Annotated in this window: 56 protein-coding genes (1 of these 56 only partly in view); 30 read left to right on the top strand and 26 right to left on the bottom strand. The window is 72.7% G+C overall.

All coding sequences use genetic code 11. The features are described from left to right. Nucleotides 1-104 precede the first annotated feature (104 nt). The 6 genes from ACNYS0_RS40080 to ACNYS0_RS40055 all read left to right on the top strand — a co-directional run bounded on the left by ACNYS0_RS40080 (nt 105) and on the right by ACNYS0_RS40055 (nt 8,065). Nucleotides 105-1,847 (top strand): PP2C family protein-serine/threonine phosphatase, encoded by a 1,743-nt coding sequence (locus ACNYS0_RS40080; RefSeq protein WP_422481380.1) that lies wholly within the window; start codon nt 105-107, stop codon nt 1,845-1,847. Between the two features lie 193 nt (nt 1,848-2,040). After that, entirely contained in the window at nt 2,041-3,648 is a 1,608-nt protein-coding gene (locus tag ACNYS0_RS40075; RefSeq protein WP_422481378.1) for an AMP-binding protein, read from the top strand. A 37-nt stretch (nt 3,649-3,685) separates the two neighbouring features. Continuing rightward, a complete protein-coding gene (locus ACNYS0_RS40070) occupies nt 3,686-4,879 on the top strand; it encodes an acyl-CoA dehydrogenase family protein (protein WP_422481376.1) in 1,194 nt (397 codons plus the stop codon). Continuing rightward, entirely contained in the window at nt 4,876-6,234 is a 1,359-nt protein-coding gene (locus ACNYS0_RS40065; protein WP_422481373.1) for a phosphotransferase family protein, read from the top strand. The genes ACNYS0_RS40070 and ACNYS0_RS40065 overlap by 4 nt, the downstream gene beginning before the upstream one ends. 46 nt (nt 6,235-6,280) lie before the next feature. Next, on the top strand, nt 6,281-7,111 hold the full coding sequence (locus tag ACNYS0_RS40060) for a crotonase/enoyl-CoA hydratase family protein (RefSeq protein WP_422481371.1): 831 nt from the start codon (nt 6,281-6,283) through the stop codon (nt 7,109-7,111). Between the two features lie 39 nt (nt 7,112-7,150). Further along, the gene (locus ACNYS0_RS40055; protein ID WP_422481369.1) at nt 7,151-8,065 is read left to right on the top strand and encodes an enoyl-CoA hydratase-related protein; all 915 of its coding nucleotides are present in this window, start codon (nt 7,151-7,153) and stop codon (nt 8,063-8,065) included. Between the two features lie 36 nt (nt 8,066-8,101). Here ACNYS0_RS40055 and ACNYS0_RS40050 read toward each other — a convergent pair whose 3' ends face one another. The 4 genes from ACNYS0_RS40050 to ACNYS0_RS40035 form a co-directional block, all read right to left on the bottom strand. After that, a complete protein-coding gene (locus tag ACNYS0_RS40050; protein ID WP_422481367.1) occupies nt 8,102-8,545 on the bottom strand; it encodes a hypothetical protein in 444 nt (147 codons plus the stop codon). 39 nt (nt 8,546-8,584) lie between these two features. After that, complete coding sequence (locus ACNYS0_RS40045; protein WP_422481365.1) at nt 8,585-9,607, bottom strand: phosphotransferase family protein; 1,023 nt, start codon at nt 9,605-9,607, stop codon at nt 8,585-8,587. Next, the gene (locus ACNYS0_RS40040) at nt 9,604-11,154 is read right to left on the bottom strand and encodes an acyl-CoA synthetase (protein WP_422481363.1); all 1,551 of its coding nucleotides are present in this window, start codon (nt 11,152-11,154) and stop codon (nt 9,604-9,606) included. The genes ACNYS0_RS40045 and ACNYS0_RS40040 overlap by 4 nt, the downstream gene beginning before the upstream one ends. 128 nt (nt 11,155-11,282) lie before the next feature. Continuing rightward, nucleotides 11,283-12,350 (bottom strand): AraC family transcriptional regulator, encoded by a 1,068-nt coding sequence (locus tag ACNYS0_RS40035; RefSeq protein WP_422481361.1) that lies wholly within the window; start codon nt 12,348-12,350, stop codon nt 11,283-11,285. A gap of 259 nt (nt 12,351-12,609) precedes the next feature. Here ACNYS0_RS40035 and ACNYS0_RS40030 point away from each other — a divergent pair, with 259 nt between their 5' ends. After that, nucleotides 12,610-13,740, top strand: a complete 1,131-nt coding sequence (locus ACNYS0_RS40030) for an NDMA-dependent alcohol dehydrogenase (RefSeq protein WP_422481359.1) — start codon at nt 12,610-12,612, stop codon at nt 13,738-13,740. A gap of 40 nt (nt 13,741-13,780) precedes the next feature. Here ACNYS0_RS40030 and ACNYS0_RS40025 read toward each other — a convergent pair whose 3' ends face one another. Then, nucleotides 13,781-14,464, bottom strand: a complete 684-nt coding sequence (locus ACNYS0_RS40025) for a GAF and ANTAR domain-containing protein (RefSeq protein WP_422481357.1) — start codon at nt 14,462-14,464, stop codon at nt 13,781-13,783. A gap of 110 nt (nt 14,465-14,574) precedes the next feature. Then, entirely contained in the window at nt 14,575-15,387 is an 813-nt protein-coding gene (locus ACNYS0_RS40020) for an acyl carrier protein (RefSeq protein ID WP_422481355.1), read from the bottom strand. A 348-nt stretch (nt 15,388-15,735) separates the two neighbouring features. On the opposite strand from ACNYS0_RS40020, the gene paaI reads away from it, so the two are divergent. Next, nucleotides 15,736-16,116, top strand: coding sequence for a hydroxyphenylacetyl-CoA thioesterase PaaI (paaI, locus tag ACNYS0_RS40015; RefSeq protein ID WP_422482898.1), 381 nt, complete (start codon nt 15,736-15,738; stop codon nt 16,114-16,116). On the opposite strand, the gene ACNYS0_RS40010 is transcribed toward paaI, so the two are convergent. The 10 genes from ACNYS0_RS40010 to ACNYS0_RS39965 all read right to left on the bottom strand — a co-directional run bounded on the left by ACNYS0_RS40010 (nt 16,097) and on the right by ACNYS0_RS39965 (nt 26,606). Beyond that, nucleotides 16,097-16,597 carry a nuclear transport factor 2 family protein gene (locus tag ACNYS0_RS40010; RefSeq protein ID WP_422481353.1) on the bottom strand — a complete coding sequence of 167 codons (501 nt, stop codon included), beginning with the start codon at nt 16,595-16,597 and terminating at the stop codon, nt 16,097-16,099. The two genes, paaI and ACNYS0_RS40010, sit on opposite strands and share 20 nt — an antisense overlap. A 70-nt stretch (nt 16,598-16,667) precedes the next feature. Then, entirely contained in the window at nt 16,668-17,828 is a 1,161-nt protein-coding gene (locus tag ACNYS0_RS40005) for a thiolase family protein (protein ID WP_422481351.1), read from the bottom strand. A 44-nt stretch (nt 17,829-17,872) separates the two neighbouring features. Then, nucleotides 17,873-18,631: a 3-hydroxyacyl-CoA dehydrogenase gene (locus ACNYS0_RS40000; protein ID WP_422481349.1), complete on the bottom strand. Its 759-nt coding sequence runs from the start codon at nt 18,629-18,631 to the stop codon at nt 17,873-17,875. Nucleotides 18,632-18,668: 37 nt separating this feature from the next. Beyond that, entirely contained in the window at nt 18,669-19,826 is a 1,158-nt protein-coding gene (locus tag ACNYS0_RS39995; RefSeq protein WP_422481347.1) for an acyl-CoA dehydrogenase family protein, read from the bottom strand. Between the two features lie 75 nt (nt 19,827-19,901). Continuing rightward, nucleotides 19,902-20,801, bottom strand: a complete 900-nt coding sequence (locus ACNYS0_RS39990) for an acyl-CoA thioesterase (RefSeq protein ID WP_422481345.1) — start codon at nt 20,799-20,801, stop codon at nt 19,902-19,904. Continuing rightward, nucleotides 20,798-22,501, bottom strand: a complete 1,704-nt coding sequence (locus ACNYS0_RS39985) for a class I adenylate-forming enzyme family protein (protein WP_422481343.1) — start codon at nt 22,499-22,501, stop codon at nt 20,798-20,800. The genes ACNYS0_RS39990 and ACNYS0_RS39985 overlap by 4 nt, the downstream gene beginning before the upstream one ends. Further along, nucleotides 22,498-23,643: a CaiB/BaiF CoA transferase family protein gene (locus ACNYS0_RS39980; protein WP_422481341.1), complete on the bottom strand. Its 1,146-nt coding sequence runs from the start codon at nt 23,641-23,643 to the stop codon at nt 22,498-22,500. Before ACNYS0_RS39980 ends, ACNYS0_RS39985 begins: the two co-directional genes overlap by 4 nt. After that, on the bottom strand, nt 23,640-24,407 hold the full coding sequence (locus tag ACNYS0_RS39975; RefSeq protein ID WP_422481339.1) for a crotonase/enoyl-CoA hydratase family protein: 768 nt from the start codon (nt 24,405-24,407) through the stop codon (nt 23,640-23,642). The genes ACNYS0_RS39980 and ACNYS0_RS39975 overlap by 4 nt, the downstream gene beginning before the upstream one ends. A 208-nt stretch (nt 24,408-24,615) precedes the next feature. Further along, entirely contained in the window at nt 24,616-25,491 is an 876-nt protein-coding gene (locus ACNYS0_RS39970; RefSeq protein ID WP_422481337.1) for a universal stress protein, read from the bottom strand. A 140-nt stretch (nt 25,492-25,631) separates the two neighbouring features. Beyond that, nucleotides 25,632-26,606: an aldo/keto reductase gene (locus tag ACNYS0_RS39965; protein ID WP_422481335.1), complete on the bottom strand. Its 975-nt coding sequence runs from the start codon at nt 26,604-26,606 to the stop codon at nt 25,632-25,634. Between the two features lie 83 nt (nt 26,607-26,689). On the opposite strand from ACNYS0_RS39965, the gene ACNYS0_RS39960 reads away from it, so the two are divergent. Together ACNYS0_RS39960 and ACNYS0_RS39955 are read left to right on the top strand one after the other, a co-directional pair. Continuing rightward, on the top strand, nt 26,690-27,307 hold the full coding sequence (locus ACNYS0_RS39960) for a TetR/AcrR family transcriptional regulator (protein ID WP_422481333.1): 618 nt from the start codon (nt 26,690-26,692) through the stop codon (nt 27,305-27,307). A gap of 114 nt (nt 27,308-27,421) precedes the next feature. After that, nucleotides 27,422-28,444, top strand: a complete 1,023-nt coding sequence (locus ACNYS0_RS39955; RefSeq protein ID WP_422481331.1) for a hypothetical protein — start codon at nt 27,422-27,424, stop codon at nt 28,442-28,444. 98 nt (nt 28,445-28,542) lie between these two features. Here ACNYS0_RS39955 and ACNYS0_RS39950 read toward each other — a convergent pair whose 3' ends face one another. Beyond that, the gene (locus tag ACNYS0_RS39950) at nt 28,543-29,529 is read right to left on the bottom strand and encodes an Acg family FMN-binding oxidoreductase (RefSeq protein ID WP_422481329.1); all 987 of its coding nucleotides are present in this window, start codon (nt 29,527-29,529) and stop codon (nt 28,543-28,545) included. Nucleotides 29,530-29,726: 197 nt separating this feature from the next. On the opposite strand from ACNYS0_RS39950, the gene ACNYS0_RS39945 reads away from it, so the two are divergent. The 3 genes from ACNYS0_RS39945 to ACNYS0_RS39935 all read left to right on the top strand — a co-directional run bounded on the left by ACNYS0_RS39945 (nt 29,727) and on the right by ACNYS0_RS39935 (nt 33,143). Further along, nucleotides 29,727-30,932: a pyridoxal phosphate-dependent aminotransferase gene (locus ACNYS0_RS39945; protein ID WP_422481327.1), complete on the top strand. Its 1,206-nt coding sequence runs from the start codon at nt 29,727-29,729 to the stop codon at nt 30,930-30,932. A 62-nt stretch (nt 30,933-30,994) separates the two neighbouring features. Next, nucleotides 30,995-31,516, top strand: a complete 522-nt coding sequence (locus tag ACNYS0_RS39940; RefSeq protein ID WP_422481325.1) for a hypothetical protein — start codon at nt 30,995-30,997, stop codon at nt 31,514-31,516. Nucleotides 31,517-31,721: 205 nt separating this feature from the next. Next, nucleotides 31,722-33,143, top strand: a complete 1,422-nt coding sequence (locus tag ACNYS0_RS39935; protein ID WP_422481323.1) for a glycoside hydrolase family 16 protein — start codon at nt 31,722-31,724, stop codon at nt 33,141-33,143. Between the two features lie 69 nt (nt 33,144-33,212). Here ACNYS0_RS39935 and ACNYS0_RS39930 read toward each other — a convergent pair whose 3' ends face one another. Together ACNYS0_RS39930 and ACNYS0_RS39925 are read right to left on the bottom strand one after the other, a co-directional pair. Further along, nucleotides 33,213-33,527 (bottom strand): EthD family reductase, encoded by a 315-nt coding sequence (locus ACNYS0_RS39930; RefSeq protein ID WP_422481321.1) that lies wholly within the window; start codon nt 33,525-33,527, stop codon nt 33,213-33,215. A gap of 115 nt (nt 33,528-33,642) precedes the next feature. After that, entirely contained in the window at nt 33,643-33,840 is a 198-nt protein-coding gene (locus ACNYS0_RS39925; protein WP_422429067.1) for an antitoxin, read from the bottom strand. 140 nt (nt 33,841-33,980) lie between these two features. Between ACNYS0_RS39925 and ACNYS0_RS39920 the strand changes: the two genes are divergently transcribed. From ACNYS0_RS39920 to ACNYS0_RS39905, 4 genes are all read left to right on the top strand, one after another. After that, nucleotides 33,981-34,685 (top strand): nucleotidyltransferase domain-containing protein, encoded by a 705-nt coding sequence (locus ACNYS0_RS39920; protein WP_422481319.1) that lies wholly within the window; start codon nt 33,981-33,983, stop codon nt 34,683-34,685. Between the two features lie 95 nt (nt 34,686-34,780). After that, nucleotides 34,781-35,197 (top strand): VOC family protein, encoded by a 417-nt coding sequence (locus ACNYS0_RS39915; protein WP_422481317.1) that lies wholly within the window; start codon nt 34,781-34,783, stop codon nt 35,195-35,197. A 37-nt stretch (nt 35,198-35,234) separates the two neighbouring features. Continuing rightward, a complete protein-coding gene (locus ACNYS0_RS39910) occupies nt 35,235-36,218 on the top strand; it encodes a pentapeptide repeat-containing protein (RefSeq protein ID WP_422481315.1) in 984 nt (327 codons plus the stop codon). 174 nt (nt 36,219-36,392) lie between these two features. Beyond that, a complete protein-coding gene (locus tag ACNYS0_RS39905) occupies nt 36,393-37,043 on the top strand; it encodes a Pr6Pr family membrane protein (protein WP_422481313.1) in 651 nt (216 codons plus the stop codon). A gap of 42 nt (nt 37,044-37,085) precedes the next feature. On the opposite strand, the gene ACNYS0_RS39900 is transcribed toward ACNYS0_RS39905, so the two are convergent. Next, entirely contained in the window at nt 37,086-37,556 is a 471-nt protein-coding gene (locus ACNYS0_RS39900; protein WP_422481311.1) for an ATP-binding protein, read from the bottom strand. Between the two features lie 194 nt (nt 37,557-37,750). Here ACNYS0_RS39900 and ACNYS0_RS39895 point away from each other — a divergent pair, with 194 nt between their 5' ends. The 3 genes from ACNYS0_RS39895 (at nt 37,751) to ACNYS0_RS39885 (ending at nt 39,405) form a co-directional block, all read left to right on the top strand. Continuing rightward, complete coding sequence (locus tag ACNYS0_RS39895; RefSeq protein ID WP_422481309.1) at nt 37,751-38,164, top strand: hypothetical protein; 414 nt, start codon at nt 37,751-37,753, stop codon at nt 38,162-38,164. Nucleotides 38,165-38,259: 95 nt separating this feature from the next. Further along, nucleotides 38,260-38,664, top strand: a complete 405-nt coding sequence (locus ACNYS0_RS39890) for an SseB family protein (protein WP_422481307.1) — start codon at nt 38,260-38,262, stop codon at nt 38,662-38,664. A 57-nt stretch (nt 38,665-38,721) separates the two neighbouring features. After that, nucleotides 38,722-39,405, top strand: coding sequence for a phosphoribosyltransferase (locus tag ACNYS0_RS39885; RefSeq protein WP_422481305.1), 684 nt, complete (start codon nt 38,722-38,724; stop codon nt 39,403-39,405). A 13-nt stretch (nt 39,406-39,418) separates the two neighbouring features. Here ACNYS0_RS39885 and ACNYS0_RS39880 read toward each other — a convergent pair whose 3' ends face one another. Further along, on the bottom strand, nt 39,419-40,780 hold the full coding sequence (locus ACNYS0_RS39880) for a hypothetical protein (protein ID WP_422481303.1): 1,362 nt from the start codon (nt 40,778-40,780) through the stop codon (nt 39,419-39,421). 113 nt (nt 40,781-40,893) lie between these two features. Between ACNYS0_RS39880 and ACNYS0_RS39875 the strand changes: the two genes are divergently transcribed. Together ACNYS0_RS39875 and ACNYS0_RS39870 are read left to right on the top strand one after the other, a co-directional pair. Next, nucleotides 40,894-42,117: a molybdopterin-dependent oxidoreductase gene (locus ACNYS0_RS39875; protein ID WP_422481301.1), complete on the top strand. Its 1,224-nt coding sequence runs from the start codon at nt 40,894-40,896 to the stop codon at nt 42,115-42,117. A gap of 5 nt (nt 42,118-42,122) precedes the next feature. Then, on the top strand, nt 42,123-42,593 hold the full coding sequence (locus ACNYS0_RS39870; protein ID WP_422481299.1) for a hypothetical protein: 471 nt from the start codon (nt 42,123-42,125) through the stop codon (nt 42,591-42,593). On the opposite strand, the gene ACNYS0_RS39865 is transcribed toward ACNYS0_RS39870, so the two are convergent. The 3 genes from ACNYS0_RS39865 to ACNYS0_RS39855 are packed head-to-tail and all read right to left on the bottom strand — an operon-like array spanning nt 42,491 to nt 44,590. Next, nucleotides 42,491-43,231: a class I SAM-dependent methyltransferase gene (locus ACNYS0_RS39865; RefSeq protein WP_422481297.1), complete on the bottom strand. Its 741-nt coding sequence runs from the start codon at nt 43,229-43,231 to the stop codon at nt 42,491-42,493. The genes ACNYS0_RS39870 and ACNYS0_RS39865 overlap by 103 nt on opposite strands. Next, nucleotides 43,228-43,854 carry a TIGR04282 family arsenosugar biosynthesis glycosyltransferase gene (locus tag ACNYS0_RS39860; protein ID WP_422481295.1) on the bottom strand — a complete coding sequence of 209 codons (627 nt, stop codon included), beginning with the start codon at nt 43,852-43,854 and terminating at the stop codon, nt 43,228-43,230. Before ACNYS0_RS39860 ends, ACNYS0_RS39865 begins: the two co-directional genes overlap by 4 nt. Before the next feature lie 43 nt (nt 43,855-43,897). Further along, nucleotides 43,898-44,590 (bottom strand): glycosyltransferase family 2 protein, encoded by a 693-nt coding sequence (locus ACNYS0_RS39855; protein WP_422481293.1) that lies wholly within the window; start codon nt 44,588-44,590, stop codon nt 43,898-43,900. A 123-nt stretch (nt 44,591-44,713) separates the two neighbouring features. On the opposite strand from ACNYS0_RS39855, the gene ACNYS0_RS39850 reads away from it, so the two are divergent. From ACNYS0_RS39850 to ACNYS0_RS39835, 4 genes are all read left to right on the top strand, one after another. After that, nucleotides 44,714-45,466: a response regulator transcription factor gene (locus ACNYS0_RS39850; protein ID WP_422481291.1), complete on the top strand. Its 753-nt coding sequence runs from the start codon at nt 44,714-44,716 to the stop codon at nt 45,464-45,466. 8 nt (nt 45,467-45,474) lie between these two features. Beyond that, nucleotides 45,475-46,590 carry a sensor histidine kinase gene (locus ACNYS0_RS39845; protein WP_422482897.1) on the top strand — a complete coding sequence of 372 codons (1,116 nt, stop codon included), beginning with the start codon at nt 45,475-45,477 and terminating at the stop codon, nt 46,588-46,590. A gap of 126 nt (nt 46,591-46,716) precedes the next feature. Next, nucleotides 46,717-48,180, top strand: coding sequence for a catalase (locus tag ACNYS0_RS39840; RefSeq protein WP_422481289.1), 1,464 nt, complete (start codon nt 46,717-46,719; stop codon nt 48,178-48,180). A 4-nt stretch (nt 48,181-48,184) separates the two neighbouring features. Next, on the top strand, nt 48,185-48,583 hold the full coding sequence (locus tag ACNYS0_RS39835) for an ankyrin repeat domain-containing protein (RefSeq protein ID WP_422481287.1): 399 nt from the start codon (nt 48,185-48,187) through the stop codon (nt 48,581-48,583). 7 nt (nt 48,584-48,590) lie between these two features. On the opposite strand, the gene ACNYS0_RS39830 is transcribed toward ACNYS0_RS39835, so the two are convergent. Beyond that, a complete protein-coding gene (locus ACNYS0_RS39830; RefSeq protein ID WP_422481285.1) occupies nt 48,591-49,589 on the bottom strand; it encodes an NAD-dependent epimerase/dehydratase family protein in 999 nt (332 codons plus the stop codon). A gap of 248 nt (nt 49,590-49,837) precedes the next feature. Between ACNYS0_RS39830 and ACNYS0_RS39825 the strand changes: the two genes are divergently transcribed. Next, the gene (locus tag ACNYS0_RS39825; protein ID WP_422482896.1) at nt 49,838-51,556 is read left to right on the top strand and encodes a chloride channel protein; all 1,719 of its coding nucleotides are present in this window, start codon (nt 49,838-49,840) and stop codon (nt 51,554-51,556) included. A gap of 2 nt (nt 51,557-51,558) precedes the next feature. On the opposite strand, the gene ACNYS0_RS39820 is transcribed toward ACNYS0_RS39825, so the two are convergent. After that, nucleotides 51,559-52,098 (bottom strand): MarR family winged helix-turn-helix transcriptional regulator, encoded by a 540-nt coding sequence (locus ACNYS0_RS39820; protein ID WP_422481283.1) that lies wholly within the window; start codon nt 52,096-52,098, stop codon nt 51,559-51,561. A gap of 134 nt (nt 52,099-52,232) precedes the next feature. Here ACNYS0_RS39820 and ACNYS0_RS39815 point away from each other — a divergent pair, with 134 nt between their 5' ends. The 3 genes from ACNYS0_RS39815 to ACNYS0_RS39805 all read left to right on the top strand — a co-directional run. Further along, complete coding sequence (locus ACNYS0_RS39815) at nt 52,233-52,742, top strand: nitroreductase family deazaflavin-dependent oxidoreductase (protein WP_422482895.1); 510 nt, start codon at nt 52,233-52,235, stop codon at nt 52,740-52,742. Nucleotides 52,743-52,838: 96 nt separating this feature from the next. After that, nucleotides 52,839-53,072: a hypothetical protein gene (locus ACNYS0_RS39810; protein ID WP_422481281.1), complete on the top strand. Its 234-nt coding sequence runs from the start codon at nt 52,839-52,841 to the stop codon at nt 53,070-53,072. A 19-nt stretch (nt 53,073-53,091) separates the two neighbouring features. Further along, nucleotides 53,092-54,760: the 5' portion of a tetratricopeptide repeat protein gene (locus ACNYS0_RS39805; protein ID WP_422481279.1), read on the top strand. Its footprint extends 116 nt past the window's final position; only the first 1,669 of its 1,785 coding nucleotides appear in the window; its start codon is at nt 53,092-53,094; its stop codon lies beyond the right edge, outside the window.

The following is a 54,760-nucleotide window of genomic DNA, read 5'->3' as shown; positions in this document are numbered from 1 at the left end:
CGGGTGGCGCGCCACCGTGTGGCGTAGGCGGACTGGCCCGCACCGGCCCGGCCACCGAGGCTGATGGGCACCGGCCACGTCGCGCACAGGAGGCACTCCCCCGTATGGACGCCACCTCAGCGGTGCCCGACGCCCGCACCCACCTGGCGCTCCGGTCGATCAGGGAGCTGCTGGCGGCCCAGCGGCGGCGGATCAGGCAGTACACCGAGTCGTACCAGGACCCCGGCCGGCCCCAGGGCGCGCCGACCACCACCGTCTCGTCCTCGACGCTGCCGCCCGCGCCCTCCAGCCGGGAGGTCCTCGACGCCCTGCCCACGCCCGCGCTCCTGGTCGCCCCGCTCCTGGACGACGACGGCCGCGTCCAGGACGCCCTCTACGTCGCCCAGAACGCGGCGGCCCGCACCTATGCCGCCGAGCGTCTCCCGCACGGCAGCCTGCCGCGCTGGGAGGGCCCGGTGTCGCTGTTCGAGCGGTTCCCCTCGCTGACCGGGACGCCGCTGCCCGACATGCTGGCCGGCGCGCTGGGCGAGCGCGCCCCGCAGGGGCCCACGCTGATCGAATGGGTCGTGAACACGACGAACGGACCGGCGCGGATCAACGACCACGTCCGTGTCGCGCCGTGCGGCGAGCACCTCCTGATCACCTGGGAGCGCGGCCACCGCCTGCACATGGCGGCCGCCGCCCAGCAGCTGGTGCGCACCTGCTGGGCGGAGTGGAACCTGGCCGACGGCGGGGTCGACCCGTCCCGCGGCTTCCGCCGGGTGCTGGGCCTCGACGGCCACGCGGACGTCCCCACCCTGTCCGAACTGGCGGCGGCCGTGACCCCGGAGAGCCTGCCCGAGCTGTACCGGACGCTGTACGACGTCATCCTGCGCAAACGCACGGGCATCTGTGAGCTGCGCCTGAACGGAGCCGGGTCCCGGGTGGTCCGGATGACCGCCGAACCCGTGCGGATCGCCCCCGGCGGCCTGGTGTGGGCGCTGCGCGCCGTGCTCACCGATGTGACCGCCGAACGGCGCCGCCGTGCGACGGCCGAGCACGCGGAACGCGAGGCGCGGCGCCAGCGCGAGCGCGCCGAGGCCGTCGCCGAGGTCGCCGGTGTCCTGCGCGAGGCGGTCCTCCCCCACTTCCAGGGCGAACTGGCCGCCTCGGGCCTCGATGCCACCGCCGTGTACCGGCCCGATGCCCGGGAGGCCGGGGTCGGTGGCGACTGGTACAAGGCGCGCAGGCTCCCCGGCGGCCGCCTCCTCGTCGCGCTCGGCGACGCCCGCGGGCACGGCCTGGCCGCGGTCACCCTCATGGCGAAACTCCGCTACGCGCTGGCGGGCCTCGCCTACACCGAACAGCGCGTCGAGCAACTCACCCAGTGGCTCAACGAGTTGGCCTGCGCCGACGGCGCCGAGTCCACCGCGACCGCGATCATCGCCAGCTACCACCCGGAGCAGGGGCTGCTGCGCTGGACCTGCGCGGGCCACCCGCGCCCCGTCCTCGTACGGGACGGGGTCGCCAGCCAACTGCCGGACCCCGAGGGCGGACCCGGTCCACCGCTGGGCGTCCTGTCGGGGGTGCGGTACACGGCGGCGGACGCGGCGCTGCGCATGGGTGACATCGTCCTGATGTACTCCGACGGACTGACCGAGCGCCGCGACAGCGACCCCGACCTCGACACGCAACGCTTTCTCGACGCGGCGAAGCGGTGCCTGCGCGGCGACGCCCCCGCCACGGGGCACGAGGCGCTCAACGCGTACGCCGAGCGCATCGTCGGCGAACTCGACGGACCGCACCGCTCCGATGATGCGACACTCCTCGTCCTGCGGCGCACCTCGACGCCGCCCCCGGCTCCTTAACGACCGATCAGCACCTCCGTCCGCGGGGACGGCGGACCCGGCCGGAACAACCCCGTTTCACGCCGCGGGGGTTGTCGTGGGACCGCGGGCCTCTTAACGTTCGATCAGTCCTGGATCGGGTCCCCGCACAGACCGCCACGGTCGGGGTGACCCGGGCCGTCCGGCAGCCGTCGACGGGAGCCCCGTGTCCTTCGTGCCCGACGCAACTGACGCATCCGGTCCCCCCGCACCGCCCGCCCCCTCGCCCGACGTGTCCCTGCGGGCCGGGCGCCGCCTCTCGCTCGCCCACCAACTGGCGCGCCAGGCCCGGCGTACGCCCACCGCCCCGGCCCTGCGCCACCGGGACCGGGAGATCACGTACGCGGTCCTCGACGCGCGCGTGAACCGGCTCGCGCGCGCCTACGCCGCGCGGGGCGTAGGACCCGGCGACCGGGTCGCCGCGCTGACCACCAACCGGATGGAGACGGTGGAGGTCTGGTTCGCCGCGCTGCGGCTCGGCGCGATCGCCGTGCCGATCAACTTCCGTCTGGTGCCCGCCGAAGTCGCGCACGTCCTCCGCGACTGCGCGCCGACCGTCTTCGTGGTCGACGCGCCGCTGACACGACTCGGCCTGGAGGCGCGGCGCCTTGCCGGCTCCGACTGCCGGGTGCTGCACCTCGGGGACGGCGAGGCCCCGGACGGCACCGAAAGCCTCACCACGGTGCGTGACGCGTACGACGACGGGCCCGTCGAGGGCGACGTCGACGAGAACGACCCGGCGTTCCTGATGTACACCTCGGGCACCACCGGCCGTTCCAAGGGCGCCGTGCTCAGCCACCTCAACCTGGTCGTGAACACCCTGCACATGGTGGAGGTGCAGCCGCCGAAGCCCACCGACCGGGGCCTGTTGAACATTCCGATGTTCCACATCGCGGGCGTCGACTCGATCGTCGCCTCCATGCTCTACGGCACCTGCACGGTCATCGGCGCCACCGTCGGCTTCGACGCCGCCGAGACGGTCGACCTGCTGGAGCGGGAGCGGATCACCGGCTGCTTCCTGGTGCCCAGCCAGTGGAAGGCGATCTGCGAGGTGCCCGGCATCCGGGACCGCAAGCTCGTCCTGAACAGCCTGAGTTGGGGCGCGTCGGCCGCCCCGCCCTCCGTCCTGAAGGCGATGAACGACACGTTCCCCGGCGTCGTCATCAGGAGCGCCTTCGGCCAGACGGAGATGGCCTCGGTGACCTGTTACCTCGACGGCGAGGACGCGGTGCGCAAGCTCGGCTCCGTCGGCAAGCCGGTGCGACACGTCGACGCGCGGATCGTGGACGAGGAGATGCGGGACGTGCCGGTGGGCGAGGTCGGCGAGATCGTCTACCGCGGCGGCAACCTCATGCTGGGCTACTGGAACAATCCAGAGGCCACCGCCGCGGCCTTCGAGGGCGGCTGGTTCCACTCCGGCGACCTGTGCCGCATGGACGACGAGGGCTACATCTACGTCGTCGACCGCAAGAAGGACATGATCATCTCGGGCGGCGAGAACATCTACTCCGCCGAGGTCGAGGCCGTCATCGACCAGCACCCCAAGGTCGCCGAGGTGGCCGTCGTGGGCGTGCCGCACCCCGAGTGGGTGGAGACCCCGCGCGCGTACGTCGTGCCGAGGGACCCCGCCGACCCGCCCACCGAGGCCGACATCATCGACCACTGCCGCGAACTGCTCGCCTCGTACAAGAAGCCGACCTCGGTCGTCGTCATCGAGGCGCTCCCGCGCAACGCCGCCGGGAAGGTCCTCAAGGTGCGGCTGCGCGAGGCCGCCCGCGACTGACAGGACTCCCCCGACGCCTCCGACCGAACGGATCCGCATGCCTGACGCGACACACCACGACCTGACGGAACTGCGCGCCCGGATGGCCGCGTTCATCAACGACGAGGTGATCCCCGCCGAGAAGGTGCTCGGCGGCCGCACCCCCGAGGCCCGCGCCACGCTCGCCGCGCTCCAGGAGCGGGCGAAGAAGCTGGACCTGTGGATCCTCGGCCACCCGGCCGAACTCGGCGGCAAGGGACTGCCGTTGTACGACTTCGCGCTGGTCAACGAGATCATCGGGCGTTCCGAGTACGGCCAGCTCGCCGTCGGAACGTACACCATGCAGGACTCGATCATGCTCGATCTCTACGCCTCCCGGGCGCAGCGCGAGCGCTGGCTCACGCCGCTGGTCAACGCCGAGATCAGCCCGAGCGTCGGGCTCACCGAACCGGAGGTGGCCGGCTCCGACCCCACCCGGATCGCGACGACCGCGGTGCTCGACGGCGACGAGTGGGTGCTCAACGGCCACAAGTGGTTCACCACCGGGGCCAGCCGGGCCGCGTTCACCACGGTCTTCGCCCGTACCGACGAGGACGCCGCGAGCCCGCACGCCGCCGTGTCCGCGATCATCGTCCCGGCCGGCACCCCGGGCCTGGAGATCTCCCGCGTCCTGGAGACGATGGGCGACACCGAGGGCGACCACTGCGAACTGCGCCTGACCGACGTCCGGGTCCCCGCCGACCATCTCCTCGGCGAGCGCGGCCAGGGATTCACCATCGCGCAACGCCGCCTCGGGCCCGGCCGCATCTTCCACTGCATGCGCTGGCTCGGACAGGCCCAGCGCGCTTTCGAGTTGATGGTCGAGCGCGCCAACACCCGTTACGCACATGGCTCTTTGCTCGCCGAGAAGGGCGAGATCCGGCGCTACATCGCCGAGTCGGCCGCCGAGATCCAGGCCGCCCGCCTGATGACCCTTGACGCGGCGCGCCGCTACGACCAGGACGGGCAGGCCCGCCTGGAGATCAGCATGGTGAAGTTCTGGGGCGCGCAGGTGCTGCACAACGTCGTCGACCGCGCCATCCAGGTGCACGGCGCGCTCGGTGTCACCGCCGACACCCCGCTGGAGGCCATGTACCGGCGCGCCCGCTACGCCCGCATCTACGACGGGCCCGACGAGGTGCACCGCATGGTCGTCGCGCGCAAACTGCTCGCCGACGTCGACAGGGCGCCGTGGGCGGGGCTGCCCGCGTGAGCGATCCGCTGCGGGAGGAACTGCGGGACCGGCTGGCCGGGTTGTGGGGCGGCCCCGTGACCGTCGAGGGCTGGCGGCGCCTTTCCGGCGGCGCCAGCCGGGACACCTTCTCCCTCGACGCCACGGCACCCGACGGCACCTCGCACCCCCTGATCCTGCGCTGCGACCCACCGGTCAGGCCGGACCCCGAGGTGATGGCGCGGGAGGCCGCGGCCCTCGCGGCAGCGGCCGACGCGGGGGTGCCCGTGCCCCGACTCGTCGACCACGGCACGGTCCTCGGGCGCGCCCACCTGCTCATGGAGCGGGTCGGGGGCGAGACGATCCCGCGCCGCCTGCTGCGCGACGAGCGGTTCGCGGCGGTGCGCCCGAAGCTGGCGCGCGACCTCGGGCGGATCCTCGCGCGCATCCACGCGATCCCGGCCGCGTCCGTCCCGGGCCTGCCCGAGCCCGACCCGCTGGACCACCTCACCGCCCTCTACCGCCAGTTCGACGAGCCGCGCCCGGCCCTGGAACTGGGCTTGCGCCGGCTCGCCGAGCACCGCCCGCCGACCACTCACCCGGCCCGCGTGGTGCACGGCGACTTCCGCAACGGCAACCTCATGGTCGACGGGACGGGCGTGCGCGCCGTCCTCGACTGGGAGCTCGCCCACCTCGGCGATCCGGTCGAGGACCTGGGCTGGCTGTGCGTGAAGGCCTGGCGGTTCGGCGCGGCCGAGCCGGTGGGCGGTTTCGGCCCGCGCGAGGAGCTGCTCGCCGGGTACGCCGAGATCGCCGGGACCCGTCCGGGCGAGGACGAACTGCACTGGTGGGAGGTGTACGGCACGCTCCGCTGGGCGGTGCTGTGCCGGATGCAGGCCGAGCGCTTCCTGTCCGGCGCCGAACAGTCCGTCGAGTACGCCGTCCTCGGCCGCAAGGTCTGCGAGCAGGAGTACGACGTGCTGCTCGCGCTCGGCGTCGCCGACCCCCGCACCGTGCCCGATGTCCTCGCCGGCCGCGACGACACCGCCGCCGCTTCCCCGCACGACCGGCCCGGCGCCGACGCGCTGCTGCGTTCCGTGCAGTCCTTCCTCACCGAGGAGGCGGCGGGCGATCAGCGGCTGCGGTTCCTGTCGAAGGTGGCGGCGAACGCCGTGGCCGTCGCCCGCCGCGAGGCGCTGCTCGCACCGTCCCAGGCCGAGGCCCACGCCCGCCGCCTGGCCGCGCTCGGCCTCGCCGACGACCGCGCCCTCGCCGAGGCCGTCCGCGACGGCACGGCGGAGCCCGGCGATCCGGCCGTCCTCGAAGCCGTACGAGGCGGTGTCACGGACCGCCTCGCGGTCGCCAACCCGGCGTACGCGGCGCAACCGGCACGGTGACCGCCACCCCCGAACCCGTAGGAACAAGAACCGAGGGAGCACGCGCATGACCAGCACAGAGGCCGCAGGCGAGGCACCCCAGCGGGTGACGGTCACCGTGACCGACGGCGTCGCCGACGTCCGGCTCAACCGGCCCGACAAGCGCAACGCCCTGGACCCGGCCATGTTCGAGGCGCTCGTCGCCACGGGCGAGCGGCTGAAAACCGAGGAGGGCGTCCGGTGCGTGGTGCTGTCCGGTGCGGGGCCGGACTTCTGCGCCGGGCTCGACTTCACCTCCTTCGAGGCGATGCGGGACGGAGAGCGGCTGTCCGGGCTCGCCGCGCTGCCGCCGTCGGACGGTCCCGCGCAGGCGGCCGGGCAGCGCGCCGCCTACGTGTGGGCGGAGCTGCCGATGCCGGTGATCGCCGCGCTGCGCGGCAACGCGCTCGGCGGTGGGCTCCAGGTCGCGCTCGGCGCCGACATCCGCATCGTGGCGCCGGATGCCCGCCTCAGCGTGTTCGAGGTGGCGTGGGGGCTCGTCCCCGACATGACCGGCACGCAACTGCTGCCGGAGCTCGTCGGCCGCGACGTGGCGAAGGAACTGACCTTCACCGCCCGGATCGTGGGCGGTGAAGAGGCCGCGCGCATCGGCCTGGCCACGTACACGGCGGACGATCCGCTGGCCGCCGCGCTGGAGACGGCGGCCCGGATCGCGGCACAGAGCCCGCACGCCGTCCGCGCGTCCAAACGGCTCCTCGACCTCGCGGGCCGCACCGACCTGGCGACCGGCTTCGCCGAGGAGCAGAAGGAGATCGGCGCACTGATCGGCAGCCCGAACCAGGTCGAGGCGGTGGCGGCCCGCTTCGGAAAACGGGCGCCCCGCTTCACGGACATCTGACACTTTCCCGTACGGCACAGAGAGCTTGAGGACCCACGCATGAGCGACGCCCAACAGGCCCCCACGGAAACCGACTTCACGGAGATCCGGTACCGGGTCGCCGACCACATCGCCACCATTACCCTGCACCGGCCCGAGCGCCTGAACGCCTTCACGCACACCATGGCCGCCGAACTCATCGCCGCGTTCGATGCCACCGACGCCGACGACGACGTGCGGGCCGTGGTCCTGACCGGTTCGGGGCGCGGCTTCTGCGCGGGCGCGGACCTGGCGGGCGGCGCCGCCACGTTCGACCACGAGGCCGTGGGCCGGGCCGGCGGGCGCACGGACTTCGGCACCATCGACGGGATCCCGCGCGACGGCGGCGGGTGTGTGGCGCTGCGCATCGCCGCGAGCGTGAAACCGGTCGTCGTGGCGGTCAACGGCCCCGCGGTGGGCGTCGGTTCGACGATGACGTTGCCCGCCGACGTCCGGATCGCCGCCGAGTCGGCCCGTTTCGGCTTCGTCTTCGCGCGCCGAGGACTGGTGCCGGAGGCGGCGTCGAGCTGGTTCCTGCCACGGGTCGTGGGGATCTCGCAGGCGATGGAGTGGGTGGCGACGGGCCGGCTCTTCGACGCGGCGGAGGCCCTCGCCGGACGCCTGGTCTCGCGCGTGGTCCCCGACGAGCACCTCCTGCCGACCGCGTACGCGCTGGCCGCCGAGATCGCCGAGAACACCTCCGCCGTCTCGGTCGCCCACTCGCGCCGCCTGATGTGGTCGATGCTCGGCGCCGCCTCGCCGTGGGACGCGCACCGCTTCGACTCGGCGGCCATGTACAAGCTCGGCCAGGGCCCGGACGCCGCCGAGGGCGTCATGTCCTTCCTGGAGAAGCGCCCGGCGAAGTTCCCGGCAACCCTCGCCGACCACGAGAACACCCTCCCGTCATGGCCCGAGCCACCGCAGGACGTCCGATGAGCGCGGCCGGCCGCGGCCGGCTCCCTCAGTACCGCTTCAGCTGCCCGGGCCGCTCAAAGTAGAAGCCTCTCGCCCCCTGCCGACCAGCAGAGTCGGCCGGCAGGGGCCGGGTGGGCCCCGCTCCACCAGCCTGCGGCCGTCGACGACGCGCTTCCCGTCGAACCGGCGGCCCGTGAAGCCGAACACATGGGTTCCCCGGCCAAGACCCAAGAGGCCCACGACGACCTGCGTGGCCGCGAGAGGCGGCCCGTCGGCCAGGAGAGGGACGGACAACAAGAGGTTCGTCTTCTCCCTCGCCGAAGGGCCGGCCCACAGCGCGACCGTCACCCTCGCCCCGTCGAGGTCCGGGATGCACCCGCGCACGTAGTACCGCTTCGCCACCGGCGCCGTCGTGTAGTGCCACAGCTCGGCCGCGACGACTCGCTGGAGGCGATCCAGGGCATCCGCCGGGACGGCCGCATGTTGACCCGTGACCGGCACTTCGTCACCCCTCGATGTCAGGCAGTGCGGCGCTGCCCATTACGGACGGCCCAGCGCCTCCACCGCCTCGTACGCCGCCTCGCTCTGCCGCAGCACCTGCCGCTCCAGTTCCTCGACCGGCAGTTCGTTCTCGCCCATCACGCCCGCCGCGAAACGGGCCGCGACGCCGGCGCCGATGCACGCCGAGCGCCAGCGGGAGAACGCCACGTAGTACGGCAGGTGCGAGACGTCGAGGCCGGAGGCCTTCGCGTAGGCGTCGATCAGGTCGGTGCGGGTGCAGAAGCCGGGGGCCGCGCTCGGGCCCGCTGTCGTGGGCGGGACCGTGTCGCCCGGTTGTTCCCAGGTGGAGACGAGCCAGCCGAGGTCCGCCAAGGGGTCGCCCAGCGTGGCCAGTTCCCAGTCGAAGACGGCGACCACCGTGCCGTCGGGGGCGAAGGAGAGGTTGCCCGGGCGGAAGTCGCCGTGGACGATGCCCGTCGACTGCGGGGGTACGTCGGCGAGCAGCGCGTCGTGGACCGTGTCGAGGAGCGTCAGGTCGGGGGCGCCGGAGCGGTGCACCTGGCGCTGCCAGCGGTGCAGTTGGCGTTCGACGTAGCCGCGCGGGCGCGCCATGTCACCGAGGCCGACGTCGGCGGGGTCGAGGCGGTGCAGCGCCGCGAGCACCTCCACCAGGCTCGCGCCCGCCCGGCGCCGCGCGTCCTGCGGCCAGTCCGCGACGGCGTCCCGGTCCGCGCCCACGGCGCCCTCGACGAAGTCCATGACGTAGAACTCCGCCCCGCTCACCGCGGTGTCGGCGCAGTAGGCGAGCGGTTCGGGCACCGGCACCTCGGTGGGCGCCAGGGCTGTCAGGAAGCGCCATTCGCGGCTCATGTCGTGTGCCGTGCTGAGGACTCCGCCGGTGGGCGGCCTGCGCAGCGCCCGGACGGTGCCGCTCGCGTCGGTGACCCGGTAGGTGAGGTTGGAGCGGCCTCCGGAGACCAGGTCGAAGGTGAGCGGCGGCGCGATGCCGGGGACGTGTGCGGCGAGCCAGGCGTCGACCGCGGGTCCGACGCCGCTCGTCATGCCGGTCCCGGCTGGGCGTAGCGTGCCTTGAGTCTTCCCTTGACCAGCTTGCCGGTCGGCGTGCGCGGGAGTTCGTCCACGAAGTCGACGCTGCGGGGCGCCTTGTAGTGGGCGATGCGCTCGCGTACGTAGGCGATCAGGCGCTCCTCCAGGTCGGGGCCCGGTGTCACGCCCGGCGCGGGCTGTGCCACCGCCTTGACCGCTTCTCCCATCTCCGGGTCGGGGACGCCGATCACCGCGACGTCGGTGAGGTCGGGGTGGAGGGCGAGGACGTTCTCGATCTCCTGCGGGTAGATGTTCACCCCACCAGAGATGATCATGAAAGTGCGGCGGTCGGTGAGGAAGAGGTAGCCGTCCTCGTCGAGGTGGCCGACGTCGCCGAGCGTCACCCAGTCCGCGTGCTCCGGGTGCTGGGCGCCCTTGGTCTTGTCGGGGTCGCCGAGGTACTCGAAGGTGCCGTCGCCCTCGCGCGCGAAGTAGACCGTGCCGGTCTCCCCCGCCGGCAGCACGCGCCCCTCGTCGTCGCAGATCCTCGGCTGTCCGAGGATGGGCCGGCCGACCGAACCCGGTTTCGTGAGCCACTCCTCGGAGGTGATCAGTGTCATGCCGATGCCCTCGGTCGCGGAGTAGTACTCGTACAGCTTCGGACCCCACCAGTCGATCATCGCGCGCTTGACGTCCGGCGGGCACGGCGCGGCGGCGTGCACGACGACCTTGTGGCTGGAGAGGTCGTAGGCGGTGCGGACCTTCTCGGGCAGCCGCAGCAGGCGGATGAAGTGGGTCGGCACCCACTGGCTGTGCGTGATGCGATAGCGCTCGATGGCGCGCAGCGCGTCCTCGGGGTCGAAGCGCTCCATCATGACGACCGTGCCGCCGAGCGCGTGCACGGAGGCGCCGTAGCGCAGCGGCGCCGCGTGGTAGACGGGCGCGGGCGACAGATACACGGCGTGCTCGTCGAAGCCGTAGAACAGGCGCAGGAGTTCGACGAGCGTGTCGCCCGGCTCGCCGACCTGGCGGTCCGGGAGCTCGGGGCGGATTCCTTTGGGGCGGCCGGTGGTTCCGGAGGAGTAGAGCAGGTCGGCGCCGCGCGGCTGGTCGGCGGGCGGCTCGGCGGACGCCCCGGCGAGCGCGGCCGCGTAGTCCTCGTACCCGTCGACGCTCCCGCCGTAGGCGAGCCGCACGCGCGCGGTCGCCGGGATCTGCGCCGCGACGTCCCGCGCCAGATCGGCGAGGACGCCCGAGACGACCAGAGCGGCGGCGCCGGAGTCGGCCACGATGTACGCGATCTCGGCCGCGGACAGATGGTGGTTGACGAGGGTGATGTAGAAACCGGAGCGGACCGCCGCCCAGTAGACCTCGTAGGTGTGGATCGAGTTGTCGGTGAGGAGGGCGACCACGTCGCCGCGGCGCAGACCCGCCTCCCGGAACACATGGGCGAGCCGGACGGAGCGTTCGTCCAGCTCCCCGTATGTCAGCTGTTCGCCGGTCGACGCCATGACGACGGCGGGGCGCTGCGGGGACTGGAGCGCGTGGGCACCTGGATACACGGGACGCCTTTCGCATGGACGTGGACGCCGGTGGGTGGCCGTGGACTCTTTCTAAGTCACCCCGCGAGGCGGCAGCAAGACGTAGGACGCGATGAATTGATCGTTCGTTCAGGGCGGGCGGACCTGGTTCAACTCCCGTCGGTCCGCCGGGAATCCGCCGCGGTCCAACGGCGGAAGGCCCGCATGAAGCTCGACGGCTCCGAGTAGCCGAGCCGGTGCGCCAGCTCGGCGGCGGACAGCCGCTCGTGCCGCAGACCGTCCTGGACGAGGGTGAGCCGCACGTCGTCGAGCAGGCGCCGGTAGGTGGTGCCCTCGGCGGCGAGCTTGCGGCGCAGGGTGCGCGAGGTGATGTTCATGCGGCGGGCGATGTGCTCGATGCCGGGATCGGGGCCACCGCCCGCCAGCAGGCTCCGGCGCACCGTGCGGGCCGCGCCGCTGCCGCTCGCCCGCTGCGCCACGAGGCGCTCGCACAGCTCCTCGCAGATCTGCGCGGTGTGCGGGTTGCCGTGCGGCAGCGGGCTGTCGAGGAAGTCGTGGTCGTAGACGAGGGCCGTGGTCCCGGTGCCGTAGCGCACCGGCGCGTCCAGGACGGTGTCGGACGCGCCGCCCGGCGGCTCGGGGAAGGCGAGGTCGACGCGGCGCAGCGGGACGGCGGGCCCGCCCGCGAACACCTGGCGGCCGAGGACGATATTGGCCGCGCAGTCCCGTTCGACGAGGAAGCGGCGTACGTCGGCGGGGATCCGGCCGCCGTCCATGCGGTGCACGACGCCGCCCGCCGCGTCCACCACCACGCTGTGCCGGGCGAAGCCGAAGGTCAGCGCCGAGTACCGCAGCCCGCAACGGAACATCTCGCGCATCGTCGGGGCACTGAGCAGCGCGTAGCCGAACAGGCCGAACGTGGTGGCGTGGTAGCGGGCCCCGACCTCGATGCCGAGCCCCGGGCGGTCGCCGAGGCCGTGCAGCAGATTGCGGACGACGGCGATCTCCTGGGAGGCCTCGACGAGATGGTGCGGGTCGCCGAGCGCGGCGGCGTCGACGCCCGAGCCCGCGAGGCAGTCGGCCGCGGCCAGTCCGCGTTCCGCGGCGAAGTCGAGCAGCAGGACGACGCCCGATGCGGCGCGCGGGAAGTCCCAGTCGGTGAAGCCCTCGGCGATGACCTCCGGCTGCGCGGCAGCCGTGTCCACCGACACGGTCATGACCGGCCCTCCGTTTCCCGCCGTTCACGTTGCCAACGCCCGTATCCGTCAGGGGAATTCATGACAGCACGGGCTTCTCGGCGGCCACAACCCGGCTGCGTGTCCGAATCTGTCCCGGCGTTGTCCGCTTTGGTCATGGAGGCACGCCGGTGGGCCGCCATAGCTTGAGACAAGTGTGTCCGGCCCCGTCCGGCCGTCCGGCGTTCGTGACGAGGGCGCGGTCGGGCGCGGCCGTGTTGCCCAAGCTTGGAGGACGCGCATGCAGACCAAGGGAGCCCTGCTCCACAAGCCCGGCGAGGACTGGACGGTCGAGCCGATCGAGGTCGGCGACCCGGTCGCGGGCGAGGTCCAACTGCGCCTGGCCGCCTCGGGCCTGTGCCACTCGGACGAACACTTCCGCGTCGGCGCCAGCCTCGCCGCCAGCTACCCGCTGCTCGGCGGGCACGAGGGGGCGGGCGTGGTGACCAAGGTCGGCCCCGGCGTCACCGGTGTCGAGGAGGGCGACCACGCGATCCTCGCCTTCATCCCGGCCTGCGGCGTGTGCCGCCCCTGTTCGCAGGGCCTGCAGAACCTGTGCGACCAGGGCGCCAACCTGCTGACCGGGCAGTCCATCGCCGACAACACCTACCGCACGCGCACCGCGGGCGGCGATCCGGTCACACCGATGTGTCTGCTGGGCACGTTCGCCCCGTACGTGACCGTGAACCAGTCGTCCGTCATCAAGATCGAGAAGGATGTGCCGCTGGAGACGGCCGCGCTGCTCGGCTGCGGCGTCTCCACGGGCTGGGGCTCCGCCGTCTCCATCGGCAACACCCGCCCGGGAGACACCGTCGTGGTCGTCGGTGTCGGCGGCATCGGCATCAACGCGGTGCAGGGCGCGGCGGCGGCCGGCGCGCGCTTCGTGGTCGCGGTGGACCCGGTCGAGTTCAAGCGGGACAAGGCACGTGAGTTCGGCGCCACGCACACCTTCGCCTCCATGGAGGAGGCCGAGGGGCCGGTCACGGAGCTGACCTGGGGTGCGAAGGCACACACCGTCATCCTGACCGTCGGCGAACTCCAGGGCGACCAACTGGCCCCGGCGCTCGCGATGACCGCCAAGGGCGGCCAGGTCATCGCGACGGCCCTCGCGGACATGCAGCAGATCGATGCCAAGGTCAACCTGTTCGACCTGACGCTGATGCAGAAGCGGATCCAGGGCGCCATCTTCGGCGGCATCAGCCCGCGCACGCAGATCCCGCGCCTGCTCGAGCAGTACCGTGCAGGTCTGCTCAAGCTGGACGAACTCACCACGCGCACCTACCGCCTTGAGGAGATCAACCAGGGCTACCAGGACATGCGGGACGGCAAGAACCTGCGCGGCGTGGTCCGCTACACCGACGCTGACTACTGAGCACTGCGAGCGGGGGCGGGACGGGGCGGGCGCTGGAGACTCACAGGCCGCCCCGTTCACTCACCAAGCGGGCCACCTCCCGGAGTTTGATGTTGTGCTCCTGCGAGTAGCGGCGCAGCACGGCGAAGGCGTCGGCCTCGCTCAGATCGTGGCCGGCCATCAGGATGCCCATCGCCTCACCGATGACGTGGCGGGTCTCCACCGCACGGTGCAGGGAGGCGTGTTCGCGGGCGCTGGAGAAGGCCACGGCGGCGTGCGAGGCGAGCAGCCAGCCCGCGGTCTCGCTGCCCTCCGTGAACGCGCCGGGCTGGGCTGAGTAGAGGTTGAGGGCGCCGAGGTCGCCCTCCTCCTCGGTGTAGAGCAGGAAGCCCATCATGCTACCGATGCCGAGCTCGTGGGCGCGCGGGGCGTACGAGCGCCAGCGCGTCGTCTCGGTCGAGAGGTCCTTGATGCGGAACACGGGATGCCCGGTGCGGGCCGCGTCGAAGCACGGTCCCTCGCGGACGTCGCCCTGGAGCCGGTCGCTCTCGACGACGAGGTCACTGGTGGCGGCGAGCGTTTCCACCTGCCCCTTGCGCAGGACGAGGATGCCGGCCGCGTCGCAGCCCTCGACCTGGTCGACGGACCAAGTGGTGATCTTGTGCAGCGTCGCGTCCACGGACTGCTGCGCCAGTAGCTCGCGCGCCATGGACGCCATGTTCAGAGCGAACTCACGCCATTCCATGCCGCGCTCCTCGACTTCGGGGTGGGTACGTTCCGGGTGCCGAACCTAGCCTGCCATGCCCGCCCCGGCCGGAACCTGTCGCGGTCGGGGCGGGCGGGCCTCGGGGCGTGTCAGCCGCTGGTGGCCGAGGTGTTGGTGACCGGCAGCGTCCTCTCCGCTCCCGTCACGTAGAGATCGCGCGGGGCCGTGCGCAGCACGAACTTGGTGTCGTCTCTGTCGACCCGCACGGACATGACGAAGAAGCCGTCCTGCTCGGTGGTCGTCCTGACGTCGTACTGGCTCTCCCAGTACGTCTGCAGGAAGACCTCGGTGTCGTAGGGGTCGACCCCCTCGGGCATGGTGACGCGGCCCTGGACGGTGAGGATGTCCCCGGCCTTCACCTTCCGCTTGTTCACCTGGTAGCTGACGGAGCTGGACCGGGTCTGGACGCCCACGGTGGTGTCCGCGAAGTAGCCGTCCTGCGGGGTGTCGGGGTCGCCGTCCTCGTCGTAGGCGGCCGAGATCTCCACCTCGTGCTCGGCGTTGAGCAGGCTGCCTGCGCCCACGTGGTCGATGTTGACGTCCGGGACGGTGAACTTCCCGTCGGCATCGCTCACCGGTGTGCCCAGTTCGCGCGGCTCGTAGTAGTTCGGGTCGATCGGGTCGCCCCAGGGGTTCCAGGTGGTGAAGCGGACAACCTCCTTGACGGTGACGGGGATGTTGGGCGCCGGGGTGCCGTCGGCCTTGGTGACGGTGCCGGTGACGTCGACCCGCCGGTCGTCGTAGTCGGTGCTCGTGGGGTTGGTGGTCACGTGCAGGACGTAGGCGTCGCCGGGTGCGGCGTCCGCGCTCTGCGCCGCGGCGGCGGGCGCGGACAGGACGCCCGCGGCGAGCAGCAGCGCCGCGAGGGCGGCGGGACGCTTCAGAAGGGTGTTTCCGGACACGGTTCAACTCCAAGTTCGTTCAGTTCATGAGGAGTTGCACCGGACGGTACCGGTCCCGCCGCGGCGCGTGTGTGCATCACACACGGTTCGATGGACGGGGTGGGGCGGGAGTTGTCCGCGGTACGGGCGCCGTTACACGGCTGTGGCGAGGGGGCGCTTTGCCCGGTTTCCGTGTTCATCCGGATGTCGCTCGCGGGACATCCCGAGCGATGCGGCCCTCCCGGACACCCTTGACAAGCAGTGCGCCCCTTGATTGCTTGGCTCCACCACACACCGAATGATCGGTCGGTAGGCCGAGTGGGAGGAAGCAGCGTGAGTGAAGCCGCCGAACCGGGCCCCGCGGAGCGCATGTTCGCCGCGGACCTGGCCTCCCAGCTCCTCGGCATCGAACTCCTGGAGCACGGCGCGGGACATGCCCGGCTCCGGATGAAGGTGACGCCGTCCATGGTCAACGGTCACGGCATCGCGCACGGCGGCTACGTCTTCCTCTTCGCCGACACGGCCTTCGCCTGTGCCTGCAACAGCGAGGGCCCCGTCACCGTGGCCTCCGGCGCCGATGTCACCTTCGTCGCCCCCGCGCACGAGGGCGACGTGCTGGAGGCCACCGCCCACGAGGTCACCCGCTTCGGCCGCAGCGGCCTGTACGACGTGCGGGTGACGCGCGGGGAGTCGGTGATCGCCGAGTTCCGGGGGCGCAGCCGCAGCGTCGCTACAGACCGAGGTCGCTGAGGCCCGGGTGGTCGTCGGGGCGGCGGCCCTGCGGCCAGTGGAACCTGCGGTCCGCCTCGGCGATCGGCAGGTCGTTGATGGAGGCGTGGCGCCTGCGCATCAGCCCGTTCTCGTCGAACTCCCAGTTCTCGTTGCCGTACGCGCGCTTCCAGTTGCCCGCGTCGTCATGGCACTCGTACGCGAAGCGGACCGCGATGCGGTCGCCGTCGAACGCCCACAGCTCCTTGATCAGCCGGTAGTCGAGCTCCTGGTTCCACTTGCGGGTGAGGAAGGCGACGATCTCGGCGCGCCCGGCGGGGAACTCGGCGCGATTGCGCCACTGGCTGTCGGGCGTGTAGGCGAGCGCGACGCGCTGCGGGTCACGGGTGTTCCAGGCGTCCTCCGCGAGCCGGACCTTCCGCACGGCCGTCTCGCGCGTGAACGGCGGAAGCGGCGGACGTGCGCCGGCGGAATCGGGGGCGGGGGCTGTGTGATCGGTCATGAGGTGCCTCCTCCCCCGTCCGGCCGCTCGCGCAACGCCCGCTGGAGGTGCTTCCGGGGCCGGGGCGGTGTCAGAGCAGCTCGAGCACCGTCGCGTTGGCCATGCCGCCGCCCTCGCACATGGCCTGGAGGCCGTAGCGGATGCCGTTGTCCTTCATGTGGTGCACCAGCGTGGTCATGAGGCGGGCGCCGGAGCCGCCGAGCGGGTGGCCGAGCGCCATGGCGCCGCCGTTGGGGTTCAGGCGCGCGTAGTCGGCGCCGGTCTGGCGCTGCCAGCCGAGCGAGACGGAGGCGAACGCCTCGTTGATCTCGTACGTACCGATGTCGTCGAGTGAGAGACCCGCGCGCTGAAGGACCTTGGCGGTGGCCGGGATCGGGCCCTTGAGCATGGTGATCGGGTCGACGCCGGTGACGGTGCCGGTGTGGAAGCGGGCCAGTGGCGTCCAGCCGTTGCGCGCGGCCACCTCGGAGGTGGTGACGAGGAGGGCGGCGGCGCCGTCGGAGATCTGTGAGGCGTTGCCCGCCGAGATGACGCCGTCCTCCTTGAACGGTGTCTTCAGCCCGGCCAGCTTCTCGGCCGTCGTGCCGCGCCGTACGCCCTCGTCGGTGTCGAAGAGGGTGCCGTCGGCGAGGGTGACCGGGGTGATCTGGTTCTTGAAGCGGCCCTCGTCGATGGCGCGGGCGGCCTTCTCGTGCGAGTCGGCTGCGTGCTGGTCGAGCTCGGCGCGGGTGAGGCCGAACTCCTCGGCGATCATCTCGGCGCCGACGCCCTGGTTGAAGACGACGTGGTCGTAGCGCTCGCCGACGAGGGGGCCGAACGGCTTGCCGACCTGGCCGCCCGCGCGCGTGGAGCCCATGGGGACGCGGGACATGGACTCGACGCCGCCCGCGATGGCGATGTCGTACTGCCCGGCGATGACTCCGGCGGCCGCCTGGTGCACGGACTGCTGCGAGGAGCCGCACTGGCGGTCGATGGTCAGGCCCGGCACGGACTCGGGCCAGCCCGCGGCGAGCACCGCGAACCGGCCGACGCCGCCCGCCTGCTCGCCGACCTGGGACACGCAGCCCCAGATGACGTCGTCGACGGTGGCCGGGTCGAGGTGGTTGCGCTCGGCGAGCGCGTTGAGGACGTGGGCGGAGAGGTCGACGGGGTGGATGTCCGAGAGCGCGCCACCGGGCTTTCCCTTGCCCACGGGGGTGCGTACGGCGTCGACGACGACTGCGTCACGCATGCTGAACTCCTTGGTGAGATACGAGGGTTGGCGTCGCGCCCGGTCTACTTCGGGGCCATGCGGATCGCGCCGTCGAGGCGGATGGTCTCGCCGTTGAGCATCGGGTTGGTGACGATGGAGTCGACCATGTGCGCGTACTCGGCGGGCTGCCCGAGGCGGGCCGGGTGCGGGACCTGGGCGCCGAGCGAGTCCTTGGCCTCCTGCGGAAGGCGGCCGAGCAGCGGGGTCTCGAACAGGCCCGGCGCGATGGTCATCACGCGGATGTTCATGCGCGCGAGGTCGCGGGCGATCGGCAGGGTCATGCCGACGATGCCGCCCTTGGACGCCGAGTACGCGCACTGGCCGATCTGCCCGTCGAAGGCGGCCACGGAGGCGGTGTTGACGATGACGCCCCGCTCGCCCTCGACCGGTTCGTTGCCGGTCATGGCCTGGGCGGCGAGGCGGATGACGTTGAAGGTGCCGATCAGGTTGATCTCGACGACCTTGCGGAAGGTGTCGAGGACGTACGGGCCCTCCTTGCCGACGGTGCGCCCGGCGGAGCCGATGCCCGCGCAGTTGACGGCGACGCGCAGCGGGGCGAGCGCGACGGCGGCCTCGACGGCGGCGGTGGCATCCGCCTCGCTGGTGACGTCACCGGCGACGAAGGTGGCGCCGAGCTCCTTGGCGACGTGTCCACCGTCGGAGGTGGGCAGGTCGAAGATGACGACCTTGGCGCCCGTGGCGGCGAGCCGCTCGGCGGTGGCGCGGCCGAGGCCGGAGGCGCCGCCGGTGACGAGGGCGGAGGACTGGGCGTCGAGCTGCATGGCAGGTCCCTTCTGAGGGCCGGTGGTGGGAGGGGAGTCAGAGGCCGAGCGACTTGGCGATGATGGTCTTCATTACTTCGTTGGTGCCGCCGTAGATCCGGGAGACGCGGGTGTCGGCGTACAGGCGGGCGATCGGGTACTCGGTGACGTAGCCGTAACCGCCGTGCAGCTGAAGGCACTTGTCGATGACGCGGCCCGCGACCTCGGTGCAGAACAGCTTCGCCTTCGCGGCGTCGGCGACGGAGAGTTCGCCCTCGTCGTGCAGTTCGAGGGCGCGGTCGGCCATCAGCTGCGCGGCCTCGACCTCGGTGGCGCACTCGGCGAGCACGAACTTGGTGTTCTGGAAGTGGGCGACGGGCTTGCCGAAGACCGTGCGCTCCTTCACGTAGTCGGTCGCGAAGCGCAGCGCCGCCGCTGCCGTGCCCGAGCCGCCGAGGGCGATCATCAGGCGTTCCTGGGCGAGGTTGTGGGACAGGTAGGAGAAGCCCTCGCCCTCCTCGCCGAGCAGGTTCTCGGCCGGCACCCTGACGTCCACGAAGGCGAGTTCGGCGGTGTCGGAGGCCTTGAGGCCGATCTTCTGGAGCTTGCGGCCGACGGAGAAGCCCTCGCTCGCGGACTCCACGACGAGGATGGAGAGTCCGCCGCGGCGGTCCTCGGGGTCGTAGGGCGCGGTGCGGGCGACGACGAGGACCAGGTCGGCGAGGGCGCCGCCGGTGATGAACGTCTTGGCGCCGTTGAGCACGTAGTGCGTGCCGTCGGCGGAGCGTTCGGCCCTGGTCTGGATGTTGGCGAGGTCGGACCCTGTGCCGGGTTCGGTCATGGCGATCGCCGTCATGAGGTCGCCTGAGACGAAGCCGGGCAGCCAGCGCTCCTTCTGCTCCTGCGTGGCGTACCGCATCAGGTACGGCAGGATCAGGTTCGAGTGCACGGAGTAGTTGCCGAAGGTGACACCGGCGCGTGTCGTCTCCTCGACGGCGACGGCCGCGAACTTGAGGCTGGGCTCGCCCGCGCCGCCGAACTCCTCGGGCACCTGGATGCCGAGCACGCCCAGCTCGCCGAGCCTGCGGTAGAAGTCGCGCGGCGGATGCCCCTGCTCCTCCCACTCCTGGTGGACGGGGGTGACTTCCTTGGCGATGAAGTCCCGCAGCATCCGGCGGAACGCCTCATGGTCCTCGTTGAACAGCGTACGGCGCACAGCGGCCCCTTCTGCCTGTGTAGAACGATCGTTAAGCTACGTCGGCGTGCCGCGCCCTGACAACCCTCGCGGAGGTCACCGGGCCGCGGGCACGTGGAGCAGCGCCTCCTGGGTGACGGAGGCGACCAACTCGCCTTCCCTGCTCCAGAATTCGCCGTGCGCCAGGGTCCGTCCGTCCCCGGCGACGACGCTGTGGCACGCGAAGAGCAGCCATGCGTCGGTGCGGACGGGCCGGTGGAACCACATGGCGTGGTCGAGGGAGGCGAGCGAGATGCCGCGTGGGCGCGGCTCCCCGTAGGCCACCAGGGCGGTGGGGGCGAGCGGGGCGTCGCAGATGTAGGCGAGGACGCCGGCGTGCGGGCCCGGTTCGTCGGGCATGGCGCCGGTGGTCCGCATCCAGGCGTAGCGGTCGATGCGGCCCGCGTCCGGGTCCCGCTCCAGGGGCACCTCGCGGTACTCGACGGAGGTGCTCAGCGGATGGTCCTGCGGACGGTGCGCCCAGCCGTTGCCCAGGCCCTCGGGGCCCGGTACGTCGGGCATGCCGGGCTGGCGCCAACTCCCGCCGCTCTGCGGCCGCTTGAACGAGACGCTCATGGTGAGCGACTCCTTGCCGTCCTGGAACGCGGTGACCTGTCGCATCGAGTAGCTGCGGCCGTCGCGGACGACCTCGGGCTCGTAGCGCACGGGCCGTTCCGGCGACAGAGCGCGCAGGAAGTAGGCGTGCAGCGAGTGCACGACCCGGTCGTCGTCCACGGTGCGGTGTGCGGCGTCGAGGGCCTGGGCGAGGACGGCGCCGCCGTAGCTGCGGGCGGCCGCGCGGCCGGAGTGGCAGTACCCGTGGAACGCGCCGTCGTCGGCCGCCTCGACCCGGATGTGTCGCCCCTGGCCGAGTTCGCCGAGAGGGGCCCGGGGTGCGCCGTCCGTCTCCCGGTGCGCGTCCCGGGCCGTCGCCTCGTCGACCATGCCACCGCTCACGTGTGTGTCACTCCCGCTTCGTCGGCGGCCGCGTGGCGCTGCCGCAGGTCCGTCTTGAGGATCTTCCCGGCGGCCGAGACCGGCAGCGCCTCCAGGAAGTGGATCTCCCGCAGCCGCTGGTACGGGGCGACGCGCTCGGCCACGAACGCCATGAGTTTCTCGGCGAGTTCGGGTCCCGGCACATGTCCGGCGCGCGGCACGACGTACGCGACGGGGATCTCGCCGACCTCGGCCCTCGGCGCACCGATGACGCTGGCTCCGGCCACCGCGGGGTGCCGGTGCAGCAGGTCCTCGAGCGGCGTCGGATAGACGTTGTACCCCTTGTAGATCAGCATGTCCTTGGCCCGCCCGACCAGGTACAGCCAGCCGTCCTCGTCGACGCGTCCCAGGTCGCCGGTGCGCAGCCAGCCGTCCTGGAACTGCTCGGCCGTCAGGTCGGGGTGGCCCTGGTAGCCGTCGGTGATCTGCGGGCCGCGCGCCCACACCTCGCCGGTCTCGCCGACGGGCAGGGCGGGTCCGCAGCCGAGGTCCCTGATCTCGATCTCGGTGTCGAAGACGGGGGCGCCGACGCTGCCCTCGGGCACGGGGTTGTCGTCCACCAGCGGGTGCGCGGCGAGCGCCATGGTGGCCTCGGTGAGCCCGTATCCCTCGACGATCGTGGCGTTCGGGAAGAGGGCGGCGAGGCGGCGCATGGTGTCCGTGTCGACGGGCGCGGCGCCGGAGTTGACGCTGCGCACCGAGGAGAGGTCGAGTTCCTCGACGCCGGGGAGCGCGAGCAGGGCGTGGAAGAGGGCGGGCGAGCCGGGCACGGAGGTGACGCCGTGCTCCTCGATGAGCCGCACGAAGCGGCGGGGTTCGAAGCGGCCCGCCATCACGACGGTGCTGGCCACCGCCACGCTGACGGACTGGCCGACCAGGCCCATGGCGTGGAAGAGCGGGGCGAGCGCCACGGCGGTCGACGCACCCAGGTCCAGTGTGTGCGCGGTCCGGGCCGCGGGCACGGAGTCGAGCGCCACCCGGCCTTCGTCGTCGGTGACGGGCACGGCGGCGCCGCGCCAGCAGGCCATCTGAAGGGCGTTGGCCAGGACGTTGCGGTGCAGCACGCGGACCGCCTTGGAGCGGCCTGTGGTGCCTCCGGTGAAGGCGAGGTGTGCCAGATCGTCCCCGCTGACGTCCGCCCGCTCCCCCGGGTCGCCGGCCAGCAGCTCCTCAAGCGGTACGCCGTCGGGTTCGGCGCCCTCGGGGGCGGGCGCGGTGGCCGTCGCCGGGACGAGGACGGTCAGGCGGACGCCCGGTGCGGCGGCCTTCGTGAGCGCGGGCGCGGTGCCCGGGTGGGTGAGTGCGGCGACGGCGCGCGCCTCGTCGAGCTGCTCACGCAGCGCCTTCGGCGGCAGGGCCGGGTTGAGGGGGACGACGACCGCTCCGGCCAGCAGTACCGCGTAGTAAGAGACGGTGAACCAGGCCGAGTTGGGCTGGTGCAGCGCGACGGCGTCCCCCTTGCCGATGCCCCGTGCGCGCAGCCCGGCGGCGATCCGCAGCGCGGTGTCGTACAACTCGCGGTAGGTGAAGGTGAGTTCGCCGTCGCGCAGGGCGGTGCGGCCGGGGTGGTGGTGGGCGGTTCCGGCGAGCAGGTCGCCGACGGCGGCGTCCGGGTAGTCGAGGCTCTGGGGCATGCCCGGGGGCACGTAGCGCGTCGTCAACCGACGATTCCCTTCTCGCGGAGTGTGTCGATGTCGTCGGGGCCGAGTCCGGCCAGCGTGGTGAGGACCTCCGTGGTGTCGGCGCCGACGCGCGGGGCGGGGGTGGGCTCGCCGGGTGGCGTGGTGGTGAAGCGTGGCGCGGGCGAGGGTTCGGGGCCGCCGTGGGGGCCGCGCCGGTACGTGGAGCGCGCGCTGTTGTGGGGATGCTCGGGCGCCTCGTTCAGCGACAGGACCGGGGACACGCAGGCGCCCTCTCCATCGAAGGAGCGCGCCCACTCGTCGCGGGTGCGGGTGGCGAACAGGCGCGTCAACTCGCCCTTCATGACCGGCCAGTTGGCGCGGTCGTGCTGGCGCGCGAACCGCTCGTCGCCTTCGAGGTCCAGGACGCGCAGCAGCGCCGCGTAGAACTGCGGCTCGATGGCGCCGACGGCGACGTGCCGGTCGTCGGCGCAGCGGTACACCGTGTAGAAGGGGGCGCCGCCGTCGAGCATGTTGACGCCGCGCCGGTCCTGCCATCCGCCCTTGGCCAGGAACCCGTACGTCATGGCGAGCAGCAGCGCGGTGCCGTCGGTCATGGCGGCGTCGACGACCTGTCCCTCGCCGCTGGTGCGGGCGTGCAGCAGCGCGCTGACGAGGCCGAGTGCGAGCAGCATGCCGCCCCCGCCGAAGTCGCCCACCAGGTTGAGCGGCGGCACGGGGTCCCCGTCGGCGGGGCCCATGGTGTGCAACGCCCCGGCCACGGCGATGTAGTTGATGTCGTGGCCCGGTTCCTGGGCGAGCGGCCCGTCCTGACCCCAGCCGGTCATCCGCCCGTACACGAGCCGGGGGTTCGCGGCGAGCAGGACGTCGGGGCCGAGGCCGAGCCGTTCGGCGACGCCGGGCCTGAACCCCTCGATGACGGCGTCCGAGCGCGCGATCAACTCCCACACGAGGGCGGCGCCTTCGGGGTCCTTGAGGTTCACGGCGACCGAGCTGCGGCCGCGCAGGATGACGGGGTGAGGGCTGTCCTTGCCCGCCTCGGCGGGGCGGTCGACGCGGATGACCTCGGCGCCGAGGTCGGCGAGCAGCATGCCGCAGAACGGGGCGGGTCCGATGCCGCCCAGCTCCACGACCCGTATCCCGGTGAGCGGCCCGGCGCTCACCGGCCGGTCCAGCGCGGCGCGCGCTTCTCCGCGAAGGCGCGGGCGCCTTCCCGCGCGTCGTCGGACTGCATCACCGGGCCCGCGATCTCCCGCATGCGCTGCCACTCCTCGTCGGCGGACCAGTTCGGCGCGTTGGCGACGATCTCCTTGGTGGCGCGGACGGCGAGCGGGCCGTTGGCGGCGATGGCGCGGGCGAGCGCGAGCGCGCCGTCGAGGGCGGCGCCGGGTTCGGTGACCCGGTTGACGAGGCCGTAGGTGTGGGCACGTTCGGCGTCGAGGAAGTCGCCGGTCAGGGCGATCTCCAGGGCGACGGAGTACGGGATGCGCCGCGGCAGCCGCAGCAGCCCGCCCGCCGCGGCGACGAGCCCCCGCTTGACCTCGGGGATCCCGAACCTGGCGTCCCGGGCTGCCACGACCATGTCGCAGGCGAGCGCGATCTCGCAGCCGCCGGCCAGGGCGTATCCCTCGACGGCGGCGATGACCGGCTTGCGCGGCGGCGCTTCGGTGATGCCGGCGAGGCCGCGCCCCTCGATGGTCGGGGTCTCGCCCTTGAGGAACGCCTTGAGGTCCATCCCGGAGCAGAAGCTGCCGCCCGCGCCGGTGATGACGCCGACCACCTGGTCGTCCCTGCGGTCGAGTTCGTCGAGCGCGGCGGCCACGCCTTCGGCGACGACCCGGTTGACCGCGTTGCGGGCCTCGGGGCGGTTGAGCGTGATGACGGTGATCCCGTCGGCACGGAATTCGCTGAGCACGGCGTCGGTCATGCGTGGCTCCCGGAGTGGGTCGCGGACTGCGTACGCTGCGACGGAGCGACCGACGACCGCTCCGCCCGGCACGGCTCGGCCCCACCCACCCCGCATTGAACAATCGTTAAGCTACGAGGGCGGGTGCGGGCCTGTCCAGACCCGTGATCAATTCCGGGACACGGCAGGGGTGTTCACCGAAGGGGCCACCGCCGTCCCTGATGCCGTGTCAGCGGCGCGTGACGAGGACCGGGCACTCCGCGTGGTGCAGCAGCGCCTGGCTGACCGAGCCGAGCAGCAGCCCCTGGAAGCCGCCCCGGCCGCGCGCGCCGACCACGAGGAGGCTCGCCTCCTGCGAGGTCTCGATCAGGCTCGGGCGCACCCGGCCGTGCACCGAGCGCGCCTCGACCTCGACATCCGGGTGGCGGCCCCGACCCGCGGCCAGCGCACCGGCAAGCGCCGCCTCGCTGTCCTCGCGCAGCTTGTCCGTGTCGAACCAGAGCGGGGCGGGTCCGCCGGGACCCGCGGGCCCCGTGCCGCTCCAGGTGTTCCACACATGCACGGCCAGCAGACCGCTCCCGCGGCGCGCGGCATCGTCGAAGGCCTCCTCGACCGCCGCCTTCGCGGCGTCCGAGCCGTCGACCGCGACCGCCACGGGGCCTTCCGGCCGCTCTCGGCCGCGTACGACGAGGACGGGGCACTCCGCGTGCGCGGCGAGGTGCACGGCGACCGAGCCGATCAGCAGTCCGGAGAAGGCGCCCAGGCCGCGGCTGCCGACGACGACCAGGGCGGCGTCGCGCGAACGGGTGGCGAGGACGGTGAGTGCTTCGCCCGTGACGACCTCGCCCTCGACCGGGGCCAGGTCCGGTTCCTCGATCCGCACCCGGTCGACGGCCGCGGCCACGGTCTCCTCGGCCCGGCGGCGCATGGCCGGCTCCGCGGTCTCCCCGGACGTCGAGCCGTGCCGGATCTTCAGCATCGGCCAGGTGAACGCGTTCACGATGCGCACGCCGAGCCCGCGCCGCCGCGCCTCGTGCGCGGCGACCGCGACCGCCTCCAGGCTCGAATCCGAACCGTCGGTTCCGACCAGCACGTGGCCCGCCATGTGTGCGCTCCTTCGTCGGTGCTGCCGTCCTGACTGCGTGTCCCCACTGTCCAGACTGACCCGACGGGCGGCCCTTCGCACGGCGGGGCGCCGGTGAGCGCCCCGCTCGTGCGGTGGCGGTCAGGACCGCCGCGCTTCCCTCACTCGTGGCCCTCGACCCGGATGTCGCCCGAGCGCGTCGGCACCGCGTCCAGCTCCGTCAGGGTCGCCGCGTCGAGGGCGAGCGCGCCCGCCGCGACGTTCGCCGCGAGGTGGTCGGCATTGGCGGTGCCCGGGATCAGGAGGACGTTCGGGGCGTGGTGCAGCAGCCAGGCGAGGCCGACCTGGGCCGGTGTCGCGCCCAGCGCCCCGGCGGCCGCGACGACGGCGGGCTCGTCGGTGACCTTGGGCATGCCGGGGAAGGCGCTGCCCAGCGGGAAGTAGGGCACCCAGGCGATGTCCTCGGCGCGGCAGATGTCCAGCAGCCGCTCGTCGTCGCGGGCCACGAGGCTGTACGCGTTCTGTACGCAGGCGATCCCGGCGGGCAGGCCGCGGCGCAGTTCGTCGAGGCCGACGTTGCTGAGCCCGATGGCGCCGATCTTGCCCTCGTCGCGCAGGGCGGTCATGACGGCGAGCTGGTCGTCGATGTCGACGACCTGGTCGCCCTCCGCCCGCAGTCCGGGGCCCGTCTGGGCGCGGCGCAGGTTGACGAGCGGGACCTGGTCGACGCCGAGGCTCTTGAGGTTGTCCTCGACGCCGACCCGCAGTTCCTCGGGCCGTTGGGCGAGCCGCAGTGGCAGCGGACCGCCGGAGTCGGGGGTGGCGCCGACCTTGCTGACGACGAGGACGTCGTCCTCGGGGCGCAGCGCCTCACGAATGATCTCGTTGGAGAAGCCGTCCCCGTAGAACTGGGCGGTGTCGATGTGGTCGACGCCCAGCTCGACGGCGCGGCGCAGCAGCGCGACGGCCGTGGCGCGGTCCGGGGCCAGTCGCTCCAGCTGCATCGCGCCGAATCCGACGCGTGAGACGTCCCGGCCGAGGAGCCGTCCGGCGCCGCCGGGGCGCGGGGTGCCGTTCGCGGTGACCGCGGGGCCGGCAGAAGCAGAAGAAGCCGAAGAAGACGCGGAAGAGGTCATGGGAATGCCACCTCGTGCGAAGATAGAGGAAACGGAGGAGCCTCCGTTACACCGAAGGTAGCACTACCGGAGGAGCCTCCGCTTTGCCTGCGTCCCCATCCGACCAGAATCCGAACCCCGGCGCGGGCAAGGCCGACCGCCCCGCCCGCGCGGACGCGCGCCGCAACCGGGAACGACTCCTCGCCGCCGCCCGCACCGCCTTCACCCGGGACGACACGACGGTCGCCCTGGAGGCGGTCGCCCGCGAGGCGGGGGTCGGCATCGGCACCCTCTACCGGCACTTCCCCACCCGCGAGGCCCTCGTCGAGGCCGTCTACTCCGCCGAGCTTGACGCCGTGACCTCCGCCGTCGAGCCCCTGCTCAGCGAGCTGCCGCCGCACGAGGCACTGCGCGCGTGGCTGGACCGGTACGCGGAGCTCGTCACGGCCAAGCGCGCGATGGCCGGCAGCCTCAGCCTCGCCCCGGCCTCCGGGCGCGGCGTCACGGCGAACACCCGCGAGCGGCTGACCGCCTCGGTCGCCGCGTTCCTCGACGCCGGGGCGCGCACGGGCACGCTGCGCGACGACGTGCCCGCCGACGACGTGATCACCATGCTGCTCGGCGTGTTCCTCTCGACGACGGCGGGCGACCGCGGGGACCGGGTCCGCCCGCTGCTCGACCTGGTGATGGACGCGCTGCGACCGCGCGAGGCGTCGGCGTAGCCACACCCGGGGTCATGTGGCTGATCAGCACCCCTCCCGGCCCCCGCCCACGTTTCGCCCCGCACACGTCGGCAAGGCACCCCACGGACGATGATCACTTCGTGGGGAGGCCAGATGCGGACAGTCGGTCACGGCGCCGGCCGCGACGACAACACGGACCCCGGAGCGGGCGGTTCGCGGCGGCGAGCGCTCATCGCCGCGGGGGTCACGTCCGCCGCCGCGCTCATCGGCGGATGCGGCACGTCCGGGGCCGACGACCGGCCCTCCGGAACCGAGCGGGCGGCACGCCGCCCCTCGAAACCCGCCCGCTCCCCCTCGCCGAGCCCCACCCGCAGGCGCCCCGAACTGCCGCGCGGCGGGCGCCGGTTGTTCCCCGAGCACCGGCTCGTCGGCTACTGCGGGCTGCCGGGCGCGACGGCACTCGGTCGGCTCGGCACGGGTGACCTCGACGACCGCGTCACGGAGCTCGAACGGCGCGGGCGCGCCTACGCCGACGGCCGCCGTGTGCTGCCCGTCCTGGAGCTGCTCAGCACCGTCGCCAACCCCGGCCCGGGCCCCGACGGCACGTACCGCACCCGCACGCCCGACGCGACGATCCGCACCTTCCACGAGGCCGCCCGCCGCCACAAGGCACTGCTGCTCCTCAACATCCAGCCCGGCCGCGCGGACCCCCTCGACGAGGTGAAGGCCCTGGAGAAGTGGCTCGTCCGGCCGGACGTGGGCATCGCCCTCGACCCCGAGTGGGAGATGGATCCCGGCCAGATCCCCGGCGACACCTACGGACACACCAGCGGCCCCGAACTGACCCGCATCGCCGATCATCTCGGCTCGCTCGTGAAGGAGCACGACCTGCCGGAGAAGCCGTTCGTCTACCACCAGGTCGCCGAGTCGGTCGTCCACGACGAAGGGGCGCTCGACGTCCCGGAGGGCGTCGCCGTCATCAAGAGCGCCGACGGCATAGGCAGCCCTCAGCTCAAACGCCACACCTGGGACCGCCTGGTCGACCGGATGCCCGACCAACTCCACACCGGCTTCAAGCTGTTCCTCGAGGAGGACACCGAGGGCGGCACCCACATGATGACCCCCGACCAGGTCCTCGGCCTGCGCCCGCGCCCGGCGTACGTGATGTACGAGTGAGGCGGTCGCGGCGCGGGCGGAACGGGTGCCGGTCGGATCGAGAAGCGCCGCCGTCCGCGTGCCCTGAGGTCAGGACGGTCCTGACCGGTGCCGCGCGGCTACACGAAGCTGAGGATCTCCCCCAGCGGCCGACGCGGAGTCACGGGCCCCATCGGGCCGTATCCGAGCCGGATCACCATCTGGACCCGCCCCAGGTCGGACAGCGGGTCGCGGGCGAGACCCCGCAGATCCGGCCACTCCAGGGCGTGCGAGGTGACGGAGGCGGCCAGGCCGTGCACCGTCGCGACGAGGAGGACCCGCTCCATGGCCTGGCCCGCGCGCAGCCAGTCCGTCGGTCCGTCGCCGGCCGTTCCGAGCAGGGCCAGGTTCGGCTCGTCCTCGAACGCGGCCGTCCCCGGGCCGGAGACGGGGTGCCGGCCGGCGAAGTCCCTCATGGGCGCGGCGCCGGACCGTGCGCGCGGGCCGAAGGCGTACTCGGGGACGCCGTCGTGGCTCGCGTCCGCCTCGTCTCCGCGCCGGGTCCAGCGCTCCACGTCGGCCCGGCGCTCCGGGTCGCTGCCGTCGCGGCCCTCGGCGTCGCGGACGAGGTCCTGGAGCAGGTTCGCGTGCCACTGACCGGCGAACCACAGGCGGGCGCCCTCGCGGTCGGCGGCGTCGCCGAGCGCGCTGCGGGCCGACCCGGGGATCTCCTTGGCCGCGAAGGGCCAACGGCTCATGTGCCGCTGCCGGATCGCGGGACTCAGCTCCTCCAGGCCCTCGTCCACGGGCCCGGCCGCGGCGAAGTCGACGGCCGCCAACAGGGTCGGATCCGCGGGATCCGGCACCAGGCGGACCCGCGGGAACCAGTCCGCGTGGGCGGCCGCCACGCGCAGATTGAACAGTGCGGCGCCGCATCCCAGATGGACGGCCCGCAGGTCGGGGTCGGCCGCCGGCATGACCCGGTCCGTGTCGACGGTGAGCCGCAGCGTCCCGGTGGCGGTGTCGTACTGGAACTGCCACGGCTGGGCGTTGTGCATGGAGGGTGCGGCGGCCGCGGCGTCGACGAGTGCGGAGACGGTGGCGCGGACCGGCGGGGGCTTCGGCATGGTTCCTCCTCGGCGCTCACCCACATTTTCCGCGGCGCGTCGGACCTCGCACAGGAGTCCATGGTCCCTCGCGGACCGGGCCGGAAGGCCCTCGCCGGGACCGCGCGCGCCGCCTTGCCGGTCGGCGGCCGCGCGGCTGCCGAGGCGCCGGGGAGGCACCTGGACCGCACACCGACCCGCTGAAATAGGATCGCGCCATGCCCGACACGACCGAGTCCACGCCTGCCGTCAAGATCTCCCAGCGGGCGCAGAACGTCGCCCCGTTCTACGCCATGGAGTTCGCCAAGCAGGCCGCTGCGCTGGAGGCCGAGGGCCACCACGTCGTCAAGCTCAACCTCGGCGAGCCGGACTCCGGTGCGCCGCCCGCGGTCCGGGAGGCGATGCGCGCCGCCATGGACGGGCGGCCGCTGGCCTACACGGCCGCGCTGGGCCTGCCCGCGCTCAGGGAAGCCATCGCCGGCTTCTACAAGGAGCGGCACGACGTCGAGGTCGACCCGTCCCGCGTCGTCGTGACCGCCGGCGCCTCCGCCGCGCTGGTGCTGGCCACCGCGGCCCTCGTCGACCAAGGCGACGAGGTGCTCATCGCGGACCCCTCGTACCCGTGCAACCGGCAGATCGTCGAGAGCTTCGGCGCCGACGTCACCCTCGTCCCCACGGACGCGGCCACCCGCTTCCAGCTGGACACGGCATCGGTGCGCGAGCACTGGACGGACCGGACGTCGGGTGTCATGGTCGCCACGCCCTCGAACCCGACCGGGACCTCCGTGCCCCTCGACGAGCTCGACGCGATCTGCCGGTTCGCGCGCGAGCGCGGCGCGTGGCGGCTCGTCGACGAGATCTACCTCGACCTCGGCGACCACGACGAGCAGGGCAGGCCGCCGCGCAGCGCACTGTCGGTCGACCCCGACGCCGTCGTCATCAACAGCTTCTCGAAGTACTTCGGCATGACCGGCTGGCGGCTCGGCTGGTGCATCGCGCCGGAACCGCTCGTCGCCGCGATGGAACGGCTCGCCCAGAACTACTTCCTGTGCGCCTCGGCCCCCGCCCAGCTGGCCGCTCTGGAGTGCTTCACCCCGGCGTCCCTGGCGATCTGCGAGGAACGCCGTGCCGAGTTCACCGAGCGGCGCGCGCTCGTCCTCGAAGGACTGCACCGGATCGGGCTGCCGGTCCCGGTCCCGCCCGACGGCGCCTTCTACGTCTACTTCGACGTCGCCGGTACCGGTCTGACCTCCTGGGAGTTCTGCGAACGGGCCCTGCGGGACGCCCACGTCGCCCTCACCCCGGGCCGCGACTTCGGGACCCACACGGCGGACACCCACGTACGCCTGTCGTACGCGGCGTCGTCCGGCGAACTCCGCGAGGGCATGGCGCGGCTGGGCAAGTTCGTGGCCGCGCTGCGCTGAACCGGCCTTCCCGCAGGGCGCATCGCCGAGGCCCGTTCGCCCCGCCGCTATAGGGTTCGATCATGAGTGAAAGCACCCCGCCGGAGGCCGCCCCGTACGATCGCGCCGCGGTGCTCGGTGAGCGCCTGAAGGAGCGCATCTACGCCTCCCTGACCCTGCTCGCCGTCCTGGTGGGCCTCGCGCAGGGCGGGCACAGCAGCCACAAGGGGGCGACGGTGGCGGTGGCGGCCACCGCGCTCGGCCTGTGGCTGGCGACCCTGGTGGCGGACATGCAGGCCCACCCGGTCGTGCACGGCAGGCGGCCCACCCTGCACGAGATCAAGCACGAGCTGTTCACCAGCAGCCCGCTGCTGACGACAGCCATCGGGCCGCTGCTGCTGATCGGTGTGTCCGCGCTCGGGGCCGTGGACCTCACGACGGCGCTGTGGATCGCCGCGGGCAGCGAGGTCCTCACGCTCGCCGTGTGGGGTTTCGTCGGCGGCCGCCGGGCCGGGGCCGGAGCCCTGCACGCCGTGGTGACCTCCGCGCTGAACGCCGCGATCGGCCTGGGTGTGGTCTCCGTGAAGCTGCTCGCCGGGCACTGATCCTCGTACGTCGGCGACGGCCGGTCACGACCTCGCCGCGCCTTCATGGGGTGAACTCACCAGCCACGAAGGAACTTCGCCTGTTTCAACTCTTGACGCACTGGGCGGTCGAGAGCACATTGAGACCGCTCTGGGAGCGCTCCCAGAAAGTTCCAGGCAGCCGGCTGTCCAGCTCGCACCCCACCGATCCCTGGAGGCACCCCCCATGCACGAGAGACCCGGCACACACCCACGCACACGCACGCGTCGCCGTCGCGGACAGCACGTGCTCCGGCGGACCCTGGCCTCGGTGGCCGCCACCCTCGGGCTGGTGGCGGCCGCCACGACCGCCACCACCCAGTCCGCGGGCGCCGCCGCCCCGCCTCCCCCGTCGGGCTGGAACCAGGTCTTCCTCGACGATTTCAACGGCTCCGCCGGCACCGGCGTCAACACCTCCAACTGGCAGTACGACACCGGGACTTCCTACCCGGGCGGCCCCGCGAACTGGGGCACCGGCGAGGTCGAGACGATGACCAGCAGCACGAGCAACGTCTCCCTCGACGGCAGCGGCAACCTGCGCATCACCCCGCTGCGCGACTCCTCAGGACGCTGGACGTCGGGCCGCATCGAGACCAGGCGCACGGACTTCCAGCCGCCGGCGGGCGGCAAGCTGCGCGTCTCGGCGCGCATCCAGATGCCCAACGTCACCGGCACCGCGGCCGAGGGCTACTGGCCGGCGTTCTGGGCCCTGGGCGCCCCGTACCGCGGCAACTACCAGAACTGGCCCGGAGTCGGCGAGCTGGACATCATGGAGAACGTGCAAGGCCTGAACAAGGTCTGGGCGACGATGCACTGCGGCACCAGCCCCGGCGGCCCCTGCAACGAGACCACGGGCATCGGCAGTTCGACCGCCTGCCCCGGCAGCACCTGCCAGTCCGGCTTCCACACGTACGCCATGGAGTGGGACCGCTCGGTCAGCCCCGAGGCGATCCGCTTCTCCGTCGACGACGTCAACTACCACACGGTCACGGCCAATCAGGTGGACGCGACGACCTGGGCCAACGCCACGAACCACGGCTTCTTCCTGATCCTGAACGTGGCGATGGGCGGCGGCTTCCCCGACGCCTTCGGCGGCGGCCTCGACGGCGACACCCAGCCCGGCAGGCCGATGGTCGTGGACTACGTCCAGGTCCTGTCGGCCGACGGGGGCGGCACCACTCCCCCGCCGTCCGGCAGCCGTGACGCCTACGGCTCGATCCAGGCGGAGTCGTACGACGGCCAGTCCGGAGTCGCCACCGAGAGCACCACGGACTCCGGCGGCGGCCAGAACCTGAGCAACCTGGCAGGCGGTGACTGGGCCCTCTACAAGGGCGTCAACTTCGGTTCCACGGCGGCCACGCAGTTCAAGGCCCGGGTGGCGAGCGGTGCGGCGGGCGGGGTGAGCGGCCTGGTGGAGGTGCGCCTCGACAGCCGCACCAGCGCGCCGATCGGCAGCTTCGCGCTCGCCAACACCGGCGGCTGGCAGTCCTGGCGGACGGTTCCGGCCAACATCAGCTCGGTGACCGGCACGCACGACGTGTATCTCACCTTCACGAGCGGCCAGCCGGCCGACTTCGTGAACGTGAACTGGTTCTCCTTCGGGCACTGACCGAGGGCGCACTCGGCGGCACCCTACGGGCCGTCACCCCGCAGCGGTGTCGCCGAGTCGGTCCCACCCTCAGAGCGGGAAGGTGATGACCTCCGAGAAGCTCACACTGACCGCACCCGGCGCGACGAAGTTGGCGATGTCCTCGGCGCCCGCCTGCCCGGCCGGTGTGGCGAGCGCGGCGAGCGCCTCCTCCTTGGAGTCCCAGTCGAGCGCGGCCACCACGAAGTGCGGGGGCCGCGAGCCGTCGGGCATCTCGGACACGCTCCACTGGAACGACCGCAGCCCCGGCGTCTGCGACGCCAGCGGCGCGTGCACCTCGCGGTAGTGCTTCAGGAACTTCTCGGGGTCGGCGGGGTGATCGTAGATGACGGTCATCCGGTACATCGGTGGGCCTCCTCGTGGCACGTCCGCTCGGGGCGAGGGCGGTGTCGCGTGTCGACCCACCCCTCCCGCACCACTGGCCTTCCCAGGCCGCGCCGGGACAGTCCCCGACCGCCTGTTACTTCTGCGACTCGTCCTGCCCCTTGTCCTGGTCCATGCCGAGGTGCTTCCTGGCCTGGTCCTGGGCGGAGTCGACCTGGGAGCTGTACTTCCCCCCGGTCTTCTTGTCCACGGCGTCACCCGCCATGTCGATGCCCTTGCCGGCCTGGGACTCGTGCCCCTTGATCATCTGCTTGAGCTTGTCGAACGCAGACATTGCTACCTCCTGGTGGGCCTGTCCTGACCTCCAGGATCACGCCTGTGGACACAGCTCGCATTCGGGCGCACCGGCACGGCGAACGCGGGGGCGGGGAAAACCGCATGCCCAGAGCCCGCCGGTGGCGGCACACTGCCCGCATGGATCATGTGAGCACCGCCGAGCGACTGGTACGCGACCGCTTCCCGGACGCCCGCGCCGCCTTCCTCGCGGGCAGCGTCCTGACGGAACGCCGCACCCCGCGCTCCGACCTGGACATCGTGGTCCTGCTGTCCGGTCCGCCCGCGCCCTGTCGCGAGAGCCTCCACCACGAGGGCTGGCCGGTGGAACTGTTCGTGCAGACCGAGGCCGACTGGCACCGCTTCGTCGAGCGGGAGACCGCGGAGCGCCGCTCCCCACTGCTGGCCATGTGCGCGGAGGGCCTGCTGCTGTCCGACGCGGACGGGATCGGCTCGGCGCTGCGGACCGAGGCCCGGCAGCGGTGGGCGGCCGGCCCTCCGCCGCCCTCGGAGAGCGAGTTGGAGGACAGGCGCTACGCCCTCACCGACACCCTCGACGACCTCGAGGGCTGCGCCGACCCCCTGGAACGCACTCACCTGGTCGCACACCTGCTGGGCCGCGCCTCGGAACTCGCGCTGCTCGCGGGCGGCCACTGGCTCGGCAGCGGGAAGTGGCTCTCGCGGCGGCTGGCGGACGCGGACCCGGGCCTGCACAAGCGGCTGACGGACGGCGCGGCGGCGGCCATGTCCGGCTCCGTCGACGAGGCGGGCCGCTTCGGCGACGTGGTGGGCGAGATTCTGGAGGCGGCGGGCGGCCGGTGCTGGGCCGGGTACCGCCGCGGGTGACACTGCGGCGCCGGTCGAAGTGACGGCCGGCGGCACGTGGCACGCTTCGGCGCCCGGCTAGGCTGAGCGCCCGCCCACACCACCCGGGAGACCAAGTGACCAGTAGATTCACCGAGTTGGTCGTCGACTGTCACGACCCGGAGGGGCTCGCGGGGTTCTGGTGCGCGGTCCTCGGCTTCAAGGTGATCGACCGCAGTGAGGGCAAGGTCGAGATCGGTTCCTGGGAGCCGACCGTCGAGGAGGTCAGGGCCCGCCAGATGCCGCCCACCCTGATGTTCGTCCGGGTCCCCGAGGGCAAGACCGTGAAGAACCGGCTGCACCTGGACGTCAGCCCGATCGACCGCGGCACGGAGGACGAGGCGAACCGGCTGCTCGCTCTTGGCGCCACGAAGGTGGACGTGGGCCAGGACCCCGGCCGCAGCTGGGTGGTCATGGCCGACCCCGAGGGCAACGAGTTCGACGTCGTGCGCACGCTGGCACCCTGTGACCATGCCACTTCCAACTCGCAGTGAAGCAAGGGACGTTCGCCCGCACGGTCGGGACGCTCGGATGTGGGCGCTGCCTGGGCACATCGCGGTCGTGCTCGTTCTCGGCATCGCCCTGTTCCTGCTGAGCGCCTGCCTGGTGTGGGCCGCCCTTGGCTTTCCGGCGCTCACGGGCCCGCGAGCACTGGCGACCGACAAGAAGTTCGACCTCATCAAGATCTCGCTGTCGGTGGTCGCCGGCGTCGGCGGCGTGCTGGCCCTGGTCGTCGCCTATCGCAAGCAGCGCCTCTCCGAAGCGGCCGACCGGAGGGAGGACGCCCGGCTGCTGAACGAGCGTTTCGTCACCGCGAGTTCTCAGCTCGGGCACGAGCTGCCGATGGTCCGGCTCGCCGGGATCCACGCCCTGGCCGGGCTCGCCGACGACTGGCCCGAGCAGCGCCAGGTCTGCATCAACGTGCTCTGTGCCTATCTGCGCATGCCCCATACGCCCTCCGACGCGCCGTGGTACCACGACGAGGAATCGGAGATCCGCCTCTCCCTCACCAGGATCATCGCCGAGCACCTGCGCGAAGGAGCCCCGACGAGCTGGGAGGGTCATGACCTCGACTTCACCCGCGCCGTTCTGCGTGCGGCGGATTTCAGCGGCGCGCGCTTCTCGGGCGGGCGCGTCTCGTTCAGTCTGGTGCGCTTCACCGGCGGATGGGCCTCCTTCGACGATGCCCACTTCAGCGGCAGCCGGGTGACTTTCGGGGGTGCGGACTTCGCCGACGGCCGGGTCACCTTCGCGCGCGCATCCTTCAGCAGGGGACAGGTCTCGTTCAACGGAGCCGAGTTCAACGGCGCCCAGGTCTCGTTCCACGGCGCACGTTTCACAGGAGGAGAGGTCGACCTGTCCGGCGCCGACCGGGACCACCTCGGAGCTCCCCCGGAGTTCGACACCTGGGAGACCCCTCCGGCGCACCTGCTCCTCCCGCCGTTCGTGAACTCACGCGGGCAGGCCTCGGATCCCGCACCCGCACCCGCACCGTCGAACGGGGGCGGCGCCTGACGGAGCGCCACCTTCCCTCACCCCACCCCCGCCTTCACCACAACCCCCATATCGGTCATACTCGATGAAACATGCACAACGCCGCAGATCGAGGAGTCCGTCATCGCCATCACAGGACCCGCGCCCAGCGCAGCCGTTGACCGCACCTCCGGCCTCTCCCGGCCGTGGCACGGCGTGTTGGCCGTCGTCGTCGCGGCGGCGCTGATCACTCAGCTCGTGCTCTTGTTCAGCGGTGGGTCCGCCGCCGGGGCCGGGGACACGACGGGGGACGACGCCGGCGCGCTGACCCGGCTGGTGCGCATGCTCAGTTACTTCACGATCCAGAGCAACATCCTCGTCCTGATCTGCTCCCTGTCCCTGGTGCTGCGCCCCGGCCGGGACGGCCCCGTCTGGCGGGTGCTGCGGCTCGACACACTGCTCGGCATCACGATCACCGGCCTGGTCTTCGCGATCGTCCTCGCACCGCAGATCCACCTCGAAGGCATCTCACTGTGGATCACCGTGGGGCTGCACTACGTCGCGCCGCCGATGACGCTCGTCGGCTGGCTGCTGTTCGGGCCGCGCGGGCGGATCGACGGCGTGAGCGTGGGGTGGGCGTTCGTGTGGCCGGCGCTGTGGATCGCGTACACGCTCGTGCACGGCGCGGTCACGGACTGGTACCCGTACCCGTTCCTCGACGTGCACGCGCGCGGATACGGGCTCGCCCTGCGGAACATCGCCGGGGTGCTCGTGGTCGCGGGCGTGCTGGCCTGGCTGTTCGCCTGGATCGACCGGCGGCTGGGCCGCCGAGTCAAGCGGCCGCTGCCACTCCCCGACCACTTCTGACGCGGCAGCGCACCACAAGCGGGTGCCACGGGAGCCGGCCCCTCAGTGCGTCGGGACCTCCGCCCACACGCAGTGTCCGACCGGAAGCCTCCGGCTGCCCCACGCCCCACCGGCGAGCCGGTCCACCAGCAGCAGTCCCCGGCCGCGCTCGACGGAATCCGGCGCGGCGGGCGAGTGGCCCAGGACGGCGGCGGGCAGACCGGGGCCGCGGTCGAGGACCTCCAGGCACAGGGTCCGGCTCACGGTGAGACGCAACTGATAGGGGCCGCGGGCGTGTTCGCAGGCGTTGGCGACGAGTTCGCTGGCGACGAGGACGGCCGCGTCGACGGCACGCGGGTCGACGGCGTATCCGTCGAGCGCCTGCCGCACCCGCTCGCGGGCCTGCGCGGCGGCGAGTTCGACGGACTGGTTCCAGGTCAGCAACGGGCGGGAGCGTTCGGCGTATTCGGGCAGCAGCTGCCCGCCGACCGCGGTGCTCTGCTCGCTCGCCCTGTTCGCGCGGTAGACGTACATGACGGTTCCTCCGGATCGGATCGGAACGCGGGTGGCACTCTTCCCATGACATTCGGCGGAGCCGTGACAGCGGTTTGGAATACGGCGTGCGGCCTCCGGGCGTTCATTGACCTCCTCCCCCTGTCGTCACGCCCCCGCCGCGTGAAAGGATGCGCGGGCACAACTCCGACACAGCACGCCCGCAGGAGGCCCGCATGCGTAGGAGGACGGGCGGGCTGTTCACGACCGGTGACGGAACCGTGGTGATGCTCGCCGAACAGCCCCCCGGCGCCGACGGCCAGTGGCGGATCACCGCCCGCACCCAGGCCGGCCGGCAGATCGCCGAGGTCAGGTTCCGGCTGTGCGAACAGTGCGCGGTCGGCCGGATACAGGCGATCTGGGTCGACGAATTGTGGCGCCGCGAAGGCATAGGGCACGAGCTGCTGCGCGGCGCGATGGCCGTCGGTGACGGTTTCCGCTGGACCACCACATTGCAGTCGTCGATGGGCCGCCGTTTCTTCGTCGCCACGGGCGCGACGGAGGGTGTGGAGCTGCTGCACGGACGGCCACTGTGCCCGCACATGATGGGACGGTGGGGCCGGGCCTGGGCGAGACGGGCGGCGGCCTGAACCGGCCGCCGTCGGCTCCGGATCCCCTTGCATGGACCGACACCTCTTGGGTACGCGGGGCGCCATCCGCACGTACTCCAGAGGGGACTTCGACCATGCACGAGAACTCCATCCCGCAGAACGGCCCCTCGCCCGCGCAGCAGGCGCTCAGCGCCCTCAGCCTGAACACGGAGGACCAGGGCGCGCTCGACAAGCTCGCCGAGTGCGAGGTTCTCGTGCCCGTGCCCGACGAGCCGGGCGCGGAACAGGATCCGGACTCCACCGCACTGTCCCTGCCGGTCATCGAGCAGCCCGGCGGCGAGCAGCTCGTCCCGTTGTTCACGTCCGAGCTGCGCATGTCGGAACTGCTTCCGTCCATCTCGCGCTGCACGACGGTCCCGCTGGGCGCGCTCGCCTCGAGCTGGCCGACGGAGCTGTCGATGACGATCGACGCGGGTTCGCCGGACGCCCTGACGCTCAACGGCGAGGGCGTACGGGAGTTGCTCGGTCACCGGGCGTGACCCGGACCGCCCGCACCCACCCCCACCGAGACACCTGAGGACCACAGAGGAGGCCCCGTGCCCTTCCGTGACCGTACGCACGCCGGTGAGGAGCTCGCCCTGCGCATGCTGGAATGGGCCGACTCCAGTGACCTTGTGGACCCGCTCGTGCTCGCGCTGCCACGGGGCGGCGTCCCCGTGGCGGCGCCCGTCGCGCACGCGCTGCACGCGCCGCTCGACGTCCTCGTCGCCCGCAAGGTCGGCGTGCCGGGCCGGCGCGAGACCGCCATCGGCGCCGTCGTCGGCGAGGAGCCCCCACTGTTCGACCGGGTGGCCCTCGAACTCCTGGGCCTGAGCGAGGACGGGCTCGGCCCCGATGTCGTGCAGGCCAGGGACGAACTGCGCCGCCGTGACCACCTGTACCGCGCCGGGCGCCCCGCGCCGCCGGTCGAGGACCGGACGGTCATCGTGGTCGACGACGGCCTCGCCACCGGCCTCACCGCCACCGCCGCCCTCTTCTCGCTGCGCCGCCGGGGCCCGGCAGGTGTCGTCCTCGCGGCCCCCGTCGGCAGCCCGCAGACCGTGGCGGACCTGCGCGGGCACACGGGCGACGTGATCTGCCTCGACCAGCCGCCGGACTTCCACGCCGTGAGCGAGGGCTACGACCGGTTCCCGCAGGTCTCGGACGCGGAGGTGATGGACGTGCTGACCACGTTCCGCGCCCATGAGGGGCGCCACGAGAAGAGCGGGCGCCGCGGCTGAACCGCACCGGGAGTCACCACCCGGTGAGCACCAGATGGTTGACCAGCAGGGCGAGCACCACCTGCGCGGCGAGCCAGGGCCTTGACCGGGGCAGGAAGGCACAGGCGGGGACGAGCCACAGGGCGAAGGGCAGCCAGATGCGTTCGGTCTCCGCCTTGCTCATGCCGGACAGGTCGGCGGCGAGCAGGGCGAGGAGCGCGGCTCCCGCGAGGAGCGCGAGCCGGGCCTGCCCGCTCTCCCTGTCGTCCGGGCGGACCAGGAGCCCGACCGTTCGCCGCAGCCCCGCCACGGTCGCCACGCCGACGACCAGGACCGTGCACGCGAGATTGGCCCACACCCAGTAGCCGTAGGGCCGGATGCCGCCCGCTCCCTGGTAGTACCGGGTCGTCAGCAGGTGGTACGCCTCCCACCAGTTGAACCCGGCGAGGGTGAACGCGGTGGGCACGACCGCCAGCCCGGCGCAGAACAGCACAGCGAGCGCCCCCGGCCGCTCCCGCACTCTCCCCCGCCCGAGGAAAAGGACCGCGAGGCCGATCAGCGCGAACAGCGTGAGCCCGTACGAGAGATAGCAGGTCAGCCCGAACAGCAGCCCCGCCCCCGCCGCCCACAGCACCGAACGGCCGCTCACCGCGAGCGCGAGCAGGGCGACCGCCCATGCGGCGACGGCGGCGAAGTACGCGTCGGCCGAGGCCCCCATCCACACCGCCCCCGGCACGACGACGAGGAACGGGGCGGCGCGGCGCGCCGGCTCCTCCCCGGCGAGGGCGCGCACGGCGACGAGCACGGCCACGCATGCCGTCGCGCCGGTGACGATGCACCACAGGCCCGCCCAGCCCCCGCCGCCGAGCCCGATCCGGTCGAGCAGGACGAAGGTGAGCGGGGCGGCGGGCGGATGGCCTGCCGTGTGGGCGGGCCAGTGGTCGGGGGCGTCGATGAGGATGTGCCGCGTGTAGGTGCGCAGGGTCGCCGGGATGTCGTGGAAGCGGTCGATGACCTGGAGGTACTCGTACTTGGTGGTGAGTCGCTTCGCGATGCCGCGGTGCCAGCCGTCGATCAGGGCGAGGGAGAGGATCCAGGCGGTCGCGGTGGCCCATGCCGTGGCCAGCAGCGCGCGCCAGCGCAGCCGGGCCGCGAGCAAGGGCCCGTACGCGACCACGGCGGCGGCCAGGGCGAGGGCGGCGGGTGTGCCGGGGCCGAGGTGCGGGAGCCACCGGCCGTACAGCGGGGGCGCGCCGACGTGCAGGGTGCCGTAGGTGTCCTCGATGTGGCGGCCGATGAGTGCGGCGGCCGCCACGAGGAGCAGGGCGGCCGCGGCGGCGTACAGGTCGCGGCGGGTGCCGCGCGGTTCGGTGCGGGGGTTGCTGCGGGGGGTCACACAGGAACGCTAGGCCGAGAGGCGTCCCGCACTGCGCCGACCGGCCCTGATGTCAGCGTTTCGTCATGAGTCGCGCACCCCGATGGACGGTCCGCTCGGCCTACGGTCGAGACATGCCCGACACCCCCGCCTCACCCTCATTCTGGCGCAGCCCGCTGCGTGGCCCCTGGCTCACCTCGGTACTGGGTCTGGTGCTGCTCGTCGGCATCACGGTGCTGTTCGTGACGGGCCTCGTCTCGTACGCGGCCTACAACCCGGGCCTCGCCCCGGTCAACGACAAGACCCCGGACAAGGGGATCCTCGGCTTCTACCTCTTCGCCTGGCCGACGAATCCGCACTGGCTGTACCGGCTCACGCAGGGCGTGCATGTCACGCTCGGTGTCACCCTGATCCCCGTACTCCTTGCGAAGCTGTGGTCGGTGGTGCCGAAGCTGTTCGCGCTGCCGCCGGCCCGTTCGCTGACGCACGCGCTCGAACGTGTCTCGCTGCTGCTCCTGGTCGGCGGCGGCCTCTTCGAGTTCGTCACGGGGGTGTTGAACGTTCAGCTCGACTACCTCTTCCCCGGCTCGTTCTATCCGCTGCACTTCTACGGGGCGTGGGTGTTCTTCGCCGCGTTCGTGGCGCACGCGGTGCTGAAGGTTCCGGCGGCGATGCGGAACGTGCGAAAGGCGCGCGAGGAGGGCGAGTTGGTGGCTCCGCGACCCGATCCGCCGACCGTGTCGCGGCGTGGTGCGCTGTGGTTCGTCGGCGGCGGCTCGCTGCTGTTGTTCGGTACGACGGCGGGGCAGAGCTTCGACGGGCCGCTGCGCCGCACCGCGCTGCTCGCCCCGCACGGCGGCGCCGACCCGGGCCGTGGCCCGAACGGCTTCCAGATCAACAAGACCGCCGCCCACGCGGGGATCGACCGCGCCGAGACGGCGGAGGACGCGTGGCGCCTCGTCGTGGTGGGTCGCGCCGGCCGCACGGTGCGTCTCGGCCGCGCCGAACTCGCCCAACTCACGTTGCACAGCTCGGCGTTGCCCATCGCCTGCGTCGAGGGCTGGTCGACGTCCGACCAGTGGTGGCGCGGCGTACGGCTGCGGGACCTCGCGGCACTGGTGGGGCACGACGGCGATCCGCCGGATGTGCTCGTGGAGTCGCTGCAACGGCGCGGCGCCTTCCGGCACGCCGCGCTGCGCGCCAACCAGGTCGCCGATCCGCGCTCGCTGCTCGCCCTGTACGTCAACGGGGAGCCCCTCTCCGCCGACCACGGCTATCCGGCGCGCGTGATCGTGCCGGCCGCGCCGGGTGTCCTCAATACCAAGTGGGTGGCTCGGCTCACCTTCGGAAAGGTGTGACCGTGATGTCTGTCTTGAGCCGCCGTCGCGTGCCGCTGGGCAGCCCGCTTCAACTCCTGCTGCTGCTCTGCTCGTTCGCGCTCGCCGGGTATGCGGGGGTGCGGCTGCTGGCCGACGACTGGTTCGGGGTGGCGCTGTGGTTCGTGGGGGCCGCCCTCGTGCACGACCTCGTGCTGGTGCCGCTGTACGCGGGGGTGGACCGGCTGCTCGTGCGCGGGTTCGCGGCGGCCGGGCGGCGGGAACGGGTGGGGTACGTGCGGGTGCCCGCCGCCCTGTCGGGGCTGCTGCTGCTCGTCTGGTTTCCGCTGATCAGCGGGGCGGTGGACGAGCGCTTCCGGTCGGCGACCGGCCGCTCCGCCGACGTGTACCTAGGTCACTGGCTGCTGGTCACGGCCGCGCTGTTCGCGGGTTCCGCGCTGCTGCTCGCGGTGCGGGTGCGCAGCGCGGCGAAGCAGCGGCCGCCCACGGACCACTGATCGACGGGGCGCAGGCCGACCCCCGCCGCGTAGCGGAGCAGGGCGGGGGTGCCGAGCCGGGCCCACGGGAAGGGGTGGCCGCCGGGCTGCCCGGGCTGTCCCGGTGAGTCGGTGACCTGCACGCTGGCGCGTTCGTCCACGTCGACGGGTGCCGTCTCGGCCACCAACAGACCACCGGGGGCCAGCAGTTGGGAGACGCGGGCGAGCAGAGTGTGCGGTTCGCCGCCGATCCCGATGTTGCCGTCCATCAGCAGCACGGTGTTCCAGCGGCCCTCGCCGGGCAGCGGGTCGAACACGGAGCGGCACAGTGCCTGGCCGCCGAGGCCCCGGCTGTGGGTGACGGCGGCCTCGCTGACGTCGACGCCGAGCGCGGTGCGGCCGCGCGCGGCGAGTTCCGCGACGAGCCGTCCCGGCCCGCAGCCGACGTCGAGCACGGCGCCCTCGCAGCGGTCGAGCACCTGCCGGTCGACGGCGTCGGCCCGGGCGCACCAGCGTTCGACCTCCAGGGGCAGCAGCCAGCCATCGGTGCGGCGCAGGAAGAGGGGGCCGCGGCCGGCGCGCAGGGCGGCGGAGTACGGGTCGGCACCCGCCCAGGGGGCGGTGGGCGTGCTCACCGTGGGGCCTATCGACGCTCTCATCGGTGCGCTCCCGTCGTACATCGAGTCAGGCGCGCGGCGAACCGGCCGTGCGGTGCCTCGGCGGCCACGGCCGCGGCGTCCTCGGCGGTGTCCACGTCGCGCAGCGGCGGCAGGTCGCGCACCCTCAGGCCCGCGTCGACGAGCCGGGCGCGCTGTGCGGCGCCGGTGTGCGCGGTGGACATGGGCACGCCGCGCAGCAGCCGCGGGTCGGGCTCGGCCAGGCCGAGCGCCCAGAAGCCGCCGTCGAGCGCCGGGCCGAACCAGGCGTCGCATTCGGTGAAGTCGACGGTGAGCAGGTCCGGGCGGACCTGTGGGGTGTCCATGCCGATGAGGAGCGCGGGCCCCTCGCAGCGCGCGAAGGCGGCGGCGAGCCGCTCGTCGAGGCCGCCCGCGCACTGCGGCACGACCTCGAAGCCGGGCGGCAGCCAGGGTCCGGGCGCGCCGTCGAGGACGAGGACGCGGCGGGCGGCCGGGGTCCGCGCGACGGATTCGAGGGTGTCGGCGAGCGCGGCCTCGGCGAGTTCCGCCGCCTCCTGGGGCGTGAACGGCGGGGTGAGCCGGGTCTTGACCCGGCCGGGGCGCGGCTCCTTGGCGATGACCAGGATGTCGTGCGGGTCGCTCACCGGGCGCCCCCTCCTCGTACGGGTGTCTCGTTCAGCAAGGCGCTCACCGGACGCTCCCTTCCCGCACCGGCGCCTCGTTCAGCACCCGGCTCATGTCGCGCACCGCGTGCCAGGTTCCGCGCCAGGTGCCGGTCACCTTGGAGGCTCCGGTGCGCGGCAGGTACGGCACGTCGTGTTCGGCGATGCGCCAGCCGGCGTCGGCGGCGCGCACCACCATCTGGAGCGGGTAACCGCTGCGCCGGTCGGTGAGGTCGAGTCCGAGCAGGGCCTCGCGGCGGGCGGCGCGCAGCGGGCCGAGGTCGTGCAGGCGCAGGCCGGTCCTGCGGCGCAGCATGCGGGCGAGCGCGAGGTTGCCCGCGCGGGCGTGCGCGGGCCAGGCGCCGCGCTCCGTCGGGCGGCGGCGGCCGAGGACCAGGTCGGCCCCGCCCTCCTCCACCTCGCGCACGAAGGGGACGAGGTGGCTCGGGTCGAGGGAGGCGTCGCAGTCGCAGAAGCACACGATGTCGGCGTCGGACGCGGTCAGGCCCGCGTGGCAGGCGGCGCCGAATCCGCGCCGCTCCTCGCGCACGACCTGGGCGCCCAGCGAGCGGGCGATCCCGGCGGAGCCGTCGGTGGAACCGTTGTCGACGACCAGGGCGCGCCAGTGCGGCGGGATCCGGTCGAGGACCCAGGGCAGGGCCTCGGCCTCGTTGAGGCAGGGAAGGACCACGTCGACGGTGGTGGGTGGGCTTGTCACGGGTCTCACCCTACGAGCCCGATTACGACATTTCGGGCGAGAGATCCTTACGAAACACGGACGTCGACCGCTCGGCCCCGGCCAGGACACCTCGTCCGCGCGCCGCGGTGCGAGGCTGGTGGCATGCAGCAGTCATACGAGCCCACGGCGGCAGGCCCCGACGGCGCCGCGGCCCGCGTCCTGGTCGTCGACGACGACCCGACCGTCGCCGAGGTGGTGGCGGGATACCTGGACCGCGCGGGCTACCGCGTGGACCGCGCCGACGACGGCCCCGCGGCCCTCGCGCGCGCCGCCGCGCACCGTCCTGACCTGGTGGTGCTCGATCTGATGCTGCCCGGCATGGACGGTCTGGAGGTGTGCCGCCGAATGCGTGAACGCGGACCCGTCCCGGTCATCATGCTCACCGCGCGCGGCGACGAGGACGACCGGATCCTCGGCCTGGAGGTCGGCGCGGACGACTACGTGACGAAGCCGTTCAGCCCGCGCGAGCTGGTGCTGCGCGTGGATTCCGTACTGCGCCGCGCCCGCCCGGCCACCGCCCGGCAGCGCCCACTGTACGCGGCGGGCCTCACGGTCGACCCGGCGGCGCGCCGCGTCACACGGGACGGCGTCGAACTGGCCCTGACCCTGCGCGAGTTCGACCTCCTCGTCTTCTTCCTGCGCAATCCGGGGCGGGCGTACAGCCGGGAGGACCTGATGCGCGAGGTGTGGGGCTGGGAGTTCGGCGACCTGTCGACGGTCACCGTCCACATCCGCCGACTGCGCGGCAAGGTCGAGGACGACCCGGCGCGCCCGCGCCTGATCCAGACGGTGTGGGGCGTGGGCTACCGCTTCGAGCCCGCGACGGCCCCCGAGCCCGCCGATCAGGAGGCCTGACCGTGTCCGTGCACGACACCCTCCTCATCGCTCTGTACGCCTTCGCGGGCGCCGCCGCCACGGGCCTGGCGGGGGCGGGCGCGCTGCGGCTGCTGCGGCGGCGCTCACTGACTGCCTCGATCGCCGTGGTCGCGAGCGTCGGCGTGGCGGCGATGCTCGCGGGCACGCTCGCCGTGGCGTGGGCGATGTTCCTGTCGGCTCACGACCTGACCGTGGTGACGCTGGTCGTCGCGATGGCGGCGGCCGTGTCACTGGCGACCGCGCTGCTCCTCGGCCGCTGGGTGGTGGCGCGCAGCCGCGAGCTGGCCGATGCCGCACGCTCGTTCGGCGACGGCGGCGACTTCGCCGCGCCCGACGCCCCGGCCACCGCCGAACTGGAGGAGCTGAGCCGGGAGCTGGCGGCGACCAGCGCCAAGCTCGCCGCCTCCCGGGAGCGCGAACGCGCGCTGGAGACCTCGCGGCGCGAGCTGGTCGCCTGGATCTCGCACGATCTGCGCACCCCGCTCGCGGGGCTGCGCGCCATGGCGGAGGCGCTGGAGGACGGCGTCGCCGCCGACCCCGACCGCTATCTGCGGCAGATGCGCACGGACGTCGAGCGGCTCAACGACATGGTGGGCGACCTCTTCGAACTGTCCCGCATCCACGCGGGCGCGCTGCCGCTCGCCCCGGCCCGCATGTCCCTGTACGACCTGGTCAGCGACGCGCTGGCGGGCGCGGACCCACTGGCCCGCGAGCACGGGGTGCGGCTCGTCGGCGAGCAGGTGGAGCCGGTGCCGGTGGAGGTCGACGGCAAGGAGATGAGCCGGGTCCTGGGCAATCTCCTCGTCAACGCGATCCGGCGCACCCCGGCGGACGGCACGGTCGCCGTCGCCGCGCACCGCTCGCCGGAGGGCGTCGTGGTGTCGGTCTCGGACGCCTGCGGCGGCATCCCGGAGGAGGACCTGCCGCGCGTCTTCGACACCGGGTGGCGCGGCACCCATGCGCGTACTCCCCCGGCGGGCGCGGGCCTCGGCCTCGCGATCGTGCGCGGCATCGTCGAGGCGCACGCGGGCCGGGCCACGGTCCACAACATCCCCGGCGGCTGCCGCTTCGAGGTCACGCTGCCGAGCGCCGCCGCACAGTGACGGGCACCGAGCGGCATGGCTTGGATCCGCACTTGACTTGGACAAAGTCCAAGTTAGGATTCGATACGTAACTGGGCCTGCTCCCGGGACCGGGAGCAGGCCCCGGCGCGACGTAAGGAGCCAGCCTTGCCCGAGAACAACCAGAAGCCGCTGACCACGGTCGCCGGAGCGCCGGTTCCCGACAACCAGAACTCCGTGACCGCCGGGTCGCGCGGCCCGATGCTGCTCCAGGACGTGTGGTTCCTGGAGAAACTCGCGCACTTCGACCGCGAGGTCATCCCCGAACGCCGTATGCATGCCAAGGGCTCCGGCGCGTTCGGCACCTTCACGGTCACGCACGACATCACGCGGTACACGAACGCGAAGATCTTCTCCGAGGTCGGCAAGAAGACCGACATGTTCGCCCGGTTCTCCACCGTCGCGGGCGAGCGCGGCGCGGCCGACGCCGAGCGCGACATCCGCGGGTTCGCCCTGAAGTTCTACACGGACGAGGGCAACTGGGACCTGGTCGGCAACAACACCCCGGTGTTCTTCTTCCGCGACCCGCTGAAGTTCCCGGACCTCAACCACGCGGTGAAGCGCGACCCGCGCACGAACATGCGCGACCCGGAGAACAACTGGGACTTCTGGACCAACCTCCCCGAGGCCCTGCACCAGGTCACCATCGTGATGTCGGAGCGCGGCATCCCCGCCTCGTACCGGCACATGCACGGCTTCGGCTCGCACACGTACAGCCTGATCAACGCCGAGGGCGAGCGGTTCTGGGTGAAGTTCCACCACCGCACCCAGCAGGGCATCAAGAACCTCACCGACGCCGAGGCCGAGGCCCTGATCGGCAAGGACCGCGAGTCGCACCAGCGCGACCTGTTCGACTCGATCGAGAACGGCGACTTCCCGAAGTGGAAGCTGTTCATCCAGGTCATGCCGGAGGCCGACGCGGCCAACTACCGCTTCCACCCCTTCGACCTCACCAAGGTCTGGTCGAAGAAGGACTACCCGCTGATCGAGGTCGGCGAGTGGGAGCTCAACCGCAACCCCGACAACTACTTCGCGGACGTGGAGCAGGCCGCCTTCACCCCGGCCAACGTGGTGCCGGGCATCAGCTTCTCGCCCGACAAGATGCTCCAGGGCCGGCTGTTCTCCTACGGTGACGCGCAGCGCTACCGGCTCGGCGTGAACCACCATCAGATCCCGGTCAACGCGCCGAAGAACCCGGTGAACTCCTACCACCGCGACGGCGCCATGCGCGTCGACGGCAACCAGGGGGCCACCCCCGGCATCGAGCCCAACTCGTACGGCCGCTGGCGCGAGCAGCCCGCCTACCGCGAGCCGGCCCAGGCCGTGGGTGCCGTCGCCGACCGGTTCGACTTCCGCGAGGACGACGACAACTACTTCGAGCAGCCGGGCAATCTGTTCCGGCTGATGAACGCCGAGCAGCAGCAGTCCCTGTTCGCGAACACGGCGCGCGCGATCAACGGCGCGTCGCAGGCCACCGTCGAGCGGCACATCGCCAACTGCACGCAGGCCGACCCGGCCTACGGCGAGGGCGTCCGCAAGGCGATCGAGGCCCTGGCAGCGGGCGAACTCTGAGCCCATGACCGAACCCCGGAACGACCGCGCACTGACGCCCGAGCAGACCGAGCGGGTCGTCGCCCTCGCCCAGGATCTGACACGGGAGGGCAGCACGGCGGAACTCGTGGAGTTCGTGGAGCACGGGCTGCCCGTCGATGTCACGGACGCGCAGGACAACAGCCTGCTGATGCTGGCGGCCTACCACGGTCATGCCGACACGGTGCGCGCTCTGCTCCGCCTCGGCGCCGACCCGGACCTGCGCAACGCCCGCGACCAGTCGCCCGTCGCAGGCGCCCTGTTCAAGGGGGCGGACGACGTGGTCGCGGTGCTGCTGGATGCGGGTGCGGACCTCGACGCCGGCACCCCGACCGCGCGCGCCGCGGCGGCGATGTTCGGGCGCGAGCACCTGCTGCCCGGCTGACCGGGGCTCAGCGATCCATCGCGGCGTGCGCGAACTCCCGTACGCCGTCGTCGAATTCCACCTCGGGCTTCCAGCCAAGGTCGGCGCGGAGCCGCGCCGAGTCCGCGGTGATGTGCCGGACGTCGCCGAGCCGGTACTCCCCCGTCACGACGGGGTCGGGCCCGCCGTACGCCGCCGCGAGCGCAGACGCCATCTCGCCGACGGTGTGCGGCGTGCCGCTGCCGGTGTTGTAGGCGCGCAGCGCGCCCGGCCCGGCATCGGCCTCAAGGGCCACGGCGTTGGCCTCGGCGACGTCCCGTACGTGCACGAAGTCGCGCCGCTGGCGGCCGTCCTCGAACACGCGGGGTGCCTCTCCGCGGGCGAGCGCGGAGCGGAAGAAGGAGGCGACTCCGGCGTACGGGGTGTCGCGGGGCATCCGGGGCCCGTACACGTTGTGGTAGCGCAGCGAGACCGCCGTACCGCCGGTGGAACGCGCCCAGGCGGCGGCCAGATGTTCCTGCGCGAGCTTGGTCGCGGCGTACACGTTGCGCGGGTCGGCGGGGGCGTCCTCGCCGACGAGACCGGGGGCCAGCTCGGCGCCGCAGTCGGGACACCGGGGCTCGAACCGCCCCGCGTCCAGGTCGGCTGCGGCGCGCGGCCCGGGCCGTACGACGCCGTGGTGCGGGCAGGCGTAGCGCCCCTCGCCGTAGACCACCATCGATCCGGCGAGCACGAGCCGCGGCACCCCGGCCTCGGCCATGGCGGCGAGCAGCACGGCCGTGCCGAGGTCGTTCCGGGACACGTACTCGGCGGCGTCGGCGACACCATTGCCGAGCCCGACCATGGCCGCCTGATGACACACGGCGTCGACACCCACCAGGGCGCGGGCGACCGCGTCGGCGTCGCGCACATCGGCGGCGGGGTCCTCCCGTACGTCGAACACGACGGGCTCGTGCCCGCGCGCGGTCAGCGCCTCGACGACATGGGACCCGATGAACCCGGCACCGCCGGTGACCAGTACTCGCATGCCGCCACGCTAGGTCCCGCGACCCGGCACACCACGGCAACGGGCCGATGCGTCATGACTCCGTAAGACACGGCCGGCCGGTAGAGCACCACTGCGCGCGCCCCGCCCCCGGGCCCCCTTGACACGTTTTGCATAATGCAAAGGTCGGTATTTTGCATTATGCAAAACGTGAGGTGGGAAACAGCGTGAGCGGCACAGGAGGCGGCCTGCGGGCCATGCGGTCGGCGCTCGGCGGCCGGGGTTCGACGATGGTCCTCGCGGTGCTCGTCGGCGCCGGGGCGGGGCTCGGCTCGATCGTCTTCCGCTGGTGCATCCAGACGTTCACGCGGCTGCTGTCCGGGCACGGCGACTACGCGGCGGCCCCCGGCAGCGCCAACCCGCACGTGCCCTGGCTCGGCCCCTTCTTCGTCCTCGTCACGCCCGTCGTCGGCGGTCTGCTCTACGGCCCGCTGGTCAACCGCTTCGCCAAGGAGGCGCGCGGGCACGGCGTGCCGGAGGTGATGCTCGCGGTCGCCAAGCGCGGCGGCCGGATCAGCCCGAAGGTGGCCGTCGTGAAGACGCTGGCCTCGGCGCTGACCATCGGCTCGGGCGGTTCGGTGGGCCGCGAGGGGCCGATCGTGCAGATCGGCTCGGCGCTCGGCTCCACGCTCGGTCGTGTCACGGGCCTGACCGAGGAGCGGCTCAAGCTGCTCGTGGCGTGCGGCGCGGCGGGCGGCATCGCGGCGACGTTCAACGCCCCGCTGGCCGGTGTGTTCTTCGCGATGGAGCTGATCCTGCGGGCGTTCACCGTCGAGGCGTTCGGCGCGACGGTCCTCGCGAGCGTGACCGCGAGCGTCATCGGCCGGGCCGCGTTCGGCGACGTGGCCTTCCTCAGCCTGCCCGACTTCCCCGTCCAGCACCTCGTCCAGTACGCCCTGTTCGCCGTGCTCGGCGTGGTCGCGGGCGCGGTCGGCGTCAGCTTCTCGCGCGTCCTGTACGCGATCGAGGACGCCTGCGACTGGCTGTGGCGCGGCCCCGAATGGCTGCGCCCCGCGGTCGGCGGCCTCGCGCTCGGCCTGGTCCTGCTCGCACTCCCCGAGATGTACGGGGTCGGGTACCCGGTCCTGGAGAAGGCGACGGAGGGCGGGTACGCCGTCGGCTTCCTGCTGCTCCTGCTCGTCGGCAAGATGATCGCCACGAGCCTGACCATCGGGATCGGCGGCTCGGGCGGGGTGTTCGCGCCGAGCCTGTTCATCGGGGCGATGCTGGGCGCCGCGTTCGGCGCGGGCGCCCACGCGCTGCTGCCCGGCACGGCGGGAGCCGTCGGGGCGTACGCGCTGGTGGGCATGGGCGCCGTCTTCGCGGGCTCGTCCCGGGCGCCGATCACCGCCGTGGTGATCCTCTTCGAGCTGACCGGCGAGTACTCGATCATCCTGCCGATGATGCTGGCGATCGTGCTCGCCACCGCCACCAGCCGCCTGCTCACACGCGACACGATCTACACGCTCAAGCTGCGCCGCCGCGGCATCGACCTGGACGGCCCCGCGCCCGGGGCGCCGATCGGCGACCAGCGGGTCGGCGCCGTCCTGGAGCCACTGCCCGCTCCCCTGCCCGCAACGCTCCAACTGGCGGACGCGGCCGACCTGTTGAGCCGCTCGGGCCACGGCGCCCTGCCGGTGCACGACGCCTCGGGCGCTCATCTCGGCGTCGTCACGGCGCAGACAGTGGCCGAGGTGCTGGCGGAGCAGCAGGACGGGGCGCCGGCCACGGTGGGCGAGCTCGCCCTGCGCACGCCCCGCGTCACCACGGACCAGCCGCTCGCGGCGGCGCTGCACACGCTTCTCGCGGCGCCCGGCACGGGCCTTCCGGTGATGCGCACGGACGGGGACGAGCCGGTGGGCTGGCTCAGCCACCAGGGGGCGCTGCGGGCGCTGCACCAGCCGCCGGTGCCCACGCAGGCCGGGCCCGTACAGGAGCAGCCCGCGTAGGGTCAGCCCGCGGGGCCCGTCGGCAGGTCGGCCCAGCCCAGCGGGTGCAGGGTCGGATCCGGGTTGCCGGGCGCCGAGGGCTCGCCGCCGGCCTCGTTGAACGCGTCCAGCGCGCCGATCAGTGACGCGCGCTGCTCCGGGTCGAGGCGCTCCACGATCCCGGCGATGTCCTCGCGGCGCCGCGCGGTCACGTTCTCGACGGTGCGGCGCCCCTCGTCGGTGAGCTGGAGAAGCGTCTCGCGGCGGTTGGCGGGGTTCGCGCGGCGGTCCGCGAGCCCCGCCGCGATCAGCCGGTCCACCATCCGCATCGCGGTCGACGGCGCCACGTGCAACTGCTCGGCGAGCGTGACGAGTTTGGTGTCGCCGCGCGTCGAGAGCACCACCAGCATCCGGAACTGAGCGAGCGTCACCCGGTCCTCGACCTCCGCGAGCGACCGGGCCGACACGGCGACGAGCAGCCGCGACGCGGTGAGCACCGCGCGAGTCACCGCGTCCACGTCGTCCCGGCCCTCGGCCCGGGTCCCGTCCCCGCTCTCAGCCATGCACCCTCCTCTACGAAGAGGCCATGTTCGCACGCACCTCCGGCTTCCACGCGGACGCGCGTGACATCGTGGACCTCTCTGCCTCGGTCACCGCGCGAGCCCGACCCGACGAAGCCCACCGAAAGGCGCCGGCCATGCCCCTGCCCCGCACGCCCGAAGGACGACCGGCCCTGCCCACCGGGCTCCAGCGGCGCCTGGCCCGCCTCCCCATCGGCCTGTACCGCGCGGGCCTCGGCCCCCTCCTCGGCAAGCGGCTCCTGCTGCTGCACCACAAGGGCCGCGTGTCCGGGCAGCACCGGCGGGTGGTCCTGGAGGTCGTCGCGCACGACGCCGAGCGCGGCACCTGGACGCTCGCCTCCGGCTTCGGCCCCAAGTCCGCCTGGTACCAGAACCTGCGGCACACCCCGCGCACCCTGATCCAGCACGGCACCCACCGGTACGTCGTCGACGCGCACTTCCTCGACCCCGACGAGGGCGCCTCCGTCATGGCCCGCTACGCCCCCGAACACCCGCGCACCGCCCGCAAACTGTGCTCCTTCATGGGCTTCGAGACCGACGGCAGCGAGAAGTCCTTCCGGGAGGCCGGGCGGCAGATCCCGTTCGTGCGCCTGGAGCGGGCGCACGACACGAAGCGTCGGCCGTAGGCCTGTTTCCGCGTGCGTACGCCGGCGGCGGCCGGGTACCCGGCCGCCGCTACCGAAGTCCACCGAGACGAGACGACGACACGGAGGACAAGCACCATGACGACATCCGTCGAGACCGGTGACGTCACCGGCACGCTGGACAAGGACTACAACCTCGTCTGGTTCGTCGAGTCCTGCCTCAGCAACGCGCTGCGCCTGGAGAAGTACATCCACGACGCGGAGCGCACCCAGGACAAGGAACTCGCCGAGCTGTTCCGCAAGGCGCAGGCCGACAGCCGCAAGGGCGCCGAGATGGGCAAGCAGCTCCTGCGGTCCCGGCTGCAGGGCTGAACCGCCCGCGGCGCCGCCCATGGTGCGGCGCCGACCGCGGCGGGACAATGTGCCGGATCCGACCCGCACCGGGACGGACCCGGCACACTTGTCGAAGGCGGCGCCCGTGAACGACGACGGCTATTACGACCTGGGATCCTTCCACCGCGAGATCACGACCTCCTCCCCCGCGGCCCAACTCTGGTTCGACCGCGGCCTGTTGTGGGTGTACGGCTTCCACCACGAGGAGGCCGCCGTCTGTTTCGAGCGGGCCGTCGCGGCGGACGAGCAGTGCGCCATGGCCCACTGGGGCCTCGCCTACGCCTTGGGCCCCAACTACAACAAGCCCTGGGAGGCGTTCGACGCGCGCGATCTGACGTCGACCGTCGAGCGCACGCACCACGCCGTCCAGCGGGCCGCGCTCGCCGCCGCCCGTGCGACACCGGCCGAGCGGGCGCTGATCGACGCCCTCGGATCCCGCTACCCGTCGGCCGGTCCGGCGCCCGACCAGTCGGTGTGGAACGAGGAGTACGCGCAGGCCATGGGCAAGGTCTACGCGAACCACGGGGCCGATCCCGACGTCGCCGCGCTGTACGCCGACGCCCTGATGAACCTCACGCCCTGGCAGCTGTGGGACCTGCCCACCGGCCGCCCCGCCGACGGCGCCCGCACGGTCGAGGCGCGCGAGGCACTGGAACGCGCACTCGCGCGACCGGAGGGCCGTGACCACCCCGGCCTGCTGCACCTCTACATCCACCTCATGGAGATGTCCCCGACGCCGGAGCAGGCGCTGCCGGTCGCCGACCGGCTCCGGGGCCTGGTCCCTGACGCGGGCCATCTGCACCACATGCCCTCGCACATCGACGTGTTGTGCGGCGACTACCGGCGCACCATCGCCGCCAACACCCGCGCCATCGAGGCGGACGAGAAGGCGCTGGCCCGCGACGGCGCCATGAACTTCTACACGCTCTACCGCTGCCACAACCTCCACTTCCGGCTCTACGCCGCGATGTTCGCGGGCCAGGCGGAGGTGGCCTTCGACTCCGTGGACCGCCTGGAGGCGGCCGTCCCCGAGGAGCTGCTGCGCGTCGACTCCCCGCCCATGGCGGACTGGCTGGAGGGCTTCCGCGGCATGCGGGTGCACGCCCTGGTCCGCTTCGGCCGCTGGCAGGACCTGATCGACCTGCCGCTGCCCGGCGACCCGCAGCTGTACTGCGTGACCACGGCGATGACCCACTACGGCCGGGGCCTCGCCCTCGCCGCGACGGGCCGCACCCGGGAGGCGGAGGCCGAACGCGCGCGCTTCACGGCGGCCGTCGAACGGGTACCGGAGACCCGCACCCTCTTCAACAACACCTGCCTCGACCTCCTCGCCCTCGCCGCCGCCATGCTCGACGGCGAACTCGCCTACCGCTCGGGCGACTTCGACCAGGCCTTCGCCGACCTGCGCCGCGCCATCGCCCTCGACGACGCCCTCCCCTACGACGAACCGTGGGGCTGGATGCAGCCCACCCGGCACGCGTACGGCGCACTGCTCCTGGAGCAGGGCAGGGTCGCGGAGGCCGCCGACGTCTACGCCGCCGACCTGGGCTTGCACGACACCCTCCCCCGCTCGCTGCGCCACCCGAACAACGTGTGGGCGCTGCACGGCTATCACGAGTGCCTGCTCCGTCTCGGCCGCACCGCGGAGGCCCGGATCATCGCCCCGC

The organism is Streptomyces anthophorae (assembly GCF_049310305.1).
In the GTDB taxonomy this organism is placed as follows: domain Bacteria; phylum Actinomycetota; class Actinomycetes; order Streptomycetales; family Streptomycetaceae; genus Streptomyces.
This window is presented reverse-complemented; position numbering and strand designations above follow the sequence as displayed.

Excerpts from the sequence above, each read along its gene's own strand:
- ACNYS0_RS40005 (WP_422481351.1), bottom strand. The coding sequence starts at position 17,828 with ATGCGTGACGCAGTCGTCGTCGACGCCGTACGCACCCCCGTGGGCAAG.
- ACNYS0_RS39945 (WP_422481327.1), top strand. The coding sequence starts at position 29,727 with ATGCCCGACACGACCGAGTCCACGCCTGCCGTCAAGATCTCCCAGCGG.
- ACNYS0_RS39825 (WP_422482896.1), top strand. The coding sequence starts at position 49,838 with ATGGTCCTCGCGGTGCTCGTCGGCGCCGGGGCGGGGCTCGGCTCGATC.
- ACNYS0_RS40045 (WP_422481365.1), bottom strand. The coding sequence starts at position 9,607 with ATGACGAGCGGCGTCGGACCCGCGGTCGACGCCTGGCTCGCCGCACAC.
- ACNYS0_RS39930 (WP_422481321.1), bottom strand. The coding sequence starts at position 33,527 with ATGTACCGGATGACCGTCATCTACGATCACCCCGCCGACCCCGAGAAG.
- ACNYS0_RS39970 (WP_422481337.1), bottom strand. The coding sequence starts at position 25,491 with ATGGCGGGCCACGTGCTGGTCGGAACCGACGGTTCGGATTCGAGCCTG.
- ACNYS0_RS40070 (WP_422481376.1), top strand. The coding sequence starts at position 3,686 with ATGCCTGACGCGACACACCACGACCTGACGGAACTGCGCGCCCGGATG.
- ACNYS0_RS39940 (WP_422481325.1), top strand. The coding sequence starts at position 30,995 with ATGAGTGAAAGCACCCCGCCGGAGGCCGCCCCGTACGATCGCGCCGCG.
- ACNYS0_RS39895 (WP_422481309.1), top strand. The coding sequence starts at position 37,751 with ATGCGTAGGAGGACGGGCGGGCTGTTCACGACCGGTGACGGAACCGTG.
- ACNYS0_RS39965 (WP_422481335.1), bottom strand. The coding sequence starts at position 26,606 with ATGACCTCTTCCGCGTCTTCTTCGGCTTCTTCTGCTTCTGCCGGCCCC.
- ACNYS0_RS39935 (WP_422481323.1), top strand. The coding sequence starts at position 31,722 with ATGCACGAGAGACCCGGCACACACCCACGCACACGCACGCGTCGCCGT.
- ACNYS0_RS39955 (WP_422481331.1), top strand. The coding sequence starts at position 27,422 with ATGCGGACAGTCGGTCACGGCGCCGGCCGCGACGACAACACGGACCCC.
- ACNYS0_RS39815 (WP_422482895.1), top strand. The coding sequence starts at position 52,233 with ATGCCCCTGCCCCGCACGCCCGAAGGACGACCGGCCCTGCCCACCGGG.
- ACNYS0_RS39850 (WP_422481291.1), top strand. The coding sequence starts at position 44,714 with ATGCAGCAGTCATACGAGCCCACGGCGGCAGGCCCCGACGGCGCCGCG.
- ACNYS0_RS39865 (WP_422481297.1), bottom strand. The coding sequence starts at position 43,231 with ATGAGAGCGTCGATAGGCCCCACGGTGAGCACGCCCACCGCCCCCTGG.
- ACNYS0_RS39890 (WP_422481307.1), top strand. The coding sequence starts at position 38,260 with ATGCACGAGAACTCCATCCCGCAGAACGGCCCCTCGCCCGCGCAGCAG.
- ACNYS0_RS39950 (WP_422481329.1), bottom strand. The coding sequence starts at position 29,529 with ATGCCGAAGCCCCCGCCGGTCCGCGCCACCGTCTCCGCACTCGTCGAC.
- ACNYS0_RS40035 (WP_422481361.1), bottom strand. The coding sequence starts at position 12,350 with ATGACCGTGTCGGTGGACACGGCTGCCGCGCAGCCGGAGGTCATCGCC.
- ACNYS0_RS40030 (WP_422481359.1), top strand. The coding sequence starts at position 12,610 with ATGCAGACCAAGGGAGCCCTGCTCCACAAGCCCGGCGAGGACTGGACG.
- ACNYS0_RS39920 (WP_422481319.1), top strand. The coding sequence starts at position 33,981 with ATGGATCATGTGAGCACCGCCGAGCGACTGGTACGCGACCGCTTCCCG.
- ACNYS0_RS40060 (WP_422481371.1), top strand. The coding sequence starts at position 6,281 with ATGACCAGCACAGAGGCCGCAGGCGAGGCACCCCAGCGGGTGACGGTC.
- ACNYS0_RS40025 (WP_422481357.1), bottom strand. The coding sequence starts at position 14,464 with ATGGAATGGCGTGAGTTCGCTCTGAACATGGCGTCCATGGCGCGCGAG.
- ACNYS0_RS40000 (WP_422481349.1), bottom strand. The coding sequence starts at position 18,631 with ATGCAGCTCGACGCCCAGTCCTCCGCCCTCGTCACCGGCGGCGCCTCC.
- ACNYS0_RS40080 (WP_422481380.1), top strand. The coding sequence starts at position 105 with ATGGACGCCACCTCAGCGGTGCCCGACGCCCGCACCCACCTGGCGCTC.
- ACNYS0_RS40010 (WP_422481353.1), bottom strand. The coding sequence starts at position 16,597 with ATGACCGATCACACAGCCCCCGCCCCCGATTCCGCCGGCGCACGTCCG.
- ACNYS0_RS39820 (WP_422481283.1), bottom strand. The coding sequence starts at position 52,098 with ATGGCTGAGAGCGGGGACGGGACCCGGGCCGAGGGCCGGGACGACGTG.
- ACNYS0_RS39975 (WP_422481339.1), bottom strand. The coding sequence starts at position 24,407 with ATGACCGACGCCGTGCTCAGCGAATTCCGTGCCGACGGGATCACCGTC.
- ACNYS0_RS39900 (WP_422481311.1), bottom strand. The coding sequence starts at position 37,556 with ATGTACGTCTACCGCGCGAACAGGGCGAGCGAGCAGAGCACCGCGGTC.
- ACNYS0_RS39910 (WP_422481315.1), top strand. The coding sequence starts at position 35,235 with ATGTGGGCGCTGCCTGGGCACATCGCGGTCGTGCTCGTTCTCGGCATC.
- ACNYS0_RS39875 (WP_422481301.1), top strand. The coding sequence starts at position 40,894 with ATGCCCGACACCCCCGCCTCACCCTCATTCTGGCGCAGCCCGCTGCGT.
- ACNYS0_RS39925 (WP_422429067.1), bottom strand. The coding sequence starts at position 33,840 with ATGTCTGCGTTCGACAAGCTCAAGCAGATGATCAAGGGGCACGAGTCC.
- ACNYS0_RS39830 (WP_422481285.1), bottom strand. The coding sequence starts at position 49,589 with ATGCGAGTACTGGTCACCGGCGGTGCCGGGTTCATCGGGTCCCATGTC.
- ACNYS0_RS39810 (WP_422481281.1), top strand. The coding sequence starts at position 52,839 with ATGACGACATCCGTCGAGACCGGTGACGTCACCGGCACGCTGGACAAG.
- paaI (WP_422482898.1), top strand. The coding sequence starts at position 15,736 with ATGTTCGCCGCGGACCTGGCCTCCCAGCTCCTCGGCATCGAACTCCTG.
- ACNYS0_RS39835 (WP_422481287.1), top strand. The coding sequence starts at position 48,185 with ATGACCGAACCCCGGAACGACCGCGCACTGACGCCCGAGCAGACCGAG.
- ACNYS0_RS39870 (WP_422481299.1), top strand. The coding sequence starts at position 42,123 with ATGTCTGTCTTGAGCCGCCGTCGCGTGCCGCTGGGCAGCCCGCTTCAA.
- ACNYS0_RS40055 (WP_422481369.1), top strand. The coding sequence starts at position 7,151 with ATGAGCGACGCCCAACAGGCCCCCACGGAAACCGACTTCACGGAGATC.